Below are 55,633 nucleotides of genomic sequence, written 5' to 3'. Positions count from 1 at the left end.
GCGCCCTTGCCCGGCCCCGCGCTCTGCACTGTCAGCTCGCCGCCCATCTCGTGCGCAGCCAGAATGCAACTGTGCAGTCCAAAGCCGTGACCGTCGGCGCGCGTCGTAAAACCATGCTCGAACACCCGGTTGAGATTGTCCCTGGAGATACCCTCGCCGTTGTCCTCGACCTCGATCCGCACACGCTTGTCGTCAGTGGCCTTCAGACGCAGGGTAATGCGCGACGGTCGATCCGCCACCGAATCAAGCGCCTGCTTGGCGTTGTTGATTAGATTGATCAGTATTTGCAGCACCTTGTGCTTGTCCAGCAACATCATCGGAATATCGGCGAGCTCCTTGATCAGCGTCACATGATGACGCGCCAGGGACACATCGCAGATGCGCACCACATCCTCGATCAGCTCTCGCAGCGAACCCGGCTCCAGCACGCTGGAGTTACCGGCATAGGACTGCTGGGTGGCGACGATCTCCTTGATATGGTCGATGCTCTTGGTCAGTTGCACCAACTCATCGATCATGCTCCGCTGCTCGGCTGCCAGGGCTTCGGCCAACTTGCCAAGATAGCCGGGTAGCGCGCGACCTTTCGGATCGCTGCTGATAAAGGCGCCGAGATCATCGGAATGCTCCTTCATCAACTCAGCAACCCTGATCACACCCTGCCCCTTGGATGCGTGCACTTTCTCGTACAAGAGTCGGGCTGACACATTGACGCTATTGAGTACATTGCCCACGTTGTGCAGCACATTGGTGGCGATTTCCGCCATACCGGCCCGGCGCGCGGTAGTGACCAGTTCGGCCTGCGCCTCACGCAACTCGTCATTGACCCTGGCCAGTTGCTGCGGGCTGGGGATCTTAAGGGCCGCAGGCACCAGCCGGACCAGCAGGATGGCAGTAATCACCGAGGCGATAGCAGTGATTACCTTAACCAGCGCCGACAGCCAATAGTAGGGCTGCCAGATGGTCAGGATTTCCATCACATGGCTGGTCCCGCAGGCCAGGATGAACACACCAAAAGCCGTCAGCATCCAGTCAAAAGGCACGTCTTTGCGCTTGTGGATAAAGTACAGAAGGGTGAAGGGAATGGAGATGTAGGACAGGGTGATCAAGCCATCGGCAATGACATTGGTCCACAGCAAATCCGGCCGCCACATATAGCAATGCCCGTGGGGCATGAAGCGCTTGTCGGTTAACAGAGCCAGCAGATCGTTCATGGGCCACTCACTCCCTGTGCCGTAGATGCCGATTGGACAAATCGGAGTCTAGCAGCGCCTGGGGCGGTCATTTCGAAGGCACCGTGAAACGGACGCACAGCCCTGCTGAACGCACGCCCCCCTGCTGCCCTCGTATTCGCGCAGGCGATCGGCCATTCGCAACCGCAACATCCTGGCAAAATTTTCGCCTTCGATTGCCCCACCGAAAGCCTATCCACGACTAACCTTCAAGAGCCGCAGGACGCGGCCCCTTATTCACTCAAGGAACGATTGCATGTCGCTCGCCATTGTCCATAGCCGCGCCCAGGTGGGGGTGGAGGCTCCTGCCGTTACCGTCGAAGTCCATCTGGCTAATGGCTTGCCATCGCTGACGATGGTCGGTTTGCCTGAAGCGGCGGTGAAGGAAAGCAAGGACAGGGTACGCAGCGCGATCATCAATTCGGGCCTGAATTTCCCGGCGCGGCGCATCACGCTGAACCTGGCGCCGGCGGATCTGCCCAAGGACGGCGGGCGGTTCGACCTGGCGATTGCCCTGGGGATCCTGGCGGCCAGCGTACAGGTGCCGACCCTGATGCTGGACGATGTGGAATGTCTCGGGGAGTTGGCGTTGTCCGGCGCGGTGCGCCCGGTGCGCGGTGTGTTGCCCGCGGCGCTGGCGGCGCGCAAGGCCGGGCGTACGCTGCTGGTGCCGCGAGCGAATGCCGAGGAAGCCTGTCTGGCATCGGGGCTGAAGGTGATCGCGGTGGATCATCTGCTTGAAGCGGTAGCCCACTTCAATGGCCATACCCCGGTGGCGCCTTATGTTTCCAACGGGCTGCTCTCGGCGAGCAAGCCCTATCCTGACCTGAATGAAGTACAAGGCCAGGTCGGGGCCAAGCGCGCATTGCTGATCGCCGCTGCGGGAGCCCATAACCTGTTGTTCAGCGGACCACCAGGCACTGGCAAGACACTGCTCGCAAGCCGTTTACCGGGGTTGTTGCCGCCACTGGCTGAAAGTGAAGCCCTGGAGGTCGCCGCGATTCAGTCGGTCGCCAGTTGCGTACCGTTGAGCCATTGGCCGCAGCGCCCGTTTCGTCAACCGCATCACTCGGCGTCCGGCCCGGCGCTGGTGGGAGGCGGCTCAAAGCCGCAACCGGGAGAGATCACCCTCGCCCACCATGGCGTGCTGTTTCTCGATGAACTGCCGGAGTTCGACCGCAAGGTTCTTGAGGTCTTGAGGGAGCCGCTGGAATCGGGCCACATCGTGGTTTCGCGCGCTCGTGACCGGGTGCGCTTTCCGGCGCGTTTCCAGTTGGTGGCGGCGATGAATCCCTGCCCCTGTGGATACCTTGGCGAGACCAGTGGCCGATGCTCGTGTACGCCGGACATGGTGCAGCGCTACCGCAATAAACTCTCCGGCCCCTTACTGGACCGCATCGACCTGCACCTGACCGTCGCCCGGGAAGCCACGGCGTTGAGCCCAAAAAGCGAATCCGGTGCGGATACGGCTACCGTAGCCGAGCAAGTGGCCGAGGCCCGCGAACGCCAGCAAAAGCGCCAAGGATGCGCCAACGCGTTCCTGGATCTGCCGGGTTTGCGTCGGCATTGCAAGTTATCCACAACCGATGAAACCTGGCTGGAAACCGCCTGCGAACGACTGACCCTGTCGCTGCGAGCTGCCCACCGCCTGCTCAAGGTCGCCCGTACGCTAGCGGACCTTGAGCAAGCGGATCGAATCAGTCGGGAGCACTTGGCCGAAGCATTGCAATACCGGCCCGCCACGCCCTGATGGGCATCATGGCTTGCTCAGGTCCACCAGCGGCGTATTTCGTACTTCGGTTTGCTGGGCGCCCTGGATTTCATCGATACGTTTGAGGGCTTTATCCACGGCACCTTTATCCGCCAACAGGCTGTAGTGGATCTGGAACTGCTTCTGCTCTTTTGGCGCGATGGTGGGCACCAGGCCCAGTGGCCGTTGATACCGGCGGTTATAGGAAAAACTGGTGCCCGGCTCCAGCCCGGTCACGTAACCCTGACCTTGGGTATCGGTGTTTTTCCACAGGGAGAACACGGGGAGCGTGCCGGTGTTGAAGCCCACCGATACACCGAGGCTACCGGCCTTGTTGTGCAGCACGGTGAGGGTGTCGCCCTTGGCATCGGCATAAGGCACGACGTTGTAGACGGTTTCGTCGTAGTCCTTGGTTGGCCCTCGGTAGGTTTGCCAATCCGCCAGATCGCCCTTGGCCTTGTCGTTGAACGGCGAGACCTGCTTGACCGGCGCCGCGAAGCGAGCCCCCTGCTCCAGGAACGGTGTACTGAAATTGCTGTGGTAAAGCGCTTGGTATTCCTTCGGATAGTCGCCGTTGTTGGTCAGCGTGTCCTTGAGTGCGAAGCTCACGCTGCCGGGCTCGGTCAGCAGTTCGGTTTGTACCGAGAAATCGACTTTCTTGAAGGCTTGCTCCTTCAGCTCGCCCCGCAGAGTAATCGCATAAGGCGGTTTTTCATCGATGTGCAGCGTCACTTTGTTGGCCGGGATGTTGGCGGCGCGGCCATGCAGCGTCAGCAGCTCGCCGTTGTCCATGCCGGGATGGCCGACCCATTCGTAGCCACAGCGGGTCACCAGCTCGTTGAAGCCTTCGAGCCAGCCCAGTCCACCGCGGCCGTTGAGCTCAATAAACGATGGATTGACCACTTCCTTGACCGGCGAATCCCAGCCCATACGCACTTCACCGACCGAGGCCTGCAGCACGTTCATGCCCCGTGTTGGGACGACCGAGAGCTTCATCGTGCCGTTGTCGATATCGACGATGCTGACGCCTTCCTGCCGACCGCCATGCAGGGTGCGCATTGTCACGGAAAAGGGCTTGTCGGTTTTCACGCCTAGCTGCTGGCTGGTGATTTTCCAGGGCTGAGCGGCTTTATCGGTGTCGAGCAGGACGTAATCCCAGGCCATGGCGTGGGACGTAGCGCCCAGGGCGCTGAGGGCAATGACAAGTTTGAGCGGAGTCATAAGGGCAGCCTTTTCTTGGAGTTGTGCGGTTTTTATAGACTTGAAGAAACGTTTCAGCAAGCTTAAAAACAGCGATAACCTTGAAAACCGCAAACGCCCGCTCGCCGCCAAGCCCCTGTGGGAGCGAGCCTGCTCGCGATAGCGGTGGGTCAGTGGCGGGGATGTTGGCTATGCCACTGTTGTCGCGAGCAAGCTCGCTCCAGAGGGATCTGGGGTGAACTTGCTCGCGATGAGTCTGCAGGACGCCTCAGCGGAACCGGTCAACCTCTTTGCGCAGGTCCTGCGCCAGTTTTTCCAGTTCCTTGGCGGTGATCGCCAGGTTCGAGACCACTTCGCGCTGTTCGCTGTTGGCCATGGCGATGCTTTGCAGGTTGCTGCTGAGCAGGGTCGCGGTGCTGCTTTGCTCCTGAGTGGCGGTGGTGATCGCCGCGAATTGCTGGCCTGCCGAACGGCTTTGCTCGTCGATGCGCGCCAGGGCCGAGGCCACATTGGCATTGCGCGACAAGCCTTCTTGCATCAACAAGTTGCCTTTCTCCATCGTACTGATGGCGTTACCGGTTTCCTGCTGGATGCTATTGATCATGCCGGAAATTTCGTCAGTGGCCTGACGGGTACGGGACGCCAGGCTACGAACTTCGTCAGCCACTACGGCAAAGCCCCGACCCTGCTCACCCGCACGGGCGGCTTCGATGGCCGCGTTGAGCGCCAGCAGGTTGGTCTGCTCGGCGATCGAGGTGATCACCCCGACGATGCCGCCGATTTCCTGGGAGCGCTGGCCCAAGGTGTTGATGACCGTGGCAGTGCTGTTCAGTGCGCCAGCAATTTGCTCCAGCGACGAGGATGCTTCATCCATCGACGTACGACCGATGCGGGTTTGCTGGGCGTTATCCTGGGCCAGGCGTTCGGTATTGCCCATGTTATCGGCGATGTTCAACGAGGTCGCGCTGAACTCTTCCACTGCGCCAGCCATGCTGGTGATTTCGCCGGACTGCTGCTCCATGCCCTCATAGGCCCCGCTGGACAACCCGGACAGGGCCTGGGCGCGGCTGTTGACCTCTTGCGAGGCCTTGCGGATATGTTCGACCATGGTCGACAGGGCCTGGCTCATCTGGTTGAAGGCACGGGCCAACTGACCGATTTCGTCGTGGCTCGACACATTCAGACGCACGCTCAGGTCGCCGGCGCCCAGCGCCTCGGCCTGGCGCACCAGATCGCCCAGCGGGGCCAGTTTGCTGCGCAGCAGCCACACCGCCGAGCCCACGGCCAGCAACATGGCCAGCAAGCTGCCGATAGCCAGTTGCGTACCGACACTCCAGGTCACGGCGCGAATCTCGGCTTTCGGCATGCTCGCCACCACCGCCCACGGACCGTCCTCGAACGGCACGGCAACGCTGTAGAAATCTTCAGCGGTATCGCTCCAGAACACACCTTGGCCTGGCTTCTTGACCAACTCCTTGATGGTCCCGGTCGCCTGCTCCAGCGCCTGCACACCCGCTGGCGGAACCAACCATTTGTTTTGCTCATCCAGTACCGCCAGCGAACCGGTCTGACCGATACGGAAGCGCTTGAGGTTCTCGAACTGGGCGTTCTGTGCGTCGGTGTAATCGAATCCCACATACAACACGGCAATGATCTTACCGCTGCTATCGCGTACGGGGGTGTACTGCGACATGTAAAAGCGCCCGAAAAGCAGGGCCCGACCAATGTAGCTCTGCCCACTCATGACCGGGGCATAAGCCGGGCCGGCACGGTCGAGCAAGGTGCCGATCGCCCGCGAACCGTCCTGCTTGGTCAAGGAAGTGCTCACGCGGATGAAATCGTCGCCGCTGCGCACGAACACTGTCGCCACTCCGGCGGTCGTCTGCCTGAACTCATCAACTTCCTTGAAGTTGTTGTTCAGCACTTCGCTGCCCAGTCTCAGGGTTGGAGCCTGCACGCCTGCCACCGCGACCGGCTCGTCCGGGTGCACGCTCAGGCCTGCGCTGAAACGTTTATCGAACAGCCCGCTCAATCGCTGCGTGCTTTCACGCAGGGTGCCATGGAACGTATTGAGCTGGTCGGCCATCAGGCGCGCTTCGCTGGCCAGGTGTTCTTCACGGGTCGCGAGGTTGGCGGAGTCCAGCGAGCGCAGGGCAAAGACGGTGCTGCCGGAGATCACGATCGCCAGTATCACGGCAAGGGCGAGGCCCAGCTGTGAGGCGATTCGGGCACGAGGTTGAGACATGACGGCTCCTAGCCAAGTGACCGGATCATCCTGATCACGTCGCACACTCGGCAATTTTATTCGGGTGATATGTAGGCAGTCCCTTTCTAATACGAAAGTACTACTTCCACACATTCGGCGGCGAAACCGAATACTTGAGCGCTTTGGAAGGAATAATGCCAAGTGGCTAGCACGGGAGCTTCAACGATTCAGCCCAGACGCTTTACGTCGGGTAATTGCATGGCCTTCACTTCGCCCTGGAGAAAATCGCTCAGACGGCGCAAACGTTCACCTCCTGGACGGGTTTTCGGCCAGACGAGGTAATAGTGCTCGCCGCTGGCGACGGCGGTAGGCCATGGCAGGCTCAAGCGCCCTTGGGCCACGTCCTCGGCCACCATCAACAGATCACCCATGGACACGCCGTAGCCGCGCGCCGCGGCGATCATGCCCAGTTCCAGCGTATCGAACACCTGCCCGCCCTTGAGCGAGACCTGATCGGACAGACCCATGCGCGAAAGCCAGTTGCGCCAATCACGACGGTCCGGCGTGGGATGCAGCAATTCTGCGCTGGCCAACCGCGCCACATCCCAGGGCTGGTCGTTCAACAGGTTCGGTGCGCCTACCGGAATCAGCTCCTCGGGAAACAGCAAGCTTGCCTCCCAGTCGCTAGGAAAATGCCCGTTGCCCAGTAATACCGCGCAATCGAAAGGCTCGGTGTTGAAGTCCACTGAATCGACGTCCATCCAGGCGCTGGTCAGTTGCACTTCATTGCCGGGCTGAAGATGCCGGAAGCGGCTCAGGCGCGCCAACAGCCAACGCATGGTCAGCGTGGACGGCGCCTTCATGCGCAGGATGCCATCTTCGCCGTGCAAGGTATGACAGGCCCGTTCCAGCGCCATGAAACCCTCACGCACGCCCGGTAGCAGCAACCGCGCCGCTTCGGTCAACTGCAGGTTGCGACCACTGCGCTGGAACAGCCGACAGGCAAAGTGCTCTTCGAGTGTACGAATATGCCGGCTGACGGCACTTTGAGTAATCGATAGTTCTTCAGCCGCCCGGGTGAACGAGCTGTATCGCGCCGCCGCTTCGAATGCCCGTAACGCATAAAGAGGAGGGAGACGACGAGACATCGGGAAAAGCTCCTATGGCGATATTTACGCACCCTATCAGAAAGTTATCAGCATGAGTTTTAATCATGCTAGTGATCGCTTTTATCCTTTTGTGCAAACCGCTGAGAGCGCCGAGAATCGCCGTTTTACAGCCTTGTTTGAACATGGAGTGTGATGATCATGCGGCATCCGGTGCGAATCGAACTGTGGGCTATCCTGCGGCTGGCAGGGCCGTTGATTGCCTCGCAGTTGGCGCACATGCTGATGGTCCTGACCGACACCCTGATGATGGCGCGCCTGAGTCCCGAGGCCCTGGCAGGCGGCGGGCTCGGAGCGGCGACCTATTCATTCGTGTCGATTTTCTGCATCGGTGTGATCGCCGCAGTGGGCACATTGGTGGCGATTCGGCAGGGTGCCGGTGATGTCGAAGGCGCCACCCGACTGACTCAGGCCGGGTTGTGGCTGGCCTGGTTGATGGGGTTGGTGGCCGGGCTCCTGTTGTGGAACCTCAAGCCGGTACTGTTGCTGTTCGGCCAGACCGAAACCAACGTCCTGGCCGCCGGCCAGTTCCTGCTGGTGCTGCCATTCGCCCTGCCCGGCTATCTGAGTTTCATGGCCCTGCGCGGCTTTACCAGCGCCATTGGCCGGGCTACCCCAGTGATGGTGATCAGTCTCGGCGGCACGGTGGCCAACTTCCTGCTCAATTACGCACTGATCACCGGCATGTTCGGCCTGCCAAAACTGGGCCTGATGGGAATCGGCCTGGTCACGGCCATCGTCGCCAACTGCATGGCTCTGGCCCTGGCCTGGCATATTCACCGGCATCAAGCCTACCGCGCTTATCCGTTGCTCAATGGTCTGTCGCGGCCCAATCGCCAGTACCTCAAGGAACTGTGGCGCCTGGGTCTGCCCATTGGCGGCACTTACGCAGTGGAAGTCGGGCTGTTCGCGTTCGCCGCGCTGTGCATCGGCACCATGGGCAGCACGCCATTGGCAGCGCACCAGATCGCTCTGCAGATTGTCTCGGTGGCATTCATGGTCCCGGCGGGAATGTCATATGCGATCACCATGCGCATCGGCCAGCACTATGGCGCCGGGCAACTGCTGATGGCACGGCTGGCCGGTCGGGTCGGAATTGGCTTCGGCGCAGCGGTCATGCTGGCGTTCGCGATGGTGTTCTGGTTGCTGCCAAACCCATTGGTCGGCTTGTTCCTGGACCACGACGATCCGGCGTTTCGCGGAGTAATCGAGCTGGCGGTGAGCCTGTTGGCGGTAGCGGCGTGGTTCGAGCTGTTCGACGGTGCGCAAACCATTGCCATGGGCTGTATCCGTGGGCTCAAGGACGCCAAGACCACCTTCCTGGTGGGCCTGGGCTGTTATTGGCTGATTGGCGCACCGGCGGCATGGTGGATGGCCTTCCATCTGCACTGGGGCCCGACCGGCGTCTGGTGGGGCCTGGCCCTTGGTCTGGCCTGCGCGGCGGTGAGCCTGACCCTGGCATTTGAGTGGAAGATGAAGCGAATGATCCGCAGTGAGCCTCTGCGGCACCAGGGCTTTGAAACTGTCCAGGCCGACTGAAATCCCATGCGGGAGCAGGCTCGCTCCCACAAGGCTTGGTGTCAGCCGATTTCCAGCACCGACTGCTGGCTGCCGTCAAACGTCAGGTATTCCACCAGTTCCGCCAGGGGCAACGGCTTGCTGATCAAAAAGCCCTGCACCTGGTCGCAGCCGTAACCGCGCAGCAAATCCAGTTGCTCCCGGGTTTCCACGCCCTCGGCCACCACTTCCAGGTTGAGGTTGTGGGCCAGGTTGATCATCGCATGGACCAATTTGCGATTTTCCTCGCGCTGCTCCATGCCACCCACGAAGCTCTTGTCGATCTTGAGCAAGGCGATGGGCAGGCTGTTGAGGTGCACGAACGAGGAGAAGCCGGTGCCGAAATCGTCCAGGGAAAAGCGCACCCCCAGGCGACCCAGGGCGTCCATGGTCTGCTTGACCAGTTCGCTGCGGCGCATGACGGCGGTTTCGGTGAGTTCGAATTCCAACCACTGCGCCTCGACACCGCGTTCGGCGATCAGGCGGCTCAGGGTCGGCAGCAACTGGCTGTCCTGGAACTGCCGGAACGACAGGTTGACCGCCATGTGCAGGGGCGCCAATCCCCTTTCACGCAGCGCCTGCATGTCCCGCAATGCCCGGGAAATCACCCAGTAGCCCAGCGGTACGATCAGCCCGCTCTGTTCGGCCAGTGGCACGAACTCACTGGGGGGCAATAGCCCGCGTTCGTTATGACGCCAGCGCACCAGGGCTTCGAGGCCGACGATGGTGCCGCCATCTAGGCTCAGCCGGGGTTGGTAATGCAACTCCAGCTCGTCACGCCGCAGCGCCCGCCGCAACTCGCTCTCCAGGTCGGCGAGGCTGCGGGCGTTACGATTGATGCGTTCGTTGAAGATATGAAAGGTGCAGCCCTGGGTGCTCTTGGCCTGCTGCATGGCGATATGGGCGTGCCACATCAGCGGGTCCGCGCCGGCCTGGGCGCGAGCGTGGGCGATCCCCAGGCTGCAACCGATCAGCAGGCTTTCGCCATCGACCCAATAGGGTTCGGCCATGGCTTCGGTGATGCGCTCGGCCATCCACTCAGCCCGCTGAGGCGCCCTGCGGGTGTCGATCAGCAGCGCAAATTCGTCGCTGCCCAAGCGCGCCAGTTGATCGCCGGCTTCGAGCGAACCTTTGAGCCTCGACACTACTTGCAGGATCAAACGGTCACCGGCCTGGTGGCCGAGGGCATCGTTGGCATGACGGAAGTTATCCAGATCCAGATGCCCGAGCGCCAGGCCACGGCCTTCGTTTTCAGCCAGGCGCGCTGCCAGCAGGGTCTGGAAGCCCTGGCGATTGGCGATGCCGGTCAGCGGATCCTGTTCGGCAAGCCGCTGCAGCGTGTTTTCCAGCACTCCGCGCTCGCGCACATGGCGCAGGCAACGGCGCAGAGTGGCGCCATCGAGCACATCACGTACCAGCCAATCGCTGACACCATCAGGTGCAGTGGTGGGCTCGTGCTCGAGCAACAGGACCGTCGGCAAACGGCAACGACCGGGTGCCGGCTGCAACGCCGCGACGGTCAGCAGCACCGCGTTGTGGTTGTCTTCGAACAGGCTGCTGACCGACTCCCAGCTCGGGGCACTGATCAACACGACCGACGGCCCCATGGGGGCCAGGCACTCGCGCAAAATCGCTGACCATATCGGCTCTTCGGCCAATAGCAGCAAACGCAAGGGTTCGACAGACGTTGACAAGCTGACTCCCTAGACTCTGCAAGGTAATAGGCGCAGGGCATTATGACCTGCTGACCGCTAATGACCAATGCCAATGGTTCTCAAACACTTGCTTCAGACGGCTTTTCTTACCCTCGAAGCCGAACGCTGGACGCCCATTCGCCCCACATCCTGCGTGAAAGTAACAAAAGCGGCAAATGACAATGCAGTGTTGCGTCACAAGTCGGACAGAGCAGCACAATTCTGTGAGCCTGTTAAAATGCCGGCCCATTTCGCAAACGACTCCCTGACCCTGTCATGTCCCGACTCAATCCCCGGCAGCAAGAAGCCGTGAACTATGTCGGCGGCCCTCTTTTGGTGCTCGCCGGTGCAGGCTCCGGCAAGACCAGTGTGATCACCCGCAAGATCGCGCACCTGATCCAGAACTGCGGTATCCGCGCCCAGTACATCGTCGCCATGACCTTCACCAACAAAGCCGCCCGGGAAATGAAAGAGCGGGTCGGCGGCCTGCTGCGCGCCGGTGAGGGCCGTGGCCTGACGGTCTGCACTTTCCACAACCTGGGCCTGAACATCATCCGCAAGGAACATGCACGGCTGGGCTACAAGCCGGGTTTCTCGATTTTCGACGAGACCGATGTCAAGGCGCTGATGACCGACATCATGCAAAAGGAATACTCGGGCGACGACGGCGTGGACGAGATCAAGAACATGATCGGCGCCTGGAAAAACGATCTGATCCTGCCGCCCCAAGCCTTGGAAAACGCCCGCAATCCCAAGGAGCAGACCGCCGCCATCGTGTACGCCCATTACCAGCGCACGCTCAAGGCGTTCAACGCGGTGGACTTCGACGACCTGATCCTGCTGCCGGTCAAGCTGTTCCAGGACCACGCCGACATCCTCGAGAAATGGCAGAACAAGGTCCGCTACCTGCTGGTGGATGAATACCAGGACACCAATGCCAGCCAGTATCTGCTGGTGAAGCTGCTGATTGGCATCCGCAACCAGTTCACCGTGGTGGGCGACGACGACCAGTCGATCTACGCCTGGCGTGGTGCGCGGCCGGAAAACCTGATGTTGCTCAAGGAAGACTACCCGTCGCTCAAAGTGGTGATGCTGGAGCAGAACTACCGCTCCACCAGCCGCATCCTGCGCTGCGCCAACGTGCTGATCTCCAACAACCCCCACGAGTTCGAAAAGCAACTGTGGAGCGAGATGGGCCACGGCGACGAGATCCGCGTGATTCGCTGCCGCAACGAAGACGCCGAAGCCGAGCGCGTGGCCATGGAAATCCTCAGCCTGCACCTGCGCACGGACCGACCGTACAGCGATTTTGCCATCCTGTATCGCGGTAACTACCAGGCCAAGCTGATCGAGCTGAAATTGCAGCATCACCAGATCCCCTATCGCCTGTCGGGGGGCAACAGCTTTTTCGGCCGTCAGGAAGTGAAGGACCTGATGGCTTATTTCCGCCTGATCGTGAACCCGGACGACGACAACGCCTTCTTGCGGGTGATCAACGTCCCACGCCGGGAAATCGGCTCGACCACCCTGGAAAAACTCGGCAACTACGCCACCGAGCGCAAGATCTCGATGTACGCCGCCACTGACGAAATCGGCCTGGGCGAGCATCTGGACAGCCGCTTCACCGACCGTCTGGCGCGCTTCAAGCGCTTCATGGACAAGGTGCGCGAACAGTGCGCCGGCGAAGACCCGATCTCGGCGCTGCGCAGCATGGTCATGGACATCGACTACGAGAACTGGCTGCGTACCAACAGCTCCAGTGACAAGGCCGCGGACTACCGCATGGGCAACGTCTGGTTCTTGATCGAGGCGTTGAAAAACACTCTGGAAAAGGACGAAGACGGCGACATGACCGTCGAGGACGCCATCGGCAAACTCGTGCTGCGGGACATGCTCGAACGCCAGCAGGAAGAGGAAGACGGCGCCGAAGGCGTGCAGATGATGACCCTTCACGCCTCCAAGGGCCTGGAATTCCCCTACGTGTTCATCATGGGCATGGAAGAAGAAATCCTGCCCCACCGCTCCAGCATCGAAGCCGACACCATCGAAGAAGAACGGCGCCTGGCCTACGTCGGTATTACCCGCGCACGTCAGACGCTGGCCTTTACCTTCGCCGCCAAGCGCAAGCAATACGGCGAGGTGATCGACTGCGCCCCGAGCCGCTTCCTCGATGAGCTGCCGCCGGACGACTTGGCCTGGGAAGGCAATGACGACACACCGACCGAGGTCAAGGCCGTTCGCGGCAATAGCGCCCTGGCCGATATACGAGCGATGCTCAAGCGCTAGAATCGACTACTTTTTACCGAACTTTTTACCAAATCCAGGGGCGCCGAAGGCGTCATTAAAGGAGGCTTGATGGAAGCCCTGCACCAGAAAATTCGTGAACACGGCATCGTACTTTCCGATCAGGTTCTGAAAGTCGATGCTTTTCTGAACCACCAGATCGACCCGCAATTGATGAAGCTGATCGGCGACGAATTTGCCGCGCTGTTCAAGGACTCGGGCATCACTAAAATCGTTACCATCGAAGCCTCGGGAATTGCCCCGGCGATCATGACCGGCCTGAACCTGGGCGTTCCGGTGATTTTCGCCCGCAAGCAACACTCTCTGACCCTGACGGAGAACCTGTTGTCCGCGACCGTGTATTCGTTCACAAAAAAGACCGAAAGCACCGTGGCCATCAGCCCGCGCCACCTGACCAGCAGCGACCGGGTACTGATCATTGATGACTTCCTGGCCAACGGCAAAGCCTCCCAGGCGCTGATCTCCATCATCAAGCAGGCCGGCGCCACCGTGGCAGGCTTGGGGATCGTGATCGAGAAATCGTTCCAGGGTGGACGTGCGGAGCTGGATGCCCAAGGCTATCGCGTTGAATCGTTGGCCCGGGTGCAATCGCTGGCCGGTGGTGTCGTGACCTTTATCGAATAATCGCCCTGCATCCCTGTGGGAGCGAGCCTGCTCGCGATGAGGCCGGCACATCCAACACCAATGTTGACTGACAGTCCGCCATCGCGAGCAGGCTCGCTCCCACAGGGGCTTTGAAGTGGCCGTTAAGGCGCGGTGATCTTGAGACCAGCGAGCAACAAGCGCTGGCCCAGCTCTTCTTTCAGCCCTTCGGGGCTCGCCAACTGCATCCGCTCCAAATGCTCGGGAAACTCCGACGGCGGCGGCGCATCCAGCGCAGCCTTGCCCAGCTCCAGCATTTCGGTGAGTTTGAACTTGCTCTTGAGCCAGTTCAGCGCCCGCAACAGGTCCCGCTCCACCCCGTCGAAATCGCTGCCCAGCGGATACTCCGGGAACAAATTAGGATGCCGTGCCTGGATGGCCTGCAAGCGTTCCGAGGTGTTCTCGGCGAAGCGCGGATCGAGGCGAAAATCCTTCGGCAACTTGCCGGCATTTTGCGCCTGCTCGATCAGCTCCGGCTGGAAGCGTGAGTCGCTGATGTTCAGCAGCGCCTCGATCACCGCGGCATCAGTCTTGCCCCGCAGGTCAGCGATACCGTATTCAGTCACCACGATGTCTCGCAAGTGTCGGGGAATGGTGCAATGGCCGTATTCCCAGACGATGTTCGAACTGATCTCGCCCCCCGCCTCGCGCCAACTGCGCAGAAGCAGAATGGAGCGCCCGCCCTCCAGCGCATGGCCCTGGGCAACGAAGTTGTACTGCCCGCCGACGCCGCTGAGTACGCGACCATCTTCCAGTTGGTCCGCCACCCCGGCGCCCAGCAAGGTCATGGTGAAAACCGTGTTGATAAAACGTGCATCGAGTCGCTGCAGGCGCTTGAGTCTTTCCTGGCCGTACAGCTCGTTGATGTAACTGATGCGGGTCATGTTGAATTCGAGGCGCCGACTCTGGGGCAGCTCGCGCAAGCGTTCGTAAAAACTGCGAGGGCCGAGGAAGAATCCGCCATGGATGCAGATGCCATCGGGTTGCGCCGCCTCGTCGAGGGTGCCGGCGTTGGCTCGTTCCTGGGTCGGCTCGTCGGGATAGACCCTGCGCCGGATAATTCCGGCCTCTGCCAGCACCAGCAAGCCGTTGACGAACATTTCGCTGCAACCGTACAACCCTTTGGCAAAGGGTTCGACCCCGCCCTCACGCTCGATCAACTGCGCCCACTGGCTGAGATTCAGCTCCGCCAGCAACGCCTGGTAAGCGGCATTGTCGGCTTGACGCGCCAGCAGCGCCGCCGTCAACGCATCGCCCATGGAGCCGATGCCGATCTGCAACGTACCGCCGTCACGCACCAGGGCACTGGCGTGCAGGCCGATCATATGATCCTGAAACCCCACCGGCATATTCGGCGTGGAAAACAGCGTGTGGCTGTCCTTTTCGTCGATCAACAGGTCGAACGTGTCGATGCCGACTTCCGCATCACCGGGCATGTAGGGCAGATCACTGTGAACCTGGCCCACCATGAGGATGGTCTCCCCCGCCGCACGCCGCTTGGCGACCATCGGCAACAGGTCGAGGGTGATGTCCGGGTTGCAACTCAGGCTCAGGCGGTCAGGATGCTGCGCATCACTGGCCACCAGTTGCGCGATCAGGTTCAAGCCAGCGGCATTGATGTCCCGCGCGGCGTGGCTGTAGTTGCTGCTGACGTAATCCTGCTGGGCCGACTCGCTGTGCAACAGGCTGCCCGGTTGCAGGAAGAATTGCTGGACGTGGATGTTGGCCGGCAGGCTGTCACGGTGCAGATCGGCCAGGTAATCCAGTTCCGGATAATCGCCAAAGACCCGTTCGATAAAGGGCTCGAGAAAGCGCTTCTGCAAACCATCGCCCAGATTGGGTCGGCCCAGGCTCAGAGCGGTGTAGATGGTCAGTTGTCGCTCAGGCAGTTGCGCGATACGCCGGTACAGGGCGTTGGCGAACAGATTGGGTTTGCCCAACCCCAGGGGCATCCCCAGATGAATGTGCGCTGGCAGGCGCGCGAGTACGTCATCCACCGCCTGTTCGATTGAACACAACTGCACCATCCGACCCTCCGGGACATTCCATGAATGTGGGTTGGACCGAGCTTGCCGGGTCTTGGTTGCGATGAACAGCCTTTGTAAAACCACCGGGCACAAAAAAGCCGCTCGTAAGCGGCTTTCTTGTGGAAGATGCTGGCTATTACAGACCCGACATCTCTTTGATCGCGCCCATGAGCTCTTCATCCGAGCAATCGGCGCAGGTGCCTTTAGGCGGCATGGCGTTGATGCCAGTGATCGCCTTGGCCAGGATGCCGTCGAGGCCGCCCTGATGATCGGCGCGCTCTTTCCAGGCAGCCGTGTCGCCGATTTTCGGAGCGCCCAGCAGGCCGGTGCCGTGGCAAGCATTGCAGTGTTTTGCAATAACATCCTTCGGCGTCTTGGCTCCACCGCCGCCAGCCGAAGCCACGACCTCCATGCCCTTGCATTCCTGCCCCTGAACGCAGACCTGGCCGACCGGTTCAAGGCGCTTGGCGATTTCGTCGTTGGGCGCTGCTTGGACACTGGCTGCCCATAGGGCCAATACGGTTGCTGGTGCAGCCAGCATTTTCATAATTAGATTCACGCGTACACCCTCAATGGTGGCTAGTCACGCCTGCGGCCACGGTTTGCAGGCGGGCGCAAGTATAGCGGGAAGGCCGTCACACTGAAACAACCCCAAAGTCGCAAGGGTCTTGTTTGTCATGACAGCTCATCCTTCGGGCGCCTTTGCCGTCCGGGCACGGCGCCTCTTTTCCTAGAAATTGGCCGGTGTGGCTGCGCTGATCAGTCGCGCCGGCGCATCGAACGGATTACGGAAACGGTGTGGCTTGGTGCTCTCGAAATAGTAGCTATCGCCCGCTTCGAGTACGAAGGTTTCGGCGCCGACCACCAACTCCAGCCGCCCTTCCACCAGAATCCCGGTCTCTTCGCCCTCATGGGTAAGCATCTCGTCACCGGTATCGGCGCCAGGCGGGTAGATCTCGTTGAGAAAGGCAATCGCCCGGCTGGGGTGCGCCCGGCCCACCAGTTTCATGGTGACGGCACCGTCGGAAATGTCGATCAGTTCATTGGCTTTGTAGACGATCTGAGTCGGTTTCTCCTGCAGAATTTCTTCGGAGAAAAACTCGACCATGGACATGGGAATCCCGCCAAGGACCTTACGCAGCGAGCTGATCGAGGGGCTGACGCTGTTTTTCTCGATCATCGAAATGGTGCTGTTGGTGACGCCCGCGCGCTTGGCGAGTTCACGCTGGGAAAGGCCTTTGAGTTTACGAATGGATTGCAGTCGTTCACCGACGTCCAATGCTGGAGCCTCCAGGGAATCAGGTTGTGTGGAAAGTGAGCGTTATCATGGCGACAGCGTTCAGTATTTACAACACTTTGACCTCAATCCCGTGCGGTGAAGCGACTTTCGGTAGATTGCGCTTTGCGTCAGCCCCCGGAATAGAGCCGTGGAACCCGGCGCAGGTTGCAGAAAATCTGATAAGGAATCGTGCCGGCCGCCTTCGCGACATCACTGGCCAGGATAGTCTTGCCCCACAGCTCCACGGTCGAACCGAGCCCGGCGTTGGGGATATTCGTCAAGTCGACACACAGCATGTCCATGGAGACCCGACCGACCAGTTGACTAGGCTGCCCGTGCACCAGCACCGGCGTACCGTTCGGCGCCTGGCGCGGGTAACCGTCGGCGTATCCCATGGCAACCACGCCGACCCGCGTCGGTTGCGCGGTGACAAAACGGGCGCCATACCCCACCGGCTCGCCGGCGGGCAATTCACGCACGCTGATGATCTTGGACTCCAGAGTCATGACCGGCTGCAGCCGCGCAGCGACGGCGTTGGCTTCCTCGAAGGGGGTCGCACCGTACAGCATGATGCCTGGCCGCACCCAGTCGCTTGGTATTTGCGGCCAACCCAGCACTGCCGGGGAGTTGCGCAAACTGATCTGCGCCGCCAGCCCCTGGCGGGCCGCCTCGAACACGGCCAGTTGCTCGGTGCTGCTGGGATCGTGCAGTTCATCGGCGCGGGCGAAATGGCTCATCAACACGATCTTCGCCACCTTGCCGCTGGCCAGCAGTCGACGATAGGCCGCCTGATAATCCGCCGGATGCAGCCCCACCCGATGCATCCCCGAGTCGAGCTTGAGCCAGACCGTAATCGGCTTGCTCAGGGTCGCGTTTTCAATCGCTTCGAGCTGCCACAACGAATGCACCACACACCAGAAATCGTGTTCGACGATCAGCGGCAGTTCATCGGCCTCGAAGAACCCTTCCAGCAGCAAGACCGGCCCACGAATCCCGCCGGCCCGCAGTTCCAGCGCTTCTTCGATACAAGCCACGGCAAACCCGTCGGCCGTGTCCTGCAAAGCCTCGGCGCAGCGCACTGCGCCGTGCCCATAGGCATCGGCCTTGATCACCGCAAGAGCTTTGGCCCCCGTCACTTCGCGGGCCAATTGGTAGTTGTGACGTAAGGCTTGAAGGTCGATCAGAGCACGGGCAGGACGCATGGCGGCAGGCTTCTAGGCGGACTAGGTAAAAAAAACGGCGCTGGCTGACGGCATGAACCACCAACAGCACCGCAAGAGGGATTGTTTTCCGGGTTTAGGGCAGCGCTGCCACGACGGACAGCTCCACCAGGATTTCCGGTTCGCACAGTTTGGCTTGCACAGTGGCCCGGGCCGGCGCGACGCCCTTGGGCAGCCATTTGTCCCAGATCGCGTTCATGCCTTCGAAATGGGCGTCGATGTCTTTCAGGTAAATCGTCACCGACAACAGATGATTTTTGTCGGTCCCGGCCAGGTCCAGCAAACGCTCGATATTGGCCAGGGTTTCACGGGTCTGCTGTTCGATACCGGCACTCATGTCGTCGCCAACCTGCCCGGCCAGGTAAACGGTGCCGTTGTGCAGGACGACCTGACTCATGCGGTCATTGGTGAGCTGGCGCTGGATTGACATGTTTTGCAGACTCCTGGTGTTTACTGCCATAACGGGAAATATCGAGGCCTTCGGCGCTGATCTGTGGTTTTTTCTTCGCCATCAGGTCCGCCAGCAAGCGCCCGGAACCACAGGCCATGGTCCAACCGAGGGTGCCGTGGCCGGTGTTCAGGAACAGGTTCTTGAACGGGGTGGCGCCCACGATCGGTGTGCCATCCGGAGTGGTCGGACGCAGACCGGTCCAGAAACTGGCCTGGGCCAGATCGCCGCCCTGAGGATAAAGGTCGTTGACGATCATCTCCAGGGTTTCACGCCGACGCGGGTTGAGAGACAGGTCAAAACCGGCGATTTCCGCCATGCCGCCCACACGGATGCGGTTATCGAACCGGGTAATCGCGACCTTGTAGGTTTCGTCGAGAATGGTCGAGGTCGGAGCCATCGCCGGATTGGTGATCGGCACGGTCAGGGAATAACCCTTGAGCGGATACACCGGTGCACGAATGCCCAGCGGTTTGAGCAATTGCGGTGAATAACTGCCCAGGGCCAGGACGTAGCGGTCGGCGGTTTCCAGCTTGCCGTCGATCCAGACGCCGTTGATGCGATCACCGGCGTAGTCCAGGCGCTGGATGTCCTGGCCAAAGCGGAATTCCACACCGAGTTTTACGGCCATTTGCGCCAGACGCGTGGTAAACATCTGACAGTCGCCAGTCTGGTCATTGGGCAGACGCAAGGCACCCGCCAGGATGTCGGTGACATTGGCCAACGCCGGCTCGACGCGGGCAATGCCTTCACGGTCCAGCACTTCAAAGGGCACACCGGACTCTTTCAGCACGGCGATGTCTTTGGCCGCACCATCAACCTGAGCCTGGGTACGGAACAATTGAGTGGTCCCCAGACTCCGGCCTTCGTAGGCAATCCCGGTTTCGGCGCGCAGTTCGTCGAGGCAGTCGCGGCTGTACTCGGACAGACGCACCATGCGCTCCTTGTTCACGGCATAACGATTGGCGGTGCAGTTGCGCAGCATCTGCGCCATCCACAGGTACTGGTCGATGTCAGCGGTGGCTTTGATCGCCAGCGGTGCGTGGCGCTGCAACAGCCACTTGATGGCCTTGAGTGGCACACCTGGTGCGGCCCACGGCGAGGCATAACCCGGCGACACCTGGCCGGCATTGGCAAAACTGGTTTCCATGGCTGGCGCCGGCTGACGATCAACCACCACGACTTCAAACCCGGCACGGGCCAGGTAGTAAGCACTGACGGTACCGATGACGCCGCTACCTAAAACCAGAACGCGCATGTTGAAGCCCTCATCGCGGATAACCGCTGACGTTTTGTTGTACAGACCGTAATGTGCGCAGTTTAGAAAAGATCAGGCAGTGCTTTTCACTATATAAATGCCTATATTTGGCGAGAATTCTCGGCAAAAACCCTTTTCATGGAGGAGCATCACCTGTGCGGACCAACACTCAGACCAAACGTGAGCTGGACAAGATCGACCGCAACATCCTGCGCATCCTCCAGGCGGATGGACGGATTTCCTTTACGGAGCTTGGGGAAAAGGTCGGCCTCTCCACCACGCCCTGCACCGAGCGGGTTCGTCGCCTGGAGCGCGAGGGAATCATCATGGGCTACAACGCCCGGCTCAATCCGCAGCATCTGAAGGGAAGTCTGCTGGTGTTCGTCGAAATCAGCCTCGACTACAAATCCGGCGACACCTTTGAAGAATTCCGGCGCGCGGTGCTGAAATTGCCTCACGTGCTCGAATGCCATCTGGTGTCAGGCGACTTTGACTATCTGGTGAAAGCGCGGATTTCCGAGATGGCTTCGTACCGCAAGCTGCTGGGCGACATCCTGCTCAAACTGCCCCACGTGCGCGAATCCAAGAGCTACATCGTGATGGAAGAAGTGAAGGAGAGCTTGAACCTGCCGATTCCGGATTGAGGGGCGTTCTTGGCTACACCAATACCTGCCGGGTGCTGGCCATATATTCGTGAATCTGCTTCTCGACCCGCGGATGAATCAGTTCCACCGGCCGCCGGCCATTGGGACACGGCAAGGTCGCCGTGGTGCCGAACAACCGGCAGATCAGCGGCCGCTCGTCATAGACTGTGCAGCCATTGGGTCCCAAGTGCACACAGTCGAGCGCTTCCATGGCCGCGTCCTGTTCAGCGCGGGTCTTGCGCGGCAAGCGGGCCATTTCCTCGGGCGAGGTGGTCACTGGGCCGCAGCAGTCATGGCAGCCCGGTACGCACTCGAACGAGGGAATCTGTTGGCGCAGCGTGCGAATTTTTTGACTGTTGCAGCTCATCGAAGCGGCTACCGAGACGGGACAAGGCAGGATTTTGCACGAAAAGCCCTGTCCCAGACAGCGCCAACCGACCGGTGTTGCCCATGGACGAATCCCCGGCTTATGCTCCGTAAAATTTCTCAAACACAATAATCAGGATTACGCACATGAACGCCCGTGTTCAGCAACCTGTCCCGAGCCATTCGCACGCCGCCTCTTACTACGCCGCCAGCAGCTTGCCGCAACCGGATCATCCGCTGCTGCAGGGCGAGCTGGTGGCGGATGTCTGCGTGGTAGGCGGTGGGTTCTCGGGGTTGAACACAGCGATCGAACTGGCCGAGCGCGGCATGAGCGTAGTGCTGCTGGAAGCGCACAAGATCGGCTGGGGGGCCAGCGGGCGCAACGGCGGTCAACTGATTCGCGGCGTCGGTCATGGCCTCGAACAGTTCGCCCCGGTCATCGGTACCGACGGCGTACGCCAGATGAAGCTCATGGGCCTTGAGGCGGTGGAAATCGTCCGTCAACGGGTCGAGCGCTTTCAGATCCACTGCGACCTCACCTGGGGTTATTGCGACCTCGCCAACAAGCCAAGCGATCTGGAAGGTTTCGCTGAGGACGCTGAAGAGCTGCGCAGCCTGGGTTATCGCCATCAGACCCGGCTGCTGCAAGCCCACGAAATGCACAGTGTGGTGGGCTCGGATCGCTACGTCGGCGGCCTGATCGACATGGGCTCGGGCCATTTGCATCCGCTGAACCTGGCCTTGGGCGAAGCCTGCGCCGCGCAGCAACTGGGGGTCCGGCTGTTCGAGCAATCGGCGGTCACGCGCATTGATTACGGCCCGGAAGTGAAGGTGCACACCCAACAGGGCGCGGTCCGGGCCAAGGCCCTGGTGCTGGGCTGCAACGCCTACCTCAATGGGCTCAACCCGGAACTCAGCGGCAAAGTGCTGCCCGCCGGCAGCTACATCATCGCCACTGAACCTTTGAGCGAGGCTCAGGCCCAGGCGTTGTTGCCGCAGAACATGGCGGTCTGTGATCAACGGGTGGCGCTGGATTACTACCGGCTTTCCGCAGATCGACGCTTACTGTTCGGCGGAGCCTGCCATTACTCGGGTCGTGACCCGCAAGACATTGGCGCGTACATGCGTCCGAAAATGCTCAAGGTGTTCCCGCAACTGGCGCAGGTGAAAATCGACTTTCAATGGGGCGGGATGATCGGCATCGGCGCCAACCGCTTGCCGCAGATCGGTCGACTCAAGGATCAGCCCAACGTGTACTACGCCCAGGCCTACTCCGGCCACGGAGTGAATGCCACGCACCTGGCCGGCAAGCTGTTGGCCGAAGCCATCAGTGGGCAACAGAGTGGTGGTTTCGATCTTTTCGCCCAGGTGCCGCACATGACCTTCCCGGGCGGGAAGCATCTGCGCTCGCCACTGTTGGCGCTGGGGATGCTGTGGCATCGGTTGAAAGAGTTGGTTTAAAGCGCCCAGCGCTACTGGTGACGCTATCGCGGGCACGCCTTGCTCGCACAGATTGAAAGAGGGCTGTAAGAGCAAGGCATGCCCGCGATAGCAGTTTCAGGCCCGGTACCGCTTCAAAGCCGCCAGAACGGCTTCAAGCCCTCCTCCCGCGCCTGCTCTCGGCTCAGCCCGATATCACGCAACTGTTCCGGTGTGAGCTCCAACAAGGCCTTGCGTGTATGCAGACGACGCCAGAACAGGGCCCAGCGGCTCAGGCTGGACGGGGCACTGTGCAACATCGCATTGCGTAGCTCCTTTTCCTGCCCCGCCGCCAGTTCCTGGCTGTGTAACGTCAGCCGCACATCGCTCAAGCCGTTCATTTTGATCGCTCCTGTTTACTTGGGTAGCCAGAGCTTTCATGATGCGCGGACGGCCATAATCAATACAGATTCAAACAATGTGTTTTCCATGCATACAGATTGCGGCTTTTCGACACTGAATTGTCTTTTTCCGCCGCAACTGTATTGGTTACCGTTGTCCACTTCATCGAGAGCGCGCCATGACCCTTTATGTGAACCTCGCCGAATTGCTCGGCACCCGCATCGAACAGGGCTTCTACCGTCCCGGCGACCGGCTGCCGTCAGTGCGCGCGCTGAGCATGGAGCACGGTGTCAGCCTGAGTACGGTGCAGCAGGCCTATCGCGTGCTGGAGGACAGCGGGCTGGCGATGCCAAAACCCAAATCAGGGTATTTCGTACCGGCCAGCCGTGAACTGCCGGACCTGCCGGTAGTGGGTCGCCCAGCCCAACGACCGGTGGACATCTCCCAATGGGACCAGGTGCTGGAGCTGATACGCTCGGTACCACGCAAAGACGTGGTGCAACTGGGCCGAGGCATGCCGGATATCAACTCGCCGACCATGAAACCGCTGTTGCGCAGCCTCGCGCAGATCAGCCGCCGGCAAGACATGCCGGGCCTGTATTACGACAACATCTACGGCAACCTCGCGCTGCGCGAACAGATCGCTCGCCTGTCGCTGGACTCGGGTTGCAAACTGGGAGCCGGCGACCTGATCGTCACCACGGGCTGTCACGAAGCGCTGTCGGTCAGCATCCGCGCCACCTGTGAACAAGGCGATATCGTCGCGGTGGACTCCCCCAGCTTTCACGGCGCCATGCAAACCCTCAAGGGCCTGGGCATGAAGGCCCTGGAAATCCCCACCGATCCGCTGACCGGCATCAGCCTGGAGGCCCTGGAGCTGGCGCTGGAACAGTGGCCCATCAAGGCCATACAGTTGACGCCCAGTTGTAACAACCCGCTAGGCTACATCATGCCCGAGGCCAACAAACGCGCGTTGCTGACCTTGGCGCAGCGCTTCGACGTGGCGATTATCGAGGACGATGTGTATGGGGAACTGGCCTACACCTACCCGCGCCCCCGCACGATCAAATCCTTCGACGACGATGGCCGCGTCCTACTCTGCAGTTCTTTTTCCAAGACACTGGCACCGGGTTTGCGAGTGGGCTGGGTCGCACCCGGCCGCTATCTGGAACGGGTGCTGCACATGAAATACATCAGCACTGGCTCCACCGCACCGCAACCGCAGATAGCCATTGCGGAGTTTCTCAAGGGCGGGCACTTCGAACCGCATTTGCGGCGGATGCGCAGCCAATACCAACGCAATCGCGACGTCATGATCGACTGGGTCAGCCGCTATTTTCCAGCGGGTACTCGCGCCAGCCGCCCGCGCGGCAGCTTTATGCTCTGGGTCGAACTCCCCGAAGGCTTCGATACACTCAAGCTTAATCGGGTCCTGCATGACCAGGGCGTGCAGGTGGCGGTCGGCAGCATATTTTCCGCCTCGGGCAAGTACCGCAATTGCCTGCGCATGAACTACGCTGCCAAACCAACGGCACAGATCGAGGACGCCGTCCGCAAGGTCGGCGCCGCGGCCATTGCGTTGTTGAACGAAACCCGACTCGACGCCGTCTGAGCTTTACTCAGGGAAGCAGCACCCACAAGCCGATCAACGCAAACAAGCGGAACGAGCCTACGTGAGACCCAGACCCATCCTGCCTGTGCTCCTGCTAGTCGCCTCGCAGCTGGGCGGCTGTGCCAGTTTTGACATCACCCGCGAACCTTCCCAGGCGCTCCCGGCAACCGAATCTTCGTTCGGACGCTCGGTACAGGCCCAGGCCGCTCCACACGAGGGACGCTCGGGTTTCCGCCTGCTATCTGACAGTACCGACGCCTTCTCCGCCCGGGCCGAGTTGATCCGCAACGCCCAAAGCAGCCTGGATTTGCAGTACTACATCGTTCATGACGGCATCAGCACGCGAATGCTGGTGGATGAATTGCTCAAAGCCGCCGACCGCGGCGTACGCGTGCGCATCCTGCTGGATGACACCACCAGCGATGGCCAGGATCAGATCATCGCGACCCTCGCCGCTCATCCGCGGATCCAGATACGCCTGTTCAACCCACTTCATCTGGGGCGCGCCACCGGGGTAACCCGCAGCCTCGGGCGGCTGCTCAACCTCTCATTGCAACACCGGCGCATGCACAACAAACTTTGGCTGGCGGACAACAGCATGGCCATCGTCGGCGGTCGCAATCTGGGGGATGAATATTTCGACGCCGAACCCAACCTGAACTTCACCGACATCGACCTGCTTGGCGTTGGGCCGGTGGCCGAACAATTGGGGCACAGCTTCGACCAATACTGGAACAGCGCCCTGAGCAAACCCATCGAACAATTCCTGTCCCGTCGGCCAACCCCCAAGGATCTGGCCAACAGCCGCCTGCGCCTGCAAGAGTCACTGGAGCAGACGCACAAGGAAAATCACGCGCTTTACCAGCAGTTGACCTCCTACCGGACCCAACCGCGCCTGGACATCTGGCGCAGGCAATTGATCTGGGCCTGGAACCAGGCGCTGTGGGATGCACCCAGCAAAGTACTGGCCAGGGATGAGCCTGACCCGCAGTTGTTGCTGACCACGCAATTGGGCCCGGAGCTGACGGGGGTCAGTGAAGAACTGATCATGATTTCGGCCTACTTTGTACCCGGCCAGCCAGGGTTGGTCTACCTGACCAGCCGCGCCGATGCCGGAGTGGCGGTGAGTCTTTTGACCAACTCCCTGGAGGCCACCGACGTACCGGCGGTGCACGGCGGTTACGCGCCGTATCGCAGGGCTTTGCTGCAACATGGGGTGCGGCTGTACGAATTGCGTCGCCAGCCCGGGGACACGGGTGGCAGCCCCCATTTGTTCTACAGCAAGTCCTACGGCGAATCGGACTCCAGCCTGCATAGCAAGGCGATCATCTTCGACCGGAAGAAATCCTTCATCGGCTCGTTCAATTTCGATCCGCGTTCAGTGCTGTGGAACACCGAAGTGGGGGTCTTGGTCGACAGTCCCGAACTCGCCGGCCAAGTGCGCGAACTGGCCTTGCAGGGCATGGCACCGGCCCTGAGTTACCAGGCCCGCCTGAAGGACGGGAAGCTGATATGGACCACCGAAGACAACGGCCAACTGCATGACCTGGACCGCGAACCCGGCAGTTGGTGGCGCCGCTTCAACGCCTGGTTCGCCACCACCGTTGGGCTGGAGCGAATGCTGTAGAAGCCCCGGGTTCAGCACGTTTCCCAAGGCTTCACTTTGTTCAGGCAGGTTGCGTGGCGCCAAACGCCCCTTGGCGCAACAACAGAACCACCAAGCCGAACGCTCCCGCGGCCATGAACAAGGGCAGCGCATGCCCACTGATCCATTGACTGCCCGCCCCCGCCGCCAGCGGGCCAATCAGGCAACCGATCCCCCACAACTGGGCAATATGGGCGTTGGCCCGCACCAGCGCATCGTCGCGATAACGCTCGCCGATCAGGATCAGTGACAAGGTGAACAACCCGCCTGCGCTGGCGCCAAACAGCACCCACAGTGGCCAGATCAGCAAGGTATCGATCAGCAGTGGAACCGCCAGGCTCGACAGCATCAGCGCCACCGCACAGCCAGTGAACAACGACCGGCGCGACAGGCGGTCCGCAAGAGCGCCAATGGGCAACTGCAACAAGGCATCACCGACCACTACCGTGCTGACCATCGCCAGCGCAATGTCGGCGCTGAAGCCCTGACGCAAACAGTAAACCGGCAGCAGAGTCAGGATCATTGCCTCGAACGCCGCGAACAACGACACCGCCCAGGCGATTGCCGGCAACCCACGACAAAACGCCCATAGATCCTTGAAAGTGACGCTGCAGGCTTCACTGCTGGGCGCACCGCTGCGCCCCAGCAACAGCAATGGCGAGACCAGCAAAAGAGCGACACCCACCCAGAAGCCGTAATCGTGATCAGTCCCCAGCGCGCCCAGCAGCAACGGACCAGACAACTGACTCAGGGCGTAGCTGCTGCCGTACAACGCCACCAACCGTCCGCGCCATTGTTCGATCACCAGTTGGTTGATCCAGCTTTCACCCAGAATGAACACCAGGGTCAGAACGACGCCGATCATCAGCCGCAGCACCAACCAGACCGGATAACTGGGCAACAGCGCCAGCAACCCGATGGACACCGCCCCACCCCACAGGCACAAGCGCATCAACGCCGCCGTGCCGAACCGCGCCGCAAGCCGACTCGACACCTTGGCCCCGACCAGCACCCCAACGGCCGGCATGGCGGCCATCACCCCGATGGCAAACGAACCATAACCCCAGCCTTCCAGACGCAGCGACACCAGCGGCATGCTCACGCCCAGCGCCAAGCCGACACTCAGGACAGATGCCAACACGGCGAAATAGGTCGCCCAACGCATTTCCACGCTCCTGTGGATAGTTATCGATTTTCAGGCCCCACAAAACACTGTGGGAGCGAGCCTGCTCGCGATAGCGGCGCAACATTCAACAGAGTCGTCGACTGTTACACCGCTATCGCGAGCAGACTCGCTCCCACAGGGGACCAGCACTGCATGCAGCCCCGAACAGGATCCGGGGCCGCCCCTGTCAGAGCTTGATCCAGGTCGCCTTCAGCTCGGTGTACTTGTCGAACGCATGCAGCGACTTGTCGCGGCCGTTACCCGACTGCTTGAAGCCGCCGAACGGTGCGGTCATGTCGCCGCCGTCATACTGATTGACCCAAACGCTGCCAGCACGCAGCGCCTTGGCGGTCAGGTGAGCCTTGGAAATGTCCTTGGTCCATACCGCCGCGGCCAGGCCGTACGGCGTGTCGTTGGCGATCTGGATGGCCTCCTCGGCGGTATCGAAAGCGATGACCGACAGCACCGGACCGAAAATCTCTTCCTGGGCGATTTTCATGGCGTTGCTCACCCCGTCGAAAATCGTCGGCTCGACATAGGTGCCGCCGGTTTCTTCGAGGATCCGCTTGCCGCCGGCCACCAGCTTGGCGCCGTCGCTGTGACCGGCCTCGATGTAGGACAGCACGGTGTTCATCTGCTGGGTATCCACCAGGGCGCCGACATTGGTGGCCGGGTCCAGGGGGTTGCCAGGTTTCCAGCCCTTGAGCGCTTCAATCACCAGCGGCAGGAAGGTGTCCTTGATGGAACGCTCCACCAACAGTCGCGAGCCGGCGGTGCAGACTTCGCCCTGGTTGAAGGCAATGGCACTGGCGGCGGACTCGGCGGCGGCTTGCAGGTCCGGGGCATCGGCGAACACGATGTTCGGGCTCTTGCCGCCGGCTTCCAGCCAGACACGCTTCATGTTGGACTCGCCCGAGTAAACCATCAGTTGCTTGGCGATTTTGGTGGAACCGGTGAACACCAGGGTATCGACGTCCATGTGCAGGGCCAGGGCCTTGCCAACCGTGTGGCCGTAGCCCGGCAGCACGTTCAGCACGCCTTTCGGAATGCCGGCCTCAATCGCCAGTGCGGCAATGCGGATGGCGGTCAGTGGGGACTTTTCAGAGGGCTTGAGCACCACCGAGTTACCGGTGGACAGCGCCGGGCCGAGCTTCCAGCAGGCCATCATCAGTGGGAAATTCCACGGCACGATAGCGCCTACGACGCCCACCGGTTCACGGGTCACCAGGCCCAACTGATCGTGGGGGGTCGCGGCCACTTCATCGTAAATCTTGTCGATGGCTTCACCACTCCAGCTCAACGCTTGAGCTGCACCGGGAACATCAATATTCAAGGAGTCGCTGATCGGCTTGCCCATGTCCAGGGTTTCGAGCAGCGCCAGTTCTTCGGCGTTCTGCTTGAGCAGGCCGGCAAAGCGAATCATGGTCGCTTTACGCTTGCTCGGCGCCAGGCGCGACCAGACACCGGAGTTGAAGGTGGCACGGGCGTTTTCGACGGCGCGCTGGGCGTCGGCGACGTCGCAACTGGCGATCTTGCCCAGCACACGGCCATCCACCGGGCTGAGGCAGTCAAAGGTTTCGCCGGACACCGCATAGGTGTATTCGCCGTTGATGAAGGCACGGCCTTCGATGGTCAGGTCGCGGGCGCGTTGTTCCCAGTCGGCACGAGTCAGGGTGGTCATGCGAGTGTCCTCCTCTTATTGAGTACGAACGCCACGCGATGCGCAGCGCTCCACGAATTCTGCCCGGCCGGCCTGTTTTCGGCGCTGTTTTCGGCGCGGGGCACCCGCCACCCTAAACCAGCGGCTGGTAATGTTTCAATATATTTGACACAACGCTAGCAAACGGCCTTGCGATGTTCGTTTTAATAAACATAGACTTTGGCTCTTCCAGCCATTCGCGCCGTCATTACCGGAGAATTGCCGCATGAGCATCCAGGACATCGTCGATTTCAGTCAGGCCAGTACCACCGCCGAACGCTATCGCCCGGACGCAGCCAAGGTACTCAAGGGTGATCCCGAACAAACGGTGTTCAACCACTACAGCAGCCCTTGCGGGCAAATGAATGCAGGCGTGTGGGAAGGCGCGGTCGGCCAGTGGACGGTCAACTACACCGAACATGAATACTGCGAGATCGTCCAGGGCGTTTCCGTGCTGCGGGACAATGATGGCAATGCCAAGACCCTGCGGGCCGGTGACCGCTTCGTGATCCCCGCGGGGTTCACGGGCACTTGGGAAGTGTTGGAGGCGTGCCGCAAGATTTATGTGGTGTTTGAACAGAAGGTTTGAGGATTTGCATCGTTAGACCTGGCCTCATCGCGAGCAGGCTCGCTCCCACAGGGAATGGTGCTTGCCTGGAACTCGAGCGTTACGCAGCGCCAATGTGGGAGCGAGCCTGCTCGCGATGAGGCCCCGACAGGCAACAAAAATCCGGCAACAAAAAAGGCCCGTATCTTGCGATACGGGCCTTTTTCGTAAGTAGGGAAAAATCAATTACTTGATTTTGCCTTCCTTGTAGATCACGTGCTTGCGAACAACCGGATCATATTTCTTGATCTCGATTTTGTCCGGGGTAGTACGCTTGTTCTTGTCGGTAGTGTAGAAGTGACCAGTACCGGCGCTCGAGATCAAACGAATCAATTCACGCATGATTAGCTCCCTTAAATCTTGCCATCGCGGCGAAGTTCGGCGAGCACGACACTGATGCCACGCTTGTCGATGATACGCATGCCTTTGGCAGATACGCGCAGACGCACAAAACGTTTCTCTTCTTCAACCCAGAAGCGGTGATGCTGCAGGTTCGGCAGGAAACGACGACGGGTTTTGTTGTTTGCGTGGGAAATGTTATTCCCAGTCACCGGACCCTTACCGGTAACTTGACAGACTCTCGACATGCCTCAGCCCTCTAAAACCACATGCCCAACCCGGCATGGGTTGGCCGCTTAATCTCTCAGTCATTTGGCGCCAGGCGCCGCGTTTCTTTAAGGGTCTTACCGGCTACACCTACAGTGAAGGAACCGGGCCCCTAGAAAAGAGCGCTGCTTTATACCAGAAAGACCACAGTGCAACAACTGCCGGTGTGATTTGTCTTCGTTGGAAAGCGACGCGTAACGCCCCCGAACGGCTGGGGCACAGGCTGGCGCCGCCTTTGACCGCTCGTCGCTGCAGGCCGGTTTTTTTTAACCGATGCCGAGCTTGAGCCGTTAATACAGCGTCGCAGGGTGCCGGAAAATGCAAAAAGGGGATAGTCATTTTCCAACGAGGCCACTAGGGTAGGTCTTTTCCAGACTGCACATGCAGATGGGCCTTCGACTTGCACAGGAAACCGACCATGCGCCTCGCTGCCCTCCCACTGTTGCTCGCCCCTCTGCTGATCAGCCCGCTGGCCCAGGCCGCCGCCCTGAGCGTTTGCACCGAGGCCAGCCCGGAAGGATTCGATGTCGTTCAGTACAATTCGCTGACCACCACCAACGCATCCGCCGACGTGCTGATGAACCGTCTGGTGGATTTCGACACCGCCAGCGGCAAGGTCATCCCCAGCCTCGCCGAGAGCTGGGAAGTCTCGTCCGATGGACTGACCTACGTGTTCAAGCTGCGCCCCCAGGTCAAATTCCACCGGACCGAATACTTCACGCCGCGCCGCGATCTGACCGCCGAGGACGTCAAGTTCAGCTTCGAACGCATGCTTGACCCGGCAAACCCTTGGCACAAAATCGCCCAGAGCGGTTTCCCCCACGCCCAGTCCATGCAGCTACCGAGCTTGATCAAGAAAATCGACGCGCTGGACCCGCTGACCGTGCGCTTCATCCTCGATCATGCGGATTCGACCTTCCTGGCCACCTTGAGCATGGGCTTTGCCTCCATCTATTCGGCCGAATACGCCGATCAGTTGATGAAAGCCGGCACGCCAGAAGCACTCAACAATCAGCCCATCGGCACAGGCCCGTTCATTTTCAACCGGTTCCAGAAAGACGCTTCGATTCGCTACAAGGCCAACCACGACTATTTCGCCGGCAAGCCCCAGGTGGATCCGCTGATCTTCGCCATCACGCCGGACGCGAATGTGCGCCTGCAAAAACTGCGGCGCAACGAATGCCAGATCGCCCTGTCACCCAAGCCGCAGGACGTCCAGGCCGCCAGGCAGGAGCCGACGTTGAAAGTGGCGCAGACCGACGCCTTCATGACCGCGTTCGTGGCGATCAACAGCCAGCACCCGCCCTTCGACAAGCCCGAGGTTCGACAAGCCGTCAACCTGGCCTTCGACAAGGCCAGCTACCTCAAGGCCGTTTTCGAGGGCACCGCCGAAGCGGCCAAGGGCCCCTACCCTCCGAACACCTGGAGCTACGCCAAAAACTTGCCCGGTTACGCCCATGACCCGGCCAAGGCCCGTGATCTTCTGGCCAGGGCCGGTTTGAAGGACGGCTTTCAGACCACCATCTGGACCCGCCCTTCCGGCAGCCTGCTGAACCCCAACCCCAGCCTGGGCGCGCAGCTGCTGCAGGCCGACCTGGCGCAGATCGGCATTCAGGCCGAGATTCGCGTGATCGAATGGGGCGAACTGATCCGTCGCGCCAAGGCCGGCGAACATGACTTGCTGTTCATGGGCTGGGCCGGTGACAACGGTGATCCGGACAACTTCCTCACGCCGCAGTTTTCCTGCGCGGCACTCAAGTCCGGCACCAACTTCGCCCGTTATTGCAACCCGGACCTGGATAAAGTGATCAGTGCCGGCAAAACCACGAGCGAGCAGGGCGTGCGCACCAAACTCTATGAGCAGGCCCAGGCGCAGATCCAGCAACAGGCCCTGTGGCTGCCCCTGGCGCACCCGACCGCGTTCGCCCTGACCCGCAAGGATGTGCAGGGTTACTCGGTCAGCCCGTTTGGGCGGCAGGATTACTCCAAGGTCAGTATCAAGTAACCACTGCCAGCCCCCCCTGTGGGAGCAAAGCTTGCTCGCGATGACGTCGTTACATACAACACTTCTGTTGGCTGTAAAACCGCTATCGCGAGCAAGCTTTGCTCCCACAAGGGATTATTCAAGCCTGACCGTGGCTACATCCACCCATACTCCGCCATGGACAGCGGCTCACCATCGCCGACGATGAAGTGGTCGAGCACCCGCACATCGATCAACTCCAGTGCTTCCTGAAGCCGCTCAGTGAGTACCCGGTCGGCCTGGCTGGGCTCGGTGTTGCCGGAGGGGTGGTTGTGGCACAGGATCAACGCTGCGGCGTTATGGGCCAGGGCGCGCTTGACCACCTGCCGGGGATAGACACTCGCACTGTCGATGGAACCGCGAAACAGCGCCTCATACGCCAGCACCCGATGCCGGGAATCGAGGAACAGACATCCAAACACTTCATGAGGCTCGTGACGCAACATGGCCTTGAGGTAGTCCCGCACGGCCAGCGGGCTCTCCAGCACCGATTCCCGCCGCAAATTTTCGGCCAGATGCCGACGCCCCATCTCCAGCACGGCCTGCAACTGCGCGAATTTCGCCGGGCCCAGCCCCAGATGTGCGTTGAAGGTACGCAGATCAGCCTCGAGCAAAACCCGCAGGCCACCAAATTGATGCAGCAGATGTCGCGCCAGGTCCACGGCGCTTTTACCCGACACACCCGTGCGCAAGAAAATCGCCAAAAGCTCGGCGTCCGAAAGACTCGCCGATCCCAACTCCAGTAACCTCTCCCGTGGCCGCTCGGCCACCGGCCAGTCGCGAATACTCATAGCATCTCCCTGATTGTGGGCGCCGCTGTTCCGTAGCGGTCGCTGTGATATCGTAGCCCATCTTTTTTGCAGGCGATTTGCACCCAGGCAGGCTGCTGCCGTGGGGTTCGTCCTGCACTGACCATTGAAATCGAAAGGCAGGCCTATGCAGCGGCTGTATCGGAAACGCATCGTTCTGGGCGTCGGCGGCGGCATTGCCGCCTACAAGAGCGCCGAGCTGGTCCGCAGGCTTATCGACCAGGGCGCGGAAGTACGGGTCGTCATGACTCGCGGCGGCAGTGAATTCATCACCCCGCTGACCATGCAGGCCCTGTCCGGGCACCCGGTCCACCTGGATCTGCTCGACCCGGCGGCCGAAGCCGCCATGGGTCATATCGAACTGGCCAAGTGGGCCGACCTGGTGCTGATCGCCCCAGCCACGGCCGACCTGATCGCCCGCCTGGCCCAAGGCATCGCCGATGATTTGCTGACCACCCTGGTGCTCGCCACCGACGCCGTGGTTGCCCTCGCCCCAGCCATGAACCAGGCCATGTGGCGCGATCCGGCCACCCAGGCCAATCTGCAATTGCTCCAAAGCCGCGACCTGAAAGTCTTTGGCCCGGCTTCCGGCAGCCAGGCCTGCGGCGATGTCGGCATGGGACGCATGCTCGAAGCCAACGACCTGGCCCAGTGCGCCGCCGACTGCTTCCAGCGCCAGGCACTGACCGGCAAGCATGTGCTGATCACCGCCGGACCGACCCAGGAAAACATCGACCCGGTGCGCTACATCACCAACCACAGCTCCGGGAAAATGGGCTTCGCCCTGGCCGAAGCCGCCGTGGAAGCCGGCGCCCGGGTCACGCTGATCACCGGCCCCGTGCATTTGCCGACCCCTGATCGGGTGACCCGCATCGACGTGGTCAGCGCCCGGGACATGCTGGCGGCCTGCGAAGCGGCTATCCCGTGCGACCTGTTCATCGCCTCGGCGGCGGTGGCGGACTACCGCCCCGAAGTCGTCGCCCCGCAAAAACTTAAGAAAGACCCTACGAGCGGCGACGGCCTGCTACTACAAATGGTGCGCAACCCGGACATCCTCGCGACCATCGCCACCCGCCCGGACCGTCCGTTCAGTGTCGGCTTCGCCGCCGAAACCGAGCACCTGCTCGATTACGCCGCGCGCAAGCTCAAGGACAAGAACCTGGACTTGATCGTCGCCAACGACGTCGCCAACCCGAGCATTGGCTTCAACAGCGAAGAAAACGCCTGCAGCGTGATCGACCGCCAGTTGCATGCCACCCTTTTCGCCCAGACCAGCAAGAGCAAGATTGCCCGCCAGCTGATCACTTTTATCGCCGAACGGCTGAACCAGGTTTAATTGACATGCACGCTCTACAAGCCAAGATCCTCGACCCTCGCATCGGCGCCGAATTCCCGCTGCCGCATTACGCCACACCGGGTTCCGCCGGCCTCGATCTGCGGGCCATGCTCAAGCAGGACACCGTCCTGGAGCCCGGCCAGACCCTGCTGATCCCAACCGGCCTGTCGGTGTACATCGGCGACCCGGGCCTGGCTGCGTTGATCCTGCCGCGCTCGGGCCTGGGCCATAAGCATGGCATCGTACTGGGCAACCTGGTGGGCCTGATCGACTCCGATTACCAAGGCGAACTGATGGTGTCGTGCTGGAACCGTGGTCAAACGGCATTCAACATCGCCGTGGGCGAGCGCATCGCCCAACTGGTGCTGGTACCGGTGGTCCAGGCGCACTTCGAACTGGTGGAAGAATTCGACGAGAGCCAGCGCGGCGCTGGCGGCTTCGGGCATTCCGGCAGCCACTGATCCAGCAGTTTCAGGCCGGGCGTCTCGCCCGGCCCATTTATTAAGCTTCTGTTTCAGGACGAAAAATGCCCACAGGCTGGCCGCAGGGTTTCCCACTTGGAATCAATGTATTAGGCGATAGAGGCGAGGTAACGCTGTCTCATGGCACTTTCCCACCACGAACTCTCTGCCAAAAACGCCGTCATACCCTTCAGTTTGAGCCTGCCGACGCGAACCGTCGGCCTGTCCAGTCATCTTCCTGATAGAGCGCCCCGCCCATGAACACCCCAGCCGCAATCGCCCCAATTTTTCCTGATAGCATCTTCCGCGCCTACGACATCCGTGGCGTGGTACCGGAGACCCTCACCGCCGAAACCGCCTATTGGATCGGCCGCGCCATCGGCTCCCAGAGCCTGGCCCAGGGTGAACCGAACGTGTGCGTCGGTCGCGATGGTCGCTTGTCCGGCCCCGAGCTGGTTGAACAATTGATCAAAGGGGTTGCCGACAGTGGTTGCCATGTCAGCGACGTGGGCCTGGTGCCGACGCCAGCGCTGTACTACGCCGCCAACGTGCTGGCCGGTAAATCCGGCGTGATGCTCACTGGCAGCCACAACCCGTCGAACTACAACGGCTTCAAGATCGTCATCGCCGGCGACACCCTCGCCAACGAGCAGATCCAGGCCTTGCACACCCGCCTCAAGACCAATGACCTGAGCAGCGGCCAGGGCAGCGTCACCAAGGTGGACATCCTGGGGCGCTACAACGATGAAATCGTCAAGGATGTGAAGCTCGCCCGCCGCCTGAAAGTGGTGGTCGATTGCGGCAACGGCGCGGCCGGCGTGATCGCCCCACAACTGATTGAAGCCCTGAACTGCGAAGTCATCCCGCTGTTCTGCGAAGTGGACGGCAACTTCCCCAACCATCACCCGGACCCGGGCAAGCTGGAAAACCTGCAAGACCTGATCGCCAAGGTCGAGGAAACCAACGCCGACCTGGGCCTGGCCTTCGACGGCGACGGCGACCGCGTGGGCGTGGTCACCAACACCGGCAGCGTCGTGTTCCCGGACCGCTTGCTGATGCTGTTCGCCCGTGACGTGGTGGCGCGCAATCCGAACGCCGAAATCATTTTCGACGTTAAATGCACCCGCCGCCTGGTGCCGCTGATCAAGGAATACGGCGGTCGCCCACTGATGTGGAAAACCGGCCACTCGTTGATCAAGAAGAAAATGAAAGAGAGTGGCGCCCTGCTGGCCGGCGAAATGAGCGGCCACATCTTCTTCAAGGAGCGCTGGTTCGGTTTCGACGACGGCATCTACAGCGCCGCACGCCTGCTGGAGATCCTCAGCAAAGAGAAATCCACGGCCGAAGAGCTCTTCGCGACCTTCCCGAACGATATTTCTACGCCGGAAATCAATATCCATGTGACCGAAGAGAGCAAATTCAGCATCATTGATGCACTGCACGACGCTCAATGGGGCGAAGGGGCCGAACTGACCACCATCGATGGTGTGCGGGTCGACTATCCCCAAGGCTGGGGCCTGGTTCGCGCATCCAACACCACGCCGGTGCTGGTGCTGCGTTTCGAAGCCGACAACGAAGCCGAACTGCAGCGCATCAAGGATGTGTTCCACACCCAACTCAAACGTGTTGCACCTGATCTTCAACTACCGTTCTGATTTTTGAAGCACCACCGGAGCCCTGAATGACCCTCGAACGCGAAGCCGCCGCCAATACCGCCAAGGTCCTGTCCGAAGCGTTGCCTTATATCCGACGCTATGTCGGCAAGACCCTGGTGATCAAATACGGCGGCAACGCGATGGAAAGCGAGGAGCTGAAAACCGGCTTCGCTCGCGACATCGTGCTGATGAAGGCTGTGGGCATCAACCCGGTGGTCGTTCACGGTGGTGGCCCGCAGATCGGCGACCTGCTCAAGCGCCTGTCGATCGAGAGCCACTTCATCGACGGCATGCGCGTCACCGACGCGCAGACCATGGATGTGGTGGAGATGGTCCTCGGCGGCCAGGTCAACAAGGACATCGTCAACCTGATCAACCGGCATGGCGGCAGCGCCATCGGCCTGACAGGTAAAGACGCCGAGCTGATCCGGGCGAAGAAACTCACCGTCACCCGCCAGACGCCGGAGATGACCCAGCCGGAAATCATCGACATCGGCCATGTGGGCGAAGTGGTCGGCATCAACACCGACTTGCTGAACCTGCTGGTCAAGGGCGACTTCATCCCGGTAATCGCGCCCATCGGCGTCGGCGCCAACGGTGAGTCGTACAACATCAACGCCGACCTGGTGGCGGGCAAGGTTGCCGAAGCACTGAAAGCCGAAAAGCTGATGCTGCTGACCAACATCGCCGGCCTGATGGACAAGACCGGCAAGGTCCTGACCGGATTGTCGACTCAACAGGTCGATGAACTGATCGCCGACGGCACCATCTACGGCGGCATGCTGCCAAAGATCCGCTGCGCACTGGAAGCGGTCCAGGGCGGCGTTGGCAGTTCCTTGATCATCGACGGTCGCGTACCGAATGCGATCCTGCTGGAGATCTTCACCGATACCGGCGTGGGTACGTTGATCAGTAATCGCAAGCGGCCGTAAGCGACACCCATAAAAAGACCCCGCTCAGCCAGACTGAGCGGGGTCTTTTTTTACACCACTTTTCAGATGATGTTTTTGTGGCGAGGGAGCTTGCTCCCGCTCGATTGCGCAGCGATCGCCAACATGTTGGGGCCGCTACGCGGCCCAGCGGGAGCAAGCTCCCTCGCCACAAGATCAAAATCAGGAGCCATTTCAGACGCCGAACTGCGCCCGATAAGCCTCAACCGCCGGCAAATGCTGCTTGAGCTGCGGGTCGTCGGCCAAAAACTCCAGCACCTGGGTCAGCGACACGATGCTGACCACCGGAATGTTGAAGTCACGCTCCACTTCCTGGATCGCCGACAACTCACCGTTGCCGCGCTCTTGGCGATTCAGGGCGATCAGCACACCGGCGGCCTTGGCGCCTTCCTGGGAACCGATGATCTGCATCACTTCACGAATGGCGGTGCCGGCGGTGATCACGTCGTCGATGATCAGCACTTCACCGGTCAGCGGCGCGCCCACCAGGCTGCCCCCTTCACCATGAGCCTTGGCTTCCTTGCGGTTGAAGCACCAGGGCAGGTCGCGGCCGTGGTGTTCGGCCAGGGCGACGGCAGTAGTGGCAGCCAGAGGAATGCCTTTGTAGGCCGGGCCGAACAGCACGTCGAACGGAATGCCGCTTTCGACAATGGCCGCCGCATAGAAACGGCCCAGTTGCGCCAGGGCGGCACCGGTGTTGAACAGGCCGGCATTGAAGAAGTACGGGCTCGTGCGGCCGGACTTGAGGGTGAACTCACCGAAGCGCAAAACGCCGCGATCGATGGCAAAACGAATGAAATCGCGCTGATACGCCTGCATGAAAAAAGCCCCAAATACCACGGATTTAGCTAAATAGGTACACGCCGTGTATCATACACGCACGTGATTTTTGGGGCCATTTATGCGGATCATCAGTGTGAACGTCAATGGTATTCAGGCTGCAGTGGAGCGAGGGTTGCTCAGTTGGCTGCAAGCACAGAATGCCGACGTCATCTGCCTGCAGGACACCCGCGCCTCCGCCTTTGAACTGGACGATGCAGCCTTCCAACTGGATGGTTACTTCCTTTATGCCTGCGATGCCGAAGTCCCCGCCCAGGGTGGCGTGGCTTTGTACTCGCGGCTGCAACCGAAGGCTGTCATCAACGGTCTCGGTTTCGAGACGGCGGACCGCTACGGGCGCTACCTGCAGGCCGATTTCGACAAGGTCAGCATCGCGACCTTACTGCTCCCTTCGGGGCAGAACGGCGATGAAGATTTGAATCAGAAATTCAAGTTGATGGACGACTTCGCCCGTTATCTGGATAAACAGCGGCGCAAACGTCGCGAGTACATCTATTGTGGCTCGCTGTACGTGGCGCAACAGAAGCTGGATATCAAGAACTGGCGCGACAGCCAGCAATCCCCGGGTTTCCTGGCGCCGGAACGGGCCTGGATGGACGAGATTGTCGGCAACATGGGCTATGTTGACGCCCTGCGGGAAGTCAGCCGTGAAGGCGACCAATACAGCTGGTGGCCAGACAACGAACAGGCCGAGATGCTCAACCTCGGCTGGCGTTTCGACTACCAGTTGCTGACGCCAGGTCTGCGCCGCTTCGTGCGCAGCGCTCGCCTGCCGCGCCAGCCACGGTTCTCGCAGCATGCGCCACTGATCGTGGATTACGACTGGACGCTGACGATCTGAGTGTCGTTTCGCAGCCACAAAAAAACCGACAGCCATGTCGGTTTTTTTGTGGGCAACCCTTTTTACTGTGGGAGCGAGCCTGCTCGCGATGGCGGTGGGTCAGCCAACATTTGTGTTGAATGATGAACCGCTATCGCGAGCAGGCTCGCTCCCACAAGTGGTTACTCGTTGATCGTTATTTGACCAGCCGCCAGGTAAACGGATACCGATACGGCTGCCCTTCATTGGCCTTCACTCCACCGATGATGGTCAGCACCAGCGCACCGATAGCCACCAGCCCGAACAGGAAGAAGCCGATCACCACGATCATCAGGAGCAGGCTGATCGCCGAGGCAATTGCCACAGTGATCTGGAAGTTCAGCGCTTCCTTGCCTTGTGCATCGATGAACGGGTCAGTCTCGCGCTTGAGCTGCCAGAGCACCAACGGACCGATCAGCGTACCGAACGGAATCCAGATGCCCAACAAGGCGGACAAGTGACAGAACATCGCCCATTGGCGCGCCTCCTTGCTGGGCTGGGGCAGTAGGGTTTGCTCATCACTCATGACGTTCTCCTTGTCTGAAGCGCGAAACGATCAGTCAGCCAGTGCGGCTTTTTGCAGTTCGAAAATCTCGTTCATGCCTTTCTTTGCCAATTCCAGCATAGCGCTCAATTCTTCCGGCTGGAACGGCGCGCCTTCGGCGGTGCCCTGGATTTCGATGAAGCCGCCGGCGCTGGTCATGACCACGTTCAGGTCGGTCTCGGCGGCGGAGTCTTCCAGGTAGTCCAGGTCCAGCACCGGCTCGCCCTGGTACATGCCCACGGAGACCGCGGCGATCATCTGCTTGAGCGGATCGCCGCCCTTGAGGCCGCCACGCTTCTTGATCACTTTCAAGGCATCGGCCAGTGCGACCATGGCGCCGGTGATGGACGCGGTGCGAGTGCCGCCGTCAGCCTGGATCACGTCGCAATCGACGTACAACGTCACGTCACCGAGCTTGGACATGTCCAGCGCGGCGCGCAGCGAACGGCCGATCAGACGCTGGATTTCCAGGGTACGTCCGCCCTGCTTGCCGCGGCTGGCCTCACGCTGGTTGCGCTCACCGGTGGAGCGCGGCAGCATGCCGTATTCGGCGGTCAGCCAGCCTTGACCCTGGCCCTTGAGGAACCGTGGCACACCGTTTTCGACGCTGACGGTGCAGATGACTTTGGTATCACCGAATTCGACCAGTACAGATCCCTCGGCGTGTTTGGTGTAGTTGCGGGTAATGCGGATCGAGCGAAGCTGATCGGCAGCGCGACCACTTGGACGTTTCATAGGGAACACCTGTACAGAGGACGGAAAACTGCCGAGCATTATAGAGCCGTGGGCCGCCATAGGGCAGTTTAAACGTCGCGCGGTTCCAAAAAACCGCTGCAACGAGCCAAGCCCCTTTGACCTCTGACCGACGAGCCGCAGCGCTTTGTCACATGCACGGTTTGGGGGCATGCACCTCACTGCGCTACAATCCTGCGCCTTTGCTGCCCTTCGGCTTTTATCCACAGATACCAGGCGCTACGACTAACCGTTGCGTCCGCCTGCATTGCGAGGAATCTCCATGGTGCACAGCATGACCGCCTTCGCCCGCGTCGAGAAAGCCGGCATCCAAGGCACGCTGAGCTGGGAACTGCGCTCGGTCAACAGCCGCTACCTGGAGCCGCACCTGCGCCTGCCCGAATCCTTTCGCGACCTTGAAGGCAGCGTGCGTGAAGCCCTGCGCCAGGGCCTGTCCCGGGGCAAGCTGGAATGCACCCTGCGCTTCACCGAAGAAAGCACCGACAAGGCCTTGCAGGTGGACCGCGAACGCGCCGCGCAACTGGTGGCTGCCGCCGAAACCGTCGCCAGCCTGATCAAGCACCCCGCGCCTCTGAACCCGCTGGAAGTCCTGGCCTGGCCCGGCGTGCTGGTAGGTGATGCGAGCGACCCGCAGGCCCTGAATGCCGAAGCGCTGGCGTTGTTCAATCAAGGCCTGAAAGAACTCAAGGCCGGCCGCGAGCGCGAAGGCGCGGAACTGGCCCGGTTGATCGACGAGCGCCTGACTTCCATAGAGGAAGACGTCGTCACCCTGCGCGAACTGGTCCCGCAAATGCTCGCCACCCAACGTCAGAAAGTGCTCGACCGCTTCGTCGACATGAAGGCCGAGCTGGACCCGCAGCGCCTGGAACAGGAAATGGTCATGCTCGCGCAAAAAAGCGACGTGGCCGAAGAACTGGATCGCCTGAGCACCCACATCATTGAAGTTCGCCGGGTACTCAAATCCGGTGGGGCGGCCGGTCGCCGCCTGGACTTCCTGATGCAGGAACTCAACCGCGAAGCCAACACACTGGGCTCCAAAGCCTTCGACCCGCGCAGCACCCAGGCTGCGGTCAACCTCAAGGTGTTGATCGAGCAAATGCGCGAACAAGTGCAGAACATTGAGTAAGGCTAACCCGACATGACCCACAGCACCGGCACTCTCTACATCATTTCCGCGCCCTCTGGCGCCGGCAAGACCAGCCTGGTCAAGGCGCTGATCGACGCCGAGCCGCAGATCCGCGTCTCGGTCTCGCACACCACCCGCGCCATGCGCCCGGGCGAAGTGGACGGGGTGAACTATCACTTCGTCGACCGCGAACAGTTCGTGAAAATGGCCGAGCACGGGGACTTCCTCGAGCGCGCCGAAGTCTTCGGCAACCTCTATGGCACCTCGCAAAGCTATCTGCAGCAAACCCTGGACGAAGGCCACGACCTGATCCTGGAAATCGACTGGCAGGGTGCCGAGCAGGTCCGCAAGCTGATGCCCCAGGCCCGTTCGATCTTTATCCTGCCACCGAGCCAGCAGGCCTTGCGCCAGCGCCTGACCAATCGCGGCCAGGACAGCGACGACATCATCGAAGGCCGGATGCGCGAAGCGGTCAGCGAAATGAGCCACTACGTCGACTACGATTACCTGATCATCAACGACGATTTCGCCCACGCGCTGGACGATCTGAAGGCGATTTTCCGCGCCAGCCAGCTGCAGCAGAAACGCCAGCAGCAACGTTTCGGTAAATTATTGGCCGAACTGCTGGGCTGAACAGCCCTTCCCAAAACCGCTGCGACGGCTTTACATTGGAGCTTGTAGCGGGTCGAGGGGCTGGTCAAAAAATCAGCGCTTCCCTAAACGCTGGCGTTTTTTTAAACTGTTGAGTCCGCTCGCCCAACCGGGCAGCGCGCATATTGCATTCGCTCCGAGGAATACCATGGCCCGCGTAACCGTTGAAGACTGCCTAGAACACGTGGAAAACCGCTTTGAGCTGGTCATGCTCTCTACCAAGCGTGCCCGTCAACTGGCCACCGGTGGCAAAGAGCCATTGGTCCAGTGGGAAAACGACAAGCCTACCGTGGTAGCGCTGCGTGAAATCGCCGAAGGCCTGATGAGCTACGAGTTCATCGCCAACGCTGAAATCGTTGAAGACGAACCGCTGTTCGCAGCGTTCGAGGACGAGTCCAACGAGGCGGTCTAAGCCTATGCCTGGTCGACGTAGCACGGCGCGGGGTCACAGCAAACGGCAGGAGTCATTATCATGCCGAGCATAGACGCCCTCGCCGATCGCTTATCGGCCTACCTCGGCACGGACCAGGTCAACCTGGTCCGCCGAGCCTATTTCTACGCCGAACAAGCCCACGACGGCCAGCGCCGCCGCAGCGGCGAGGCGTACGTCACGCACCCGCTTGCGGTGGCGAACATTCTTGCCGACATGCACATGGACCATCAGAGCCTGATGGCGGCGATGCTGCATGACGTGATCGAAGACACCGGCATCGCCAAGGAAGCGCTGCAGGCGCAGTTCGGCGAAACCGTGGCCGAACTGGTCGACGGGGTCAGCAAACTGACCCAGATGAACTTCGAGACCAAGGCCGAGGCCCAGGCCGAAAACTTCCAGAAAATGGCCATGGCCATGGCGCGCGACATTCGCGTGATCCTGGTCAAACTCGCCGACCGCCTGCACAACATGCGAACCCTGGAAGTGTTGTCCGGTGAAAAACGCCGGCGAATCGCCAAGGAAACCCTGGAAATCTATGCGCCCATCGCCAATCGCCTGGGCATGCACGCGATCCGCATCGAGTTCGAAGACCTCGGTTTCAAGGCCATGCACCCGATGCGTTCGGCGCGGATCAACCAGGCCGTCAAGCGCGCCCGGGGCAACCGCAAGGAAATCGTCAACAAGATCGAAGAATCCTTGAGCCACTGCCTGACCATCGACGGCATCGAAGGTGAGGTCAGCGGCCGACAGAAACACCTCTACGGCATCTACAAGAAGATGCGCGGCAAGCGTCGGGCCTTCAACGAGATCATGGACGTCTACGCGTTCCGGATCATCGTCGACAAGGTCGATACCTGCTACCGCGTACTGGGTGCTGTACATAATTTGTATAAACCATTGCCTGGGCGCTTCAAGGACTACATCGCGATTCCCAAGGCCAACGGCTACCAGTCGCTGCACACCACGCTGTTCGGCATGCACGGCGTACCGATCGAAATCCAGATCCGCACCCGTGAAATGGAAGAGATGGCCAACAATGGCATCGCTGCGCACTGGCTGTACAAGTCCAGCGGCGACGAACAACCCAAGAGCACCCACGCCCGAGCCCGCCAGTGGGTCAAAGGCGTGCTGGAAATGCAGCAGCGGGCCGGCAACTCCCTGGAATTCATCGAAAGCGTGAAGATCGACCTGTTTCCGGACGAGGTCTACGTTTTCACGCCCAAAGGCCGGATCATGGAGCTGCCCAAAGGCTCCACGGCGGTGGACTTTGCCTATGCAGTACACACCGACGTCGGCAACAGCTGCATCGCGTGCCGGATCAACCGCCGCCTGGCGCCGTTGTCCGAACCGCTGCAAAGCGGCTCCACGGTGGAAATCGTCAGCGCCGCCGGCGCGCGGCCAAATCCGGCATGGCTCAATTTCGTGGTCACCGGCAAGGCCCGCACGCACATCCGCCACGCCTTGAAGCTGCAACGCCGCTCTGAATCCATCAGCCTGGGCGAACGCTTGCTCAACAAAGTCCTCAACGGTTTCGACAGCTCCCTGGACAAGATCCCGGCTGAACGCGTGCAGATCATGCTCAGCGAGTACCGCCTGGAGCTGATCGAAGACCTGCTGGAAGACATCGGCCTGGGCAATCGCATGGCCTACGTCGTCGCCCGCCGCCTGCTCGGCGAAGGCGAACAGCTGCCTAGCCCCGAAGGTCCCCTGGCCATTCGTGGTACCGAAGGCCTGGTGCTCAGCTATGCCAAGTGCTGCACGCCGATTCCTGGCGATCCGATTGTCGGCCATCTGTCCGCAGGCAAAGGGATGGTGGTGCATCTGGATAACTGCCGCAACATCAGCGAAATCCGCCACAACCCGGAAAAATGCATCCAGCTCTCCTGGGCCAAGGATGTCACCGGCGAATTCAATGTCGAGCTGCGGGTCGAACTGGAGCACCAGCGTGGCCTGATCGCCTTGCTGGCCAGCAGCGTCAACGCCGCCGACGGCAATATCGAAAAAATCAGCATGGACGAGCGCGATGGCCGCATCAGCGTCGTCCAACTGGTGGTCAGCGTGCACGACCGCGTGCACCTGGCCCGCGTGATCAAGAAGCTGCGCGCCCTGACTGGCGTCATCCGCATCACTCGTATGCGCGCATAGCTCCCCATCCATTACAAGGAGTCATAAATGACCAAGACCGTTATCACCAGCGACAAAGCCCCGGCCGCCATCGGTACATATTCCCAGGCAATCAAGGCGGGCAACACCGTGTACATGTCGGGCCAGATCCCGCTGGACCCGAAAACCATGGAACTGGTAGAAGGCTTCGAAGCCCAGACCGTGCAGGTGTTCGAGAACCTCAAGGCCGTGGCCGAGGCTGCCGGCGGTTCGTTCAAGGACATCGTCAAGCTCAACATCTTCCTCACCGACCTGAGCCACTTCGCCAAGGTCAACGAGATCATGGGCAAGTACTTCGACCAGCCTTACCCTGCCCGCGCCGCCATCGGCGTAGCAGCCCTGCCGAAGGGTTCGCAGGTTGAGATGGACGCCATCCTGGTCATCGAGTAACACGCCCGGCGCAGCCTCCCCCCGCTGCGCCGTTTTCGTTTAAGGATTCCACCATGCGCAAAGCGCTTGCTCTTTCGCTGGCTGCCCTGCTGTTGGGCGGCTGCGCCAGCGACCCTGCCGACCGTGATATCAGCGGCACCTGGATCAACCAGGCGGCAATCGACGCCGCCGCCAAGGGCGGCCCGCTGCGCGAGGCGCTGCAGGCCTATGGCCCGAACCTGGAATGGGACGTCAATACCCGAGCCGGCCAGGCGCGTTACACCAACGGTTTCGAGAATGTCGAAGGCAAGCTGCTGGGCGAAGAAGACGGTGCGTGGAAAGTCGATTTCTACGGCAGCTCCGCCAGCGAACTGCAACGCGACGGCGACCAGTTGAACCAATCCGCCACCGAGAACGAGCCGCAGCAAGTGTTCGAGCGCGCCCAGGTCCAGGTGCCCGAGGGTGCGCCGCTGGGCGCCAGTTTCGAACGGGCGCTGTATACCGCTTATCTGGGCGGCACCTGGAACATCGTCAACGGCCCTGGCCAGGGCGCCAGCGTGCAGTTCCAACCCGACGGCCAGGTCAGCGGACTACCAGGCGCCGACCGCTACGCCCTGTGCCTGGCCGGCGACTGCGCGTCCATGAGTGGCGGCAACGACAACATCTGGCTGCAACAGAACGGCCAGGGCAACACCTGGATCTTCTCCCGCGACGGCAAGAAGCTGGAAATTTTCCAGACCGTGAATGCTGCACTGGCGGATGAAATGCCTTCGTTCACGCCGGGTGACCGGCAGTGGGTGTTGGAGAAGCAGTAAGTCGGACTCCCTGTGGGATCGAGGCTGTGGGAGCAAAGCTTGCTCGCGATGACGTCGTCACAGACAACACCTCTGTTGGCTGTAAAACCGCTATCGCGAGCAAGCTTTGCTCCCACCGTTTGTTTTTGGGGTGCTTAAAAGATCAGCAGCGCCCCTCCAGAATCGCCGCATACCCCTCACGAAAACTCGGATACCGCGGTGTCCAGCCCAGGGCCTTCGCCCGTGCATTGCTGCAGCGCTTGCTGCCGGCGCGGCGGACGCTGGCGTTTTCGGCCCATTGGGTGACGCCCATGTAATCACGCAGCCAACCCACCACCTCGGCCAGCGCGGCGGGAGTGTCGTCGACGCCGATGTAGCAGTCTTCCAGGGGCTTGCCCTGGTGGTCGGCTTCCAGCAGGAAGGCCAGCAGGCCCGCCGCGTCGTCGGCATGGATGCGGTTGGCGTACAGGGGCGGGTCTTCCACCACGCTATAGCCCTGGCGCACCTGGCTCAGCAACCATTCGCGGCCCGGACCATAGATCCCGGTCAGACGCACGCGGCTGGCCGGGATGCCGCTGTCGAGCGCCACCTGTTCAGCTTCGAGCATCAGCCGGCCGGAATAGCCACCGGCCACGGTGGGCGAGGTTTCATCGACCCACTCGCCACCCTGCTGCCCGTAGACGCTGCTGCTGGACACAAAAAGCAGTCGTTTTGGCTGTTGCCCGTGCTGCTTCAGCCAGCTCAACACATGCTGAAAGCCTTGGACATAAGCCGCGCGGTAACCCGCCTCGTCATGCTCGGTAGCAGCGACGCTGTACACCACGTAATCCAGTGGACCGGTGGGCCAATCAACGGGACATTGCTCGTTGAACAAGTCCCCCGCCACCCCGACAACCCCGGCCGGCAGCTGCGAAACCGTACGGCGCAAGCCGTAGACCTGCCACTGCTCAGCCCGTAACTGGCTCGCCAGGCGGCCACCGATATCACCGCAGCCGGCGATCAAAACAGAAGGCGCGGACATCAAAATCTCCTCTCATAAAGGCGCAGACTAGCTGCCAGAGGGGACGAGCGGCTAGCAATGCAGGAAAAAAAGTTACTGTATTACTTTTGTTAACAAGAATTACTTGCAATAATGCGAGCCAGTTTTGTTCTCGGCCCACGAGGCCTGGAAGAACATCAACCTTCTTTATTCTCTCAGGTCCGGCCAGCATGACACGCTATCTCCCCTCCGCTTCGCCAACCAACCGACCTCGCGCCTGGAGTGCCATGGCAGCCCTGCTGCTCAGCCTGCTGCTGGCACCCACCGCCGCGTTCGCCGATGCCCAAGCGCCAGCCACGACCCCGGCCACCGCACCCGCCGCCAGCCAGGCGCCGGTCGATGCAGCCGAGCCTGTAGCGGCTCCTCAGGCCAGCGAGCCGGCCCAGGCTGTCGAAGCCGACGCCGCAGACGCACCTCAAATGCTCGAAGCCGACAATACCTTGGGCATGGCCCACGATCTGTCGCCATGGGGCATGTACCAGAACGCCGACATTATCGTGAAAATCGTCATGATCGGCCTGGCCATCGCCTCGATCATCACCTGGACCATCTGGATCGCCAAGGGCTTCGAGCTGATGGGCGCCAAGCGCCGCTTGCGCGGTGAAATCGCCAACCTGAAAAAAGCCACCACCCTCAAAGAGGCCAGCGCCTCTGCGGCCAAAGAGGGCACCCTGGCCAATCTGCTGGTTCACGACGCCCTCGAAGAGATGCGCCTGTCGGCCAACAGTCGTGAGAAGGAAGGCATCAAGGAGCGCGTGAGTTTCCGCCTCGAGCGCCTGGTCGCAGCCTGCGGTCGCAACATGAGCAGCGGCACCGGCGTACTCGCCACCATCGGTTCCACCGCGCCGTTCGTCGGCCTGTTCGGCACCGTGTGGGGCATCATGAACAGCTTCATCGGCATCGCCAAGACCCAGACCACCAACCTCGCTGTCGTGGCGCCCGGCATCGCCGAAGCCCTGCTCGCGACGGCTCTGGGTCTGGTCGCGGCGATCCCGGCGGTGGTCATCTACAACGTGTTCGCCCGCTCCATTGCCGGTTACAAGGCCCAGGTCTCCGACGCTTCGGCAGAAGTCCTGTTGCTGGTCAGCCGCGACCTCGACCATCTGCCACCCGAGCGTGGCTCGCAACCGCACATGGTGAAAGTGGGGTAATCGGCCATGGGCCTGCATTTGAAAGAAGGCGCAGACGACGATCTGGCCGAGAACCACGAAATCAACGTCACGCCGTTCATCGACGTGATGCTGGTGCTGTTGATCATCTTCATGGTGGCCGCTCCGCTCGCCACCGTGGACATCAAGGTCGACCTTCCGGCTTCGACGGCCAAGCCTTCGCCGCGGCCGGAAAAACCGGTATTCCTCAGCGTCAAGGCTGACCAACGCCTGTTCTTGGGCGAAGACGAGGTCAAGGCCGATAGCCTCGGCGCGACCCTCGACGCCAAGACCCAAGGCAAAAAGGACACGACGATCTTCTTCCAGGCGGATAAAGGCGTGGATTACGGCGACTTGATGAGCGTGATGGACGCCCTACGCGCCGCCGGATACCTGAAGGTCGGCCTGGTCGGACTTGAGACGGCGCCCAAGAAATGATCACGACGCGCCAAAAGCTGACGCGTTACAGCGGTAGCCTGGCCGTGGTGCTGGGCGTGCATGCGCTCGCCATTGCCCTGGCGCTGAACTGGACGTCAAACCCGCCCATTGAATTGCCGCCCCAGGCAATGATGGTCGAGCTGGCGCCGGTTCCGGCCCCACCACCGCCCGCACCGCCTAAAGTCGTCACGCCACCGCAGCCTCCGGAGCCGGTCGAAGAACTGCCGTTGCCTAAAATCGCGGAAGCCGAGAAACCGGAGATTTCGGTGCCCAAGCCGGTCAAGCCCAAGCCTAAACCGCCCAAGCCCAAACCCAAGCCCGTGGAGAAAAAACCGGAACCGCCCAAGGAAGAACCGTCGGAGCAAAAGCCCAGCGATACTCAACCGACCAAGGCACCGACCGAGAAATCCGCGCAACCGGCGCCTGGCCCATCCCCCGCGCAAATGGCGGCCAAGGCCAGTTGGCAAGGCACCTTGCTTGCGCACTTGGGCAAGTACAAGAAATACCCCGCCAGCGCCCAGTCGCGCGGCAAGGAAGGCTTGAACCGTTTACGGTTCGTGGTGGACGCCGAAGGCAATGTGTTGTCCTTCGAGCTGGTGAGCAAGTCCGGCAACGCCGCCCTGGACCGGGCGACCCTGGAAATGATTCGCCGCGCCCAACCGCTACCCAAGCCACCGGCCGACATGCTGGTTAACGGCTCCATCGAAATCGTCGCGCCGTTCGTGTACTCCATCGACAAGCGTCGGCGTTAACCCATTGGCAAGCCCCTGTTACAGGGGCTTCTTGTTTCTGGTGAAGGGAATGTATCTGTAGAGCAAGGGGGCCTGTGGGAGCAAAACTTGCTCGCGATACAGGCACCTCGGTTCCAGAGAGGACCGCGTTAGCTTCATCGCGGGCAAGCCTTGCTCCCACAAATAATCCATATGCGTCGTTAAATCCCCTCACCATACCCACATTAGGCAGTGTCACACCGCGCCCCCAGTCTGATAACGTGCGTCTATCGATTGCAGCCGGTATGCTTGGCTCGCAACTTCACGGACGCTCGCCATGACCCTCACAGAATTACGCTACATCGTCACCCTCGCCCAGGAGCAACATTTCGGCCACGCCGCCGAGCGTTGCCATGTCAGCCAGCCGACGCTTTCGGTGGGCGTGAAAAAGCTTGAAGACGAGCTCGGCGTGCTGATTTTCGAGCGCAGCAAAAGCGCCGTGCGCCTGACCCCAGTGGGCGAAGGCATCGTTGCCCAGGCACAGAAAGTCCTGGAACAGGCTCAGGGCATCCGTGAACTGGCCCAGGCCGGCAAAAACCAGCTGACCGCCCCACTGAAAGTCGGCGCCATCTACACCGTCGGCCCGTACCTGTTCCCGCACCTGATTCCGCAACTGCACCGGGTCGCCCCGCAGATGCCGTTGTACATCGAAGAAAACTTCACCCATGTGCTGCGCGACAAACTGCGCAACGGCGAACTGGACGCGATCATCATCGCCCTGCCGTTCAACGAAGCCGATGTCCTCACCCTGCCGCTCTACGACGAGCCGTTCTACGTGTTGATGCCGGCCCAGCATCCGTGGACCCAGAAAAAATCCATCGACGCCGGCCTGCTCAACGACAAGAGCCTGCTGCTGCTCGGCGAAGGCCACTGCTTCCGCGACCAGGTGCTGGAAGCCTGCCCGACCCTGACCAAAGGCAGCGAAGGCGCCAAGCACACCACGGTGGAATCCAGCTCCTTGGAAACCATTCGCCACATGGTCGCCTCGGGCCTGGGCATTTCGATTTTGCCGCTCTCGGCGGTGGACAGCCATCATTACGCCCCTGGCGTGATCGAGGTTCGCCCACTGACGCCGCCCGTGCCGTTCCGCACCGTTGCCATCGCCTGGCGCGCCAGCTTTCCGCGACCCAAGGCCATCGAGATCCTCGCTGACTCGATCCGCCTGTGTTCCGTGGCCAAGCCGCCCACTGCCAAGTAAGCCCCGGCCATGACTGAGCTGTCGAAAGTGCCGGTCACGGCACTCAAGGGTGTCGGTGAAGCCATGGCCGAGAAGCTGGCCAAGGTTGGCCTGGAAAACCTTCAGGACGTGCTGTTCCACCTGCCGCTGCGTTACCAGGACCGCACCCGCGTCGTGCCCATCGGGCATTTACGTCCGGGCCAGGACGCCGTGATCGAAGGCACCGTCAGCGGCGCCGACGTGGTCATGGGTCGGCGCCGTAGCCTGGTGGTGCGCCTGCAGGACGGCACCGGCGGGCTGAGCCTGCGCTTCTATCACTTCAGCAATGCGCAAAAGGAGGGCCTCAAGCGTGGCACCCGCGTGCGCTGCTACGGTGAAGCGCGGCCCGGTGCGTCCGGGCTGGAAATCTATCACCCGGAATACCGCGCCATCACCGGCGACGAGCCGCCCCCGGTGGATGAAACCCTGACCCCGGTCTACCCGCTCACCGAAGGCCTGACCCAACAGCGCCTACGCCAGCTCTGCCAGCAAACCCTGACCCTGCTCGGCCCGAGCAGCCTGCCCGACTGGCTGCCCAACGAACTGGCCCGGGATTATCAACTGGCGCCGCTGGCCGATGCGATTCGCTACCTGCACCATCCGCCAGCCGACGCCGATGTCGACGAACTGGCCCTAGGGCATCACTGGGCCCAGCACCGGCTGGCCTTTGAAGAGCTGCTGACCCATCAACTGTCCCAGCAACGCCTGCGCGAAAGCCTGCGTTCCCTGCGCGCCCCGGCCATGCCCAAGGCCAAGGATCTGCCGGCCCGTTACCTGGCTAACCTCGGTTTTAAACCCACGGGGGCCCAGCAGCGGGTCGGCAACGAAATCGCCTACGACCTGAGCCAGCCCGAACCGATGCTGCGGCTGATCCAGGGCGATGTCGGCGCCGGCAAGACCGTGGTCGCCGCCCTCGCCGCGCTGCAGGCCTTGGAAGCCGGCTATCAAGTGGCGTTGATGGCGCCTACCGAGATTCTTGCCGAACAGCATTTCATCACCTTCCAGCGCTGGCTCGAACCCTTGGGGATCGAAGTCGCCTGGCTGGCCGGCAAGCTCAAGGGCAAGAATCGCGCAGCCGCCCTGGCGCAGATCGCCGAAGGTGCACCGATGGTGGTCGGCACCCATGCGCTGTTCCAGGACGAAGTGCAATTCAAGAACCTGGCGCTGGTGATCATCGACGAACAGCACCGCTTCGGCGTGCAGCAGCGCCTGGCGCTGCGGCAGAAAGGCGTGGGCGGGCGGATGTGCCCTCACCAATTGATCATGACCGCCACGCCGATTCCGCGGACCCTGGCCATGAGTGCCTATGCCGACCTGGACACCTCGATCCTCGACGAACTGCCTCCCGGACGCACGCCGGTCAATACCGTGCTGGTCACCGACACCCGGCGCGTCGAAGTGATCGAGCGCGTGCGCGGTGCCTGCGCCGAAGGGCGACAGGCCTATTGGGTGTGCACGCTGATTGAAGAATCGGAAGAGCTGACCTGCCAGGCGGCCGAAACCACCTATGAAGACCTCACCGCCGCCCTCGGCGAACTGAAAGTCGGGCTGATCCACGGGCGCATGAAACCTGCCGAGAAAGCCGCCGTCATGGCCGAATTCAAGGCCGGGGCGCTGCAATTGCTGGTCGCCACCACGGTGATCGAAGTCGGGGTCGATGTGCCCAATGCCAGCTTGATGATCATCGAGAACCCCGAGCGCCTGGGTTTGGCGCAGTTGCACCAGCTACGCGGCCGGGTCGGACGGGGCAGCGCCGCCAGCCACTGCGTCTTGCTGTATCACCCGCCGCTGTCGCAGATTGGTCGCCAGCGCCTGGGCATCATGCGCGAAACCAACGACGGTTTTGTCATTGCCGAAAAAGATTTGGAATTGCGCGGGCCCGGTGAAATGCTCGGCACGCGCCAGACCGGCCTGCTTCAATTCAAGGTAGCCGACCTGATGCGCGACGCCGATCTGCTCCCCGCCGTACGCGACGCCGCCCAGGCGTTGCTGGAGCGCTGGCCGGAGCATGTCAGCCCGCTGCTGGATCGCTGGTTGCGCCACGGACAGCAATACGGCCAAGTGTGAGCACGCTCTCAGTTTCTGGGCGCGCCTGCCCGGCAAGCTGGTTATACTGCTGAACTTGTAGGAAAACGGATACAGACCATGACAGAAGCTGCCCTCGTCCCCGAAACCCCGCACGCTCCGTCTGTTATTCGGCTGTTGCTCGAGAAACTGGGCATCGGCTTTGACGAAGTAATCGAACGACCCGGCCTGAACCCCGCCCGTAAAGTGCAGGCCGTTCTGTTGCACGATGCCGTTGGCGCCCTCATGGTGCTGTTTCCGCAAAGCCAGCTGCTGGACCTCAACCGCCTGGCCGAACTCACCGGTCGCAAACTCACGGCGGTGCCTACTGACCGTCTGGAGCGCATGCTCGGCAAACATAGCCTGAGCCTGCTGCCCGGCCTGCCGGCCCTGACCAGCTCCCCGTGCCTGTATGAAGAAAGCCTGCTGCGCGAGCCGAAGCTGCTGATCAACTCAGGCGAACCGGGGCTGCTGCTGGAAGTGACCAGCGAAGCCTTCAAGAGCATGCTCACCAAAGCCAGCGCCGCGACGTTCGGCGAAGCCGTGAGCAACATCACCCCCAACCTTGATCGCCCGCACGACGACCGCGCGGAAATCACCCAGGCTGTGCAGGCGTTCACCGCCCGGCGTATCCAGCAACGGCTGGAAGAAACCATCGAAATTCCGCCACTGGCCGAAACGGCGCAAAAGATCATCAAGCTGCGGGTCGACCCGGACGCCACCATCGATGACATCACCGGCGTCGTGGAAACCGACCCGGCCCTGGCCGCGCAAGTGGTGAGCTGGGCCGCCTCGCCGTACTACGCCTCGCCCGGCAAGATCCGTTCGGTGGAAGACGCCATCGTCCGAGTACTGGGCTTCGACCTGGTGATCAACCTGGCGCTGGGCCTGGCCTTGGGCAAGACCCTGAGCCTGCCCAAGGACCACCCGCAACACACCACGCCGTACTGGCATCAGTCGATCTACACCGCCGCCGTCATCGAGGGCCTGACCCGCGCCATGCCGCGCGCCCAGCGCCCGGAAGGCGGCCTGACCTACCTGTCCGGCCTGCTGCACAACTTCGGTTACCTGCTGCTGGCCCACGTCTTCCCGCCGCACTTCTCGTTGATCTGCCGGCACCTGGAGGTCAACCCGCACCTGTGCCACAGCTACGTGGAGCAGCACCTCTTGGGCATCAGTCGCGAACAGATCGGTTCATGGCTGATGCGCTACTGGGACATGCCCGACGAACTGGCCACCGCCCTGCGCTTCCAGCACGACCCACATTACGACGGCGAATACGCCGCCTACCCGAACCTGGTGTGCCTGGCCGTACGCCTGCTGCGCGCCCGTGGCATTGGCTCGGGTCCCGACGAGGAGATTCCCGACGCACTGCTCGAACGCGTCGGCCTGAGTCGCGACAAAGCCAATGAAGTGGTCAGCAAAGTGCTGGAGGCTGAGGTGTTGTTGCGCGAACTGGCTTCGCAGTTCAGCCACGGTTGAATAGGATCTCCCGGTAACTGCGGGTGAGTGAAGCTCTTGTGGCGAGGGAGCTTGCTCCCGCTCGACTGCGCAGCAGTCGCAAAACCAACTGACGCGATCCGCCAGGAAGGCCGCATCAACCCATTTTGGGGCCGCTTCGCAGCCCAGCGGGAGCAAGCTCCCTCGCCACAGGGTAAATCACTAGGCTTTAGCCTTTTTCGGCTTCAAATACCGCATCAACCCCTGAAACCAGATCACCAGCGCCGGGTTGCCCTTGATCTGGATCGACTTGTCCTGAATCCCGGTCATGAACGCCAACTGCTTGTTCTTCGCCTGCATCGTGGCAAAGCCATAAGCCGCGTCCTTGAAGGCGATGGCGAACGCAGGCGTCGGGTAAGTGCCGGACTGGCTGGTGATGCGCTGGTCTTTCACCGTGAAATGCCGGGCGACCTTGCCGTCCAGGGTTTGCAGTTGAAACACCAGTTCCTTATCGCCCAACTGCTGCTGGAACGCCGGATTGGTCCGGCTGGCCCTGCCCATCAACAACCCCAGCATCCACAGCAGAAAGCGAAATTTCATGGGCACGGCCTCGTGAGAAAGATGAATGGCGGGGGCAGTTTAGCGATTCCACAGCGGAACGCCATCATCGGATCGCTTTGACGGAAGATGGATGAGTTTTCTTGCATGATGACCGCCAAGTCACCTTTTCACGTTTTCGTTTCCTTTCAGGTTCCTAGGAGATTTCCTTCAAAACGCCGGGCTGTTCATGAACTAGGCAGTGCTTCCGAGCGCCGCTAACCTTTGTCCGTCATCGCAAAAAACGGTGATACGGACGTGCAAGTCCGGCTGGTACCCAATCGGTTATAGCTATTGACCGAGCATTTTTTTATGCTCGCGTCCGTTATGGCGATTGTGCGTGGGAGACCTTCGGGTCTGCCGGCGGTACCGGACCGGTCTTGCACACCTACGCACAGTTGCCACCTCTTCGAATGCAAGCGAAAGGATGCCAACTCAACTCTGGTACATAAATATGGTCAAGCCTTCACCAAATCCGCCGCAAAGCGGCCATAAATCCCGCGTCGAAGCCCTCGCAGAAAAAAAGCTCGAAGATGCCGCCACCCGCGCCCTCGATTACTACCTCAAACCCCAGCCCTCCCCACCGTCCGAACCTGACAAAAACCAACTCTTCATCGTCTCCCCCCACATCGACACCGAAACCCTGCTGGCCAACGCCTCCGAAGACCTGCTCTCCATCAGCACCATCGCCGCCGACCTGGCCGACGACGTGGATGACTCACGCCGCTGCGTAGCCCTGGCGATCAGCCGCATGGCCGATGGGGTTCAGTTGCTGGTTGAACGGGCGTTGGATCATCTGGAAACGAAGGAGATGGCGGCGCCTGGGACCAAGGGGTAGCGCTTTGCTTTGATGCAAACTGTGCCGACGCCATCGCGAGCAAGCTCGCTCCCACAATTGGATTGGAGTACACCCGCAAGAGCCAGGCCGGCTATATGGCCGCCTCGCGAGCAAGCTTTGCTCCCACAGGTTCTGCTCAAACAAGTCTGATGGGTGTACACCCGCCAAAGCC

General features: G+C 61.1%; 50 protein-coding genes and 2 pseudogenes (1 of these 52 cut by a window edge). 28 read left to right on the top strand and 24 right to left on the bottom strand.

Annotated features, from left to right (window positions below):
- Window positions 1-1,211: the 5' portion of a sensor histidine kinase gene (locus tag PSEUDOMOFG3G_RS26115; protein WP_139048887.1), read on the bottom strand. Its footprint begins 67 nt before the window's first position; the window shows 1,211 of its 1,278 coding nt (coding positions 1-1,211); it begins with the start codon at window positions 1,209-1,211; its stop codon lies off the left edge, out of view.
- Between the two features lie 274 nt (window positions 1,212-1,485).
- On the opposite strand from PSEUDOMOFG3G_RS26115, the gene PSEUDOMOFG3G_RS26110 reads away from it, so the two are divergent.
- Window positions 1,486-2,979, top strand: a complete 1,494-nt coding sequence (locus tag PSEUDOMOFG3G_RS26110; protein WP_139048886.1) for a YifB family Mg chelatase-like AAA ATPase — start codon at window positions 1,486-1,488, stop codon at window positions 2,977-2,979.
- 6 nt (window positions 2,980-2,985) lie between these two features.
- On the opposite strand, the gene PSEUDOMOFG3G_RS26105 is transcribed toward PSEUDOMOFG3G_RS26110, so the two are convergent.
- The 4 genes and pseudogenes from PSEUDOMOFG3G_RS26105 to PSEUDOMOFG3G_RS26095 form a co-directional block, all read right to left on the bottom strand.
- A complete protein-coding gene (locus tag PSEUDOMOFG3G_RS26105; RefSeq protein ID WP_139048885.1) occupies window positions 2,986-4,200 on the bottom strand; it encodes an aldose 1-epimerase family protein in 1,215 nt (404 codons plus the stop codon).
- Window positions 4,201-4,447: 247 nt separating this feature from the next.
- Window positions 4,448-5,170 (bottom strand): methyl-accepting chemotaxis protein, encoded by a 723-nt coding sequence (locus PSEUDOMOFG3G_RS28500; protein ID WP_370695182.1) that lies wholly within the window; start codon window positions 5,168-5,170, stop codon window positions 4,448-4,450.
- A gap of 132 nt (window positions 5,171-5,302) precedes the next feature.
- A pseudogene (locus PSEUDOMOFG3G_RS28495) lies at window positions 5,303-6,424 on the bottom strand (Cache 3/Cache 2 fusion domain-containing protein); the annotation flags it as partial.
- Between the two features lie 188 nt (window positions 6,425-6,612).
- A complete protein-coding gene (locus PSEUDOMOFG3G_RS26095; protein ID WP_047226144.1) occupies window positions 6,613-7,533 on the bottom strand; it encodes a LysR substrate-binding domain-containing protein in 921 nt (306 codons plus the stop codon).
- Window positions 7,534-7,692: 159 nt separating this feature from the next.
- Between PSEUDOMOFG3G_RS26095 and PSEUDOMOFG3G_RS26090 the strand changes: the two genes are divergently transcribed.
- Window positions 7,693-9,090: a NorM family multidrug efflux MATE transporter gene (locus PSEUDOMOFG3G_RS26090; protein ID WP_047226196.1), complete on the top strand. Its 1,398-nt coding sequence runs from the start codon at window positions 7,693-7,695 to the stop codon at window positions 9,088-9,090.
- Window positions 9,091-9,131: 41 nt separating this feature from the next.
- Here the strand turns inward: PSEUDOMOFG3G_RS26090 and PSEUDOMOFG3G_RS26085 are convergent, their stop codons facing one another.
- Entirely contained in the window at window positions 9,132-10,802 is a 1,671-nt protein-coding gene (locus tag PSEUDOMOFG3G_RS26085; RefSeq protein ID WP_139048883.1) for a bifunctional diguanylate cyclase/phosphodiesterase, read from the bottom strand.
- A gap of 276 nt (window positions 10,803-11,078) precedes the next feature.
- On the opposite strand from PSEUDOMOFG3G_RS26085, the gene rep reads away from it, so the two are divergent.
- Together rep and PSEUDOMOFG3G_RS26075 are read left to right on the top strand one after the other, a co-directional pair.
- Window positions 11,079-13,088, top strand: coding sequence for a DNA helicase Rep (gene rep, locus PSEUDOMOFG3G_RS26080; RefSeq protein WP_047226146.1), 2,010 nt, complete (start codon window positions 11,079-11,081; stop codon window positions 13,086-13,088).
- Between the two features lie 69 nt (window positions 13,089-13,157).
- Window positions 13,158-13,730, top strand: coding sequence for a xanthine phosphoribosyltransferase (locus tag PSEUDOMOFG3G_RS26075; RefSeq protein ID WP_047226147.1), 573 nt, complete (start codon window positions 13,158-13,160; stop codon window positions 13,728-13,730).
- Between the two features lie 122 nt (window positions 13,731-13,852).
- Here PSEUDOMOFG3G_RS26075 and PSEUDOMOFG3G_RS26070 read toward each other — a convergent pair whose 3' ends face one another.
- The 6 genes from PSEUDOMOFG3G_RS26070 to dadA all read right to left on the bottom strand — a co-directional run bounded on the left by PSEUDOMOFG3G_RS26070 (window position 13,853) and on the right by dadA (window position 19,980).
- The gene (locus PSEUDOMOFG3G_RS26070; RefSeq protein WP_076383086.1) at window positions 13,853-15,775 is read right to left on the bottom strand and encodes an acetyl-CoA hydrolase/transferase C-terminal domain-containing protein; all 1,923 of its coding nucleotides are present in this window, start codon (window positions 15,773-15,775) and stop codon (window positions 13,853-13,855) included.
- A gap of 136 nt (window positions 15,776-15,911) precedes the next feature.
- Window positions 15,912-16,322, bottom strand: a complete 411-nt coding sequence (locus PSEUDOMOFG3G_RS26065) for a cytochrome c5 family protein (protein WP_047226149.1) — start codon at window positions 16,320-16,322, stop codon at window positions 15,912-15,914.
- A 183-nt stretch (window positions 16,323-16,505) separates the two neighbouring features.
- Complete coding sequence (locus PSEUDOMOFG3G_RS26060; protein WP_047226150.1) at window positions 16,506-17,054, bottom strand: cupin domain-containing protein; 549 nt, start codon at window positions 17,052-17,054, stop codon at window positions 16,506-16,508.
- A 128-nt stretch (window positions 17,055-17,182) separates the two neighbouring features.
- Window positions 17,183-18,256 carry an alanine racemase gene (gene alr / locus PSEUDOMOFG3G_RS26055; RefSeq protein WP_139048882.1) on the bottom strand — a complete coding sequence of 358 codons (1,074 nt, stop codon included), beginning with the start codon at window positions 18,254-18,256 and terminating at the stop codon, window positions 17,183-17,185.
- Between the two features lie 94 nt (window positions 18,257-18,350).
- The gene (locus tag PSEUDOMOFG3G_RS26050; protein WP_047226152.1) at window positions 18,351-18,704 is read right to left on the bottom strand and encodes a RidA family protein; all 354 of its coding nucleotides are present in this window, start codon (window positions 18,702-18,704) and stop codon (window positions 18,351-18,353) included.
- Window positions 18,676-19,980, bottom strand: a complete 1,305-nt coding sequence (dadA, locus tag PSEUDOMOFG3G_RS26045; RefSeq protein WP_047226153.1) for a D-amino acid dehydrogenase — start codon at window positions 19,978-19,980, stop codon at window positions 18,676-18,678. Before dadA ends, PSEUDOMOFG3G_RS26050 begins: the two co-directional genes overlap by 29 nt.
- A gap of 155 nt (window positions 19,981-20,135) precedes the next feature.
- On the opposite strand from dadA, the gene PSEUDOMOFG3G_RS26040 reads away from it, so the two are divergent.
- Window positions 20,136-20,624: an Lrp/AsnC ligand binding domain-containing protein gene (locus PSEUDOMOFG3G_RS26040; RefSeq protein WP_003206849.1), complete on the top strand. Its 489-nt coding sequence runs from the start codon at window positions 20,136-20,138 to the stop codon at window positions 20,622-20,624.
- 13 nt (window positions 20,625-20,637) lie between these two features.
- On the opposite strand, the gene PSEUDOMOFG3G_RS26035 is transcribed toward PSEUDOMOFG3G_RS26040, so the two are convergent.
- Entirely contained in the window at window positions 20,638-20,991 is a 354-nt protein-coding gene (locus tag PSEUDOMOFG3G_RS26035) for a YkgJ family cysteine cluster protein (RefSeq protein ID WP_003206850.1), read from the bottom strand.
- A gap of 146 nt (window positions 20,992-21,137) precedes the next feature.
- Here PSEUDOMOFG3G_RS26035 and PSEUDOMOFG3G_RS26030 point away from each other — a divergent pair, with 146 nt between their 5' ends.
- Window positions 21,138-22,451 carry an FAD-binding oxidoreductase gene (locus PSEUDOMOFG3G_RS26030; RefSeq protein WP_139048881.1) on the top strand — a complete coding sequence of 438 codons (1,314 nt, stop codon included), beginning with the start codon at window positions 21,138-21,140 and terminating at the stop codon, window positions 22,449-22,451.
- 113 nt (window positions 22,452-22,564) lie between these two features.
- On the opposite strand, the gene PSEUDOMOFG3G_RS26025 is transcribed toward PSEUDOMOFG3G_RS26030, so the two are convergent.
- Window positions 22,565-22,810 carry a DUF1127 domain-containing protein gene (locus PSEUDOMOFG3G_RS26025; protein WP_047226155.1) on the bottom strand — a complete coding sequence of 82 codons (246 nt, stop codon included), beginning with the start codon at window positions 22,808-22,810 and terminating at the stop codon, window positions 22,565-22,567.
- 179 nt (window positions 22,811-22,989) lie between these two features.
- On the opposite strand from PSEUDOMOFG3G_RS26025, the gene PSEUDOMOFG3G_RS26020 reads away from it, so the two are divergent.
- Complete coding sequence (locus PSEUDOMOFG3G_RS26020; protein ID WP_047226156.1) at window positions 22,990-24,423, top strand: PLP-dependent aminotransferase family protein; 1,434 nt, start codon at window positions 22,990-22,992, stop codon at window positions 24,421-24,423.
- A 61-nt stretch (window positions 24,424-24,484) separates the two neighbouring features.
- On the top strand, window positions 24,485-26,050 hold the full coding sequence (locus PSEUDOMOFG3G_RS26015) for a phospholipase D family protein (RefSeq protein WP_139048880.1): 1,566 nt from the start codon (window positions 24,485-24,487) through the stop codon (window positions 26,048-26,050).
- Between the two features lie 40 nt (window positions 26,051-26,090).
- Here PSEUDOMOFG3G_RS26015 and PSEUDOMOFG3G_RS26010 read toward each other — a convergent pair whose 3' ends face one another.
- Together PSEUDOMOFG3G_RS26010 and PSEUDOMOFG3G_RS26005 are read right to left on the bottom strand one after the other, a co-directional pair.
- Complete coding sequence (locus PSEUDOMOFG3G_RS26010) at window positions 26,091-27,233, bottom strand: MFS transporter (protein WP_139048879.1); 1,143 nt, start codon at window positions 27,231-27,233, stop codon at window positions 26,091-26,093.
- Between the two features lie 187 nt (window positions 27,234-27,420).
- Window positions 27,421-28,914 carry an aldehyde dehydrogenase gene (locus PSEUDOMOFG3G_RS26005; RefSeq protein WP_139048878.1) on the bottom strand — a complete coding sequence of 498 codons (1,494 nt, stop codon included), beginning with the start codon at window positions 28,912-28,914 and terminating at the stop codon, window positions 27,421-27,423.
- Between the two features lie 244 nt (window positions 28,915-29,158).
- Here PSEUDOMOFG3G_RS26005 and PSEUDOMOFG3G_RS26000 point away from each other — a divergent pair, with 244 nt between their 5' ends.
- A complete protein-coding gene (locus PSEUDOMOFG3G_RS26000; RefSeq protein WP_076383089.1) occupies window positions 29,159-29,521 on the top strand; it encodes a cupin domain-containing protein in 363 nt (120 codons plus the stop codon).
- Between the two features lie 204 nt (window positions 29,522-29,725).
- Here the strand turns inward: PSEUDOMOFG3G_RS26000 and rpmG are convergent, their stop codons facing one another.
- Together rpmG and rpmB are read right to left on the bottom strand one after the other, a co-directional pair.
- Window positions 29,726-29,881, bottom strand: a complete 156-nt coding sequence (gene rpmG, locus PSEUDOMOFG3G_RS25995; protein ID WP_003177274.1) for a 50S ribosomal protein L33 — start codon at window positions 29,879-29,881, stop codon at window positions 29,726-29,728.
- 11 nt (window positions 29,882-29,892) lie between these two features.
- On the bottom strand, window positions 29,893-30,126 hold the full coding sequence (gene rpmB / locus PSEUDOMOFG3G_RS25990; RefSeq protein ID WP_003229474.1) for a 50S ribosomal protein L28: 234 nt from the start codon (window positions 30,124-30,126) through the stop codon (window positions 29,893-29,895).
- 437 nt (window positions 30,127-30,563) lie between these two features.
- Here rpmB and PSEUDOMOFG3G_RS25985 point away from each other — a divergent pair, with 437 nt between their 5' ends.
- Window positions 30,564-32,150, top strand: coding sequence for an ABC transporter substrate-binding protein (locus PSEUDOMOFG3G_RS25985; RefSeq protein WP_076383090.1), 1,587 nt, complete (start codon window positions 30,564-30,566; stop codon window positions 32,148-32,150).
- Between the two features lie 134 nt (window positions 32,151-32,284).
- Here PSEUDOMOFG3G_RS25985 and radC read toward each other — a convergent pair whose 3' ends face one another.
- Complete coding sequence (radC, locus tag PSEUDOMOFG3G_RS25980; protein ID WP_047226162.1) at window positions 32,285-32,959, bottom strand: DNA repair protein RadC; 675 nt, start codon at window positions 32,957-32,959, stop codon at window positions 32,285-32,287.
- 145 nt (window positions 32,960-33,104) lie between these two features.
- On the opposite strand from radC, the gene coaBC reads away from it, so the two are divergent.
- From coaBC to argB, 4 genes and pseudogenes are all read left to right on the top strand, one after another.
- A complete protein-coding gene (gene coaBC / locus PSEUDOMOFG3G_RS25975; protein ID WP_047226163.1) occupies window positions 33,105-34,313 on the top strand; it encodes a bifunctional phosphopantothenoylcysteine decarboxylase/phosphopantothenate--cysteine ligase CoaBC in 1,209 nt (402 codons plus the stop codon).
- A gap of 5 nt (window positions 34,314-34,318) precedes the next feature.
- Window positions 34,319-34,774, top strand: coding sequence for a dUTP diphosphatase (dut, locus tag PSEUDOMOFG3G_RS25970; protein WP_139048877.1), 456 nt, complete (start codon window positions 34,319-34,321; stop codon window positions 34,772-34,774).
- 251 nt (window positions 34,775-35,025) lie between these two features.
- A pseudogene (locus tag PSEUDOMOFG3G_RS25965) lies at window positions 35,026-36,429 on the top strand (phosphomannomutase/phosphoglucomutase); the annotation flags it as partial.
- 26 nt (window positions 36,430-36,455) lie between these two features.
- Complete coding sequence (gene argB / locus PSEUDOMOFG3G_RS25960) at window positions 36,456-37,361, top strand: acetylglutamate kinase (RefSeq protein ID WP_047226166.1); 906 nt, start codon at window positions 36,456-36,458, stop codon at window positions 37,359-37,361.
- A 192-nt stretch (window positions 37,362-37,553) separates the two neighbouring features.
- Here the strand turns inward: argB and pyrE are convergent, their stop codons facing one another.
- Window positions 37,554-38,198: an orotate phosphoribosyltransferase gene (gene pyrE, locus PSEUDOMOFG3G_RS25955; RefSeq protein WP_047226167.1), complete on the bottom strand. Its 645-nt coding sequence runs from the start codon at window positions 38,196-38,198 to the stop codon at window positions 37,554-37,556.
- A gap of 82 nt (window positions 38,199-38,280) precedes the next feature.
- Between pyrE and PSEUDOMOFG3G_RS25950 the strand changes: the two genes are divergently transcribed.
- Window positions 38,281-39,060: an exodeoxyribonuclease III gene (locus PSEUDOMOFG3G_RS25950; protein WP_003177265.1), complete on the top strand. Its 780-nt coding sequence runs from the start codon at window positions 38,281-38,283 to the stop codon at window positions 39,058-39,060.
- 175 nt (window positions 39,061-39,235) lie between these two features.
- On the opposite strand, the gene PSEUDOMOFG3G_RS25945 is transcribed toward PSEUDOMOFG3G_RS25950, so the two are convergent.
- Complete coding sequence (locus PSEUDOMOFG3G_RS25945) at window positions 39,236-39,604, bottom strand: DUF4870 domain-containing protein (RefSeq protein WP_047226168.1); 369 nt, start codon at window positions 39,602-39,604, stop codon at window positions 39,236-39,238.
- Window positions 39,605-39,634: 30 nt separating this feature from the next.
- Complete coding sequence (gene rph / locus PSEUDOMOFG3G_RS25940; protein WP_047226169.1) at window positions 39,635-40,357, bottom strand: ribonuclease PH; 723 nt, start codon at window positions 40,355-40,357, stop codon at window positions 39,635-39,637.
- A 280-nt stretch (window positions 40,358-40,637) separates the two neighbouring features.
- Between rph and PSEUDOMOFG3G_RS25935 the strand changes: the two genes are divergently transcribed.
- The 6 genes from PSEUDOMOFG3G_RS25935 (at window position 40,638) to PSEUDOMOFG3G_RS25910 (ending at window position 45,932) form a co-directional block, all read left to right on the top strand.
- Complete coding sequence (locus PSEUDOMOFG3G_RS25935) at window positions 40,638-41,501, top strand: YicC/YloC family endoribonuclease (RefSeq protein WP_139048875.1); 864 nt, start codon at window positions 40,638-40,640, stop codon at window positions 41,499-41,501.
- Window positions 41,502-41,513: 12 nt separating this feature from the next.
- Complete coding sequence (gene gmk / locus PSEUDOMOFG3G_RS25930; RefSeq protein ID WP_047226171.1) at window positions 41,514-42,134, top strand: guanylate kinase; 621 nt, start codon at window positions 41,514-41,516, stop codon at window positions 42,132-42,134.
- Window positions 42,135-42,300: 166 nt separating this feature from the next.
- Entirely contained in the window at window positions 42,301-42,564 is a 264-nt protein-coding gene (rpoZ, locus tag PSEUDOMOFG3G_RS25925) for a DNA-directed RNA polymerase subunit omega (protein ID WP_003177259.1), read from the top strand.
- A 60-nt stretch (window positions 42,565-42,624) separates the two neighbouring features.
- A complete protein-coding gene (spoT, locus tag PSEUDOMOFG3G_RS25920) occupies window positions 42,625-44,730 on the top strand; it encodes a bifunctional GTP diphosphokinase/guanosine-3',5'-bis pyrophosphate 3'-pyrophosphohydrolase (protein ID WP_047226172.1) in 2,106 nt (701 codons plus the stop codon).
- A gap of 27 nt (window positions 44,731-44,757) precedes the next feature.
- Window positions 44,758-45,138 (top strand): RidA family protein, encoded by a 381-nt coding sequence (locus PSEUDOMOFG3G_RS25915; protein ID WP_003229509.1) that lies wholly within the window; start codon window positions 44,758-44,760, stop codon window positions 45,136-45,138.
- Window positions 45,139-45,191: 53 nt separating this feature from the next.
- Window positions 45,192-45,932, top strand: a complete 741-nt coding sequence (locus PSEUDOMOFG3G_RS25910) for a hypothetical protein (RefSeq protein WP_076383093.1) — start codon at window positions 45,192-45,194, stop codon at window positions 45,930-45,932.
- A 142-nt stretch (window positions 45,933-46,074) separates the two neighbouring features.
- On the opposite strand, the gene PSEUDOMOFG3G_RS25905 is transcribed toward PSEUDOMOFG3G_RS25910, so the two are convergent.
- Window positions 46,075-46,932, bottom strand: a complete 858-nt coding sequence (locus tag PSEUDOMOFG3G_RS25905) for an SDR family oxidoreductase (RefSeq protein WP_139048874.1) — start codon at window positions 46,930-46,932, stop codon at window positions 46,075-46,077.
- A 188-nt stretch (window positions 46,933-47,120) separates the two neighbouring features.
- Here PSEUDOMOFG3G_RS25905 and exbB point away from each other — a divergent pair, with 188 nt between their 5' ends.
- The 6 genes from exbB (at window position 47,121) to PSEUDOMOFG3G_RS25875 (ending at window position 54,068) form a co-directional block, all read left to right on the top strand.
- Window positions 47,121-48,101, top strand: a complete 981-nt coding sequence (gene exbB / locus PSEUDOMOFG3G_RS25900; RefSeq protein ID WP_139048873.1) for a tonB-system energizer ExbB — start codon at window positions 47,121-47,123, stop codon at window positions 48,099-48,101.
- A 6-nt stretch (window positions 48,102-48,107) separates the two neighbouring features.
- The gene (gene exbD / locus PSEUDOMOFG3G_RS25895; protein WP_047226179.1) at window positions 48,108-48,536 is read left to right on the top strand and encodes a TonB system transport protein ExbD; all 429 of its coding nucleotides are present in this window, start codon (window positions 48,108-48,110) and stop codon (window positions 48,534-48,536) included.
- Complete coding sequence (locus tag PSEUDOMOFG3G_RS25890; protein WP_076383095.1) at window positions 48,533-49,288, top strand: energy transducer TonB; 756 nt, start codon at window positions 48,533-48,535, stop codon at window positions 49,286-49,288. The genes exbD and PSEUDOMOFG3G_RS25890 overlap by 4 nt, the downstream gene beginning before the upstream one ends.
- A gap of 295 nt (window positions 49,289-49,583) precedes the next feature.
- Window positions 49,584-50,504 (top strand): hydrogen peroxide-inducible genes activator, encoded by a 921-nt coding sequence (locus PSEUDOMOFG3G_RS25885; protein ID WP_047226181.1) that lies wholly within the window; start codon window positions 49,584-49,586, stop codon window positions 50,502-50,504.
- 9 nt (window positions 50,505-50,513) lie between these two features.
- On the top strand, window positions 50,514-52,589 hold the full coding sequence (recG, locus tag PSEUDOMOFG3G_RS25880; RefSeq protein ID WP_047226182.1) for an ATP-dependent DNA helicase RecG: 2,076 nt from the start codon (window positions 50,514-50,516) through the stop codon (window positions 52,587-52,589).
- A 78-nt stretch (window positions 52,590-52,667) separates the two neighbouring features.
- A complete protein-coding gene (locus tag PSEUDOMOFG3G_RS25875) occupies window positions 52,668-54,068 on the top strand; it encodes an aminoacyl-tRNA deacylase and HDOD domain-containing protein (protein WP_139048872.1) in 1,401 nt (466 codons plus the stop codon).
- Window positions 54,069-54,248: 180 nt separating this feature from the next.
- Here the strand turns inward: PSEUDOMOFG3G_RS25875 and PSEUDOMOFG3G_RS25870 are convergent, their stop codons facing one another.
- Window positions 54,249-54,626, bottom strand: coding sequence for a helicase (locus PSEUDOMOFG3G_RS25870; protein WP_139048871.1), 378 nt, complete (start codon window positions 54,624-54,626; stop codon window positions 54,249-54,251).
- 451 nt (window positions 54,627-55,077) lie between these two features.
- On the opposite strand from PSEUDOMOFG3G_RS25870, the gene PSEUDOMOFG3G_RS25865 reads away from it, so the two are divergent.
- Entirely contained in the window at window positions 55,078-55,461 is a 384-nt protein-coding gene (locus PSEUDOMOFG3G_RS25865; protein ID WP_139048870.1) for a DUF6124 family protein, read from the top strand.
- The last annotated feature ends 172 nt before the right edge of the window (window positions 55,462-55,633 follow it).

Source organism: Pseudomonas sp. FG-3G, assembly GCF_901007645.1.
Lineage (GTDB): Bacteria > Pseudomonadota > Gammaproteobacteria > Pseudomonadales > Pseudomonadaceae > Aquipseudomonas > Aquipseudomonas rhizophila.
The sequence above is the reverse complement of the archived record's forward strand: the minus strand, read 5'-3'. Positions and strand labels throughout refer to the sequence as shown.

What these genes read in the sequence shown, in the direction of transcription:
- alr (WP_139048882.1), bottom strand. Translation starts at nt 18,256, where the DNA reads ATGCGTCCTGCCCGTGCTCTGATCGACCTTCAAGCCTTACGTCACAAC.
- PSEUDOMOFG3G_RS25935 (WP_139048875.1), top strand. Translation starts at nt 40,638, where the DNA reads ATGGTGCACAGCATGACCGCCTTCGCCCGCGTCGAGAAAGCCGGCATC.
- pyrE (WP_047226167.1), bottom strand. Translation starts at nt 38,198, where the DNA reads ATGCAGGCGTATCAGCGCGATTTCATTCGTTTTGCCATCGATCGCGGC.
- rpmB (WP_003229474.1), bottom strand. Translation starts at nt 30,126, where the DNA reads ATGTCGAGAGTCTGTCAAGTTACCGGTAAGGGTCCGGTGACTGGGAAT.
- radC (WP_047226162.1), bottom strand. Translation starts at nt 32,959, where the DNA reads ATGAGTATTCGCGACTGGCCGGTGGCCGAGCGGCCACGGGAGAGGTTA.
- PSEUDOMOFG3G_RS25865 (WP_139048870.1), top strand. Translation starts at nt 55,078, where the DNA reads ATGGTCAAGCCTTCACCAAATCCGCCGCAAAGCGGCCATAAATCCCGC.
- PSEUDOMOFG3G_RS25915 (WP_003229509.1), top strand. Translation starts at nt 44,758, where the DNA reads ATGACCAAGACCGTTATCACCAGCGACAAAGCCCCGGCCGCCATCGGT.
- PSEUDOMOFG3G_RS25905 (WP_139048874.1), bottom strand. Translation starts at nt 46,932, where the DNA reads ATGTCCGCGCCTTCTGTTTTGATCGCCGGCTGCGGTGATATCGGTGGC.
- rph (WP_047226169.1), bottom strand. Translation starts at nt 40,357, where the DNA reads ATGAAACGTCCAAGTGGTCGCGCTGCCGATCAGCTTCGCTCGATCCGC.
- PSEUDOMOFG3G_RS25870 (WP_139048871.1), bottom strand. Translation starts at nt 54,626, where the DNA reads ATGAAATTTCGCTTTCTGCTGTGGATGCTGGGGTTGTTGATGGGCAGG.
- PSEUDOMOFG3G_RS26110 (WP_139048886.1), top strand. Translation starts at nt 1,486, where the DNA reads ATGTCGCTCGCCATTGTCCATAGCCGCGCCCAGGTGGGGGTGGAGGCT.
- spoT (WP_047226172.1), top strand. Translation starts at nt 42,625, where the DNA reads ATGCCGAGCATAGACGCCCTCGCCGATCGCTTATCGGCCTACCTCGGC.
- PSEUDOMOFG3G_RS26000 (WP_076383089.1), top strand. Translation starts at nt 29,159, where the DNA reads ATGAGCATCCAGGACATCGTCGATTTCAGTCAGGCCAGTACCACCGCC.
- PSEUDOMOFG3G_RS25890 (WP_076383095.1), top strand. Translation starts at nt 48,533, where the DNA reads ATGATCACGACGCGCCAAAAGCTGACGCGTTACAGCGGTAGCCTGGCC.
- PSEUDOMOFG3G_RS28500 (WP_370695182.1), bottom strand. Translation starts at nt 5,170, where the DNA reads ATGGCTGGCGCAGTGGAAGAGTTCAGCGCGACCTCGTTGAACATCGCC.
- coaBC (WP_047226163.1), top strand. Translation starts at nt 33,105, where the DNA reads ATGCAGCGGCTGTATCGGAAACGCATCGTTCTGGGCGTCGGCGGCGGC.
- PSEUDOMOFG3G_RS26050 (WP_047226152.1), bottom strand. Translation starts at nt 18,704, where the DNA reads ATGTCAATCCAGCGCCAGCTCACCAATGACCGCATGAGTCAGGTCGTC.
- PSEUDOMOFG3G_RS26090 (WP_047226196.1), top strand. Translation starts at nt 7,693, where the DNA reads ATGCGGCATCCGGTGCGAATCGAACTGTGGGCTATCCTGCGGCTGGCA.
- rep (WP_047226146.1), top strand. Translation starts at nt 11,079, where the DNA reads ATGTCCCGACTCAATCCCCGGCAGCAAGAAGCCGTGAACTATGTCGGC.
- dadA (WP_047226153.1), bottom strand. Translation starts at nt 19,980, where the DNA reads ATGCGCGTTCTGGTTTTAGGTAGCGGCGTCATCGGTACCGTCAGTGCT.
- PSEUDOMOFG3G_RS26095 (WP_047226144.1), bottom strand. Translation starts at nt 7,533, where the DNA reads ATGTCTCGTCGTCTCCCTCCTCTTTATGCGTTACGGGCATTCGAAGCG.
- dut (WP_139048877.1), top strand. Translation starts at nt 34,319, where the DNA reads ATGCACGCTCTACAAGCCAAGATCCTCGACCCTCGCATCGGCGCCGAA.
- rpmG (WP_003177274.1), bottom strand. Translation starts at nt 29,881, where the DNA reads ATGCGTGAATTGATTCGTTTGATCTCGAGCGCCGGTACTGGTCACTTC.
- PSEUDOMOFG3G_RS26020 (WP_047226156.1), top strand. Translation starts at nt 22,990, where the DNA reads ATGACCCTTTATGTGAACCTCGCCGAATTGCTCGGCACCCGCATCGAA.
- PSEUDOMOFG3G_RS26025 (WP_047226155.1), bottom strand. Translation starts at nt 22,810, where the DNA reads ATGAACGGCTTGAGCGATGTGCGGCTGACGTTACACAGCCAGGAACTG.
- exbB (WP_139048873.1), top strand. Translation starts at nt 47,121, where the DNA reads ATGACACGCTATCTCCCCTCCGCTTCGCCAACCAACCGACCTCGCGCC.
- rpoZ (WP_003177259.1), top strand. Translation starts at nt 42,301, where the DNA reads ATGGCCCGCGTAACCGTTGAAGACTGCCTAGAACACGTGGAAAACCGC.
- PSEUDOMOFG3G_RS25875 (WP_139048872.1), top strand. Translation starts at nt 52,668, where the DNA reads ATGACAGAAGCTGCCCTCGTCCCCGAAACCCCGCACGCTCCGTCTGTT.
- PSEUDOMOFG3G_RS26065 (WP_047226149.1), bottom strand. Translation starts at nt 16,322, where the DNA reads ATGAAAATGCTGGCTGCACCAGCAACCGTATTGGCCCTATGGGCAGCC.
- PSEUDOMOFG3G_RS25985 (WP_076383090.1), top strand. Translation starts at nt 30,564, where the DNA reads ATGCGCCTCGCTGCCCTCCCACTGTTGCTCGCCCCTCTGCTGATCAGC.
- PSEUDOMOFG3G_RS26005 (WP_139048878.1), bottom strand. Translation starts at nt 28,914, where the DNA reads ATGACCACCCTGACTCGTGCCGACTGGGAACAACGCGCCCGCGACCTG.
- PSEUDOMOFG3G_RS26035 (WP_003206850.1), bottom strand. Translation starts at nt 20,991, where the DNA reads ATGAGCTGCAACAGTCAAAAAATTCGCACGCTGCGCCAACAGATTCCC.
- PSEUDOMOFG3G_RS25950 (WP_003177265.1), top strand. Translation starts at nt 38,281, where the DNA reads ATGCGGATCATCAGTGTGAACGTCAATGGTATTCAGGCTGCAGTGGAG.
- exbD (WP_047226179.1), top strand. Translation starts at nt 48,108, where the DNA reads ATGGGCCTGCATTTGAAAGAAGGCGCAGACGACGATCTGGCCGAGAAC.
- PSEUDOMOFG3G_RS26105 (WP_139048885.1), bottom strand. Translation starts at nt 4,200, where the DNA reads ATGACTCCGCTCAAACTTGTCATTGCCCTCAGCGCCCTGGGCGCTACG.
- PSEUDOMOFG3G_RS26010 (WP_139048879.1), bottom strand. Translation starts at nt 27,233, where the DNA reads ATGCGTTGGGCGACCTATTTCGCCGTGTTGGCATCTGTCCTGAGTGTC.
- PSEUDOMOFG3G_RS26030 (WP_139048881.1), top strand. Translation starts at nt 21,138, where the DNA reads ATGAACGCCCGTGTTCAGCAACCTGTCCCGAGCCATTCGCACGCCGCC.
- recG (WP_047226182.1), top strand. Translation starts at nt 50,514, where the DNA reads ATGACTGAGCTGTCGAAAGTGCCGGTCACGGCACTCAAGGGTGTCGGT.
- PSEUDOMOFG3G_RS26070 (WP_076383086.1), bottom strand. Translation starts at nt 15,775, where the DNA reads ATGGTGCAGTTGTGTTCAATCGAACAGGCGGTGGATGACGTACTCGCG.
- argB (WP_047226166.1), top strand. Translation starts at nt 36,456, where the DNA reads ATGACCCTCGAACGCGAAGCCGCCGCCAATACCGCCAAGGTCCTGTCC.
- PSEUDOMOFG3G_RS25945 (WP_047226168.1), bottom strand. Translation starts at nt 39,604, where the DNA reads ATGAGTGATGAGCAAACCCTACTGCCCCAGCCCAGCAAGGAGGCGCGC.
- PSEUDOMOFG3G_RS26075 (WP_047226147.1), top strand. Translation starts at nt 13,158, where the DNA reads ATGGAAGCCCTGCACCAGAAAATTCGTGAACACGGCATCGTACTTTCC.
- PSEUDOMOFG3G_RS25910 (WP_076383093.1), top strand. Translation starts at nt 45,192, where the DNA reads ATGCGCAAAGCGCTTGCTCTTTCGCTGGCTGCCCTGCTGTTGGGCGGC.
- PSEUDOMOFG3G_RS25885 (WP_047226181.1), top strand. Translation starts at nt 49,584, where the DNA reads ATGACCCTCACAGAATTACGCTACATCGTCACCCTCGCCCAGGAGCAA.
- gmk (WP_047226171.1), top strand. Translation starts at nt 41,514, where the DNA reads ATGACCCACAGCACCGGCACTCTCTACATCATTTCCGCGCCCTCTGGC.